Annotated in this window: 45 protein-coding genes (1 of these 45 cut by a window edge); 23 read left to right on the top strand and 22 right to left on the bottom strand. The window is 44.2% G+C overall.

Annotated features, from left to right (window positions below):
- The 4 genes from ahpC to RXX31_RS11430 form a co-directional block, all read left to right on the top strand.
- A protein-coding gene (ahpC, locus tag RXX31_RS11445) for an alkyl hydroperoxide reductase subunit C (RefSeq protein WP_014235093.1) crosses the window boundary here: on the top strand, positions 1–471 show its 3' portion. It extends 87 nt beyond the left edge of the window; 471 of the gene's 558 nt are visible here — the last part of the coding sequence; the start codon falls outside the window, past its left edge; its stop codon occupies positions 469–471.
- 159 nt (positions 472–630) lie between these two features.
- Positions 631–2,199 (top strand): alkyl hydroperoxide reductase subunit F, encoded by a 1,569-nt coding sequence (gene ahpF / locus RXX31_RS11440; RefSeq protein ID WP_317589469.1) that lies wholly within the window; start codon positions 631–633, stop codon positions 2,197–2,199.
- A 323-nt stretch (positions 2,200–2,522) separates the two neighbouring features.
- Positions 2,523–4,496, top strand: a complete 1,974-nt coding sequence (locus RXX31_RS11435) for a TonB-dependent receptor domain-containing protein (protein ID WP_317589468.1) — start codon at positions 2,523–2,525, stop codon at positions 4,494–4,496.
- 291 nt (positions 4,497–4,787) lie between these two features.
- Positions 4,788–6,359, top strand: coding sequence for an arylsulfatase (locus RXX31_RS11430; protein ID WP_317589467.1), 1,572 nt, complete (start codon positions 4,788–4,790; stop codon positions 6,357–6,359).
- 164 nt (positions 6,360–6,523) lie between these two features.
- Here the strand turns inward: RXX31_RS11430 and RXX31_RS11425 are convergent, their stop codons facing one another.
- Complete coding sequence (locus RXX31_RS11425; RefSeq protein ID WP_317589466.1) at positions 6,524–7,525, bottom strand: arginine deiminase-related protein; 1,002 nt, start codon at positions 7,523–7,525, stop codon at positions 6,524–6,526.
- A 908-nt stretch (positions 7,526–8,433) separates the two neighbouring features.
- On the opposite strand from RXX31_RS11425, the gene RXX31_RS11420 reads away from it, so the two are divergent.
- Positions 8,434–9,141 (top strand): DUF445 domain-containing protein, encoded by a 708-nt coding sequence (locus tag RXX31_RS11420; RefSeq protein WP_317589465.1) that lies wholly within the window; start codon positions 8,434–8,436, stop codon positions 9,139–9,141.
- A 73-nt stretch (positions 9,142–9,214) separates the two neighbouring features.
- On the opposite strand, the gene RXX31_RS11415 is transcribed toward RXX31_RS11420, so the two are convergent.
- The 6 genes from RXX31_RS11415 to RXX31_RS11390 form a co-directional block, all read right to left on the bottom strand.
- Positions 9,215–9,691, bottom strand: a complete 477-nt coding sequence (locus RXX31_RS11415; protein ID WP_317589464.1) for an Lrp/AsnC family transcriptional regulator — start codon at positions 9,689–9,691, stop codon at positions 9,215–9,217.
- A 497-nt stretch (positions 9,692–10,188) separates the two neighbouring features.
- Positions 10,189–10,437, bottom strand: a complete 249-nt coding sequence (locus RXX31_RS11410; protein ID WP_317589463.1) for a hypothetical protein — start codon at positions 10,435–10,437, stop codon at positions 10,189–10,191.
- A gap of 575 nt (positions 10,438–11,012) precedes the next feature.
- On the bottom strand, positions 11,013–12,506 hold the full coding sequence (gene putP / locus RXX31_RS11405) for a sodium/proline symporter PutP (RefSeq protein ID WP_317589462.1): 1,494 nt from the start codon (positions 12,504–12,506) through the stop codon (positions 11,013–11,015).
- A gap of 136 nt (positions 12,507–12,642) precedes the next feature.
- Entirely contained in the window at positions 12,643–13,350 is a 708-nt protein-coding gene (locus tag RXX31_RS11400) for a 1-pyrroline-5-carboxylate dehydrogenase (protein WP_317589461.1), read from the bottom strand.
- Between the two features lie 11 nt (positions 13,351–13,361).
- Positions 13,362–16,523 (bottom strand): bifunctional proline dehydrogenase/L-glutamate gamma-semialdehyde dehydrogenase PutA, encoded by a 3,162-nt coding sequence (gene putA / locus RXX31_RS11395; RefSeq protein ID WP_317589460.1) that lies wholly within the window; start codon positions 16,521–16,523, stop codon positions 13,362–13,364.
- A gap of 386 nt (positions 16,524–16,909) precedes the next feature.
- Positions 16,910–17,737, bottom strand: a complete 828-nt coding sequence (locus RXX31_RS11390; protein WP_411197977.1) for a helix-turn-helix domain-containing protein — start codon at positions 17,735–17,737, stop codon at positions 16,910–16,912.
- 756 nt (positions 17,738–18,493) lie between these two features.
- Here RXX31_RS11390 and RXX31_RS11385 point away from each other — a divergent pair.
- Positions 18,494–19,222: a PAS domain-containing protein gene (locus RXX31_RS11385; protein WP_317589459.1), complete on the top strand. Its 729-nt coding sequence runs from the start codon at positions 18,494–18,496 to the stop codon at positions 19,220–19,222.
- Between the two features lie 59 nt (positions 19,223–19,281).
- Here the strand turns inward: RXX31_RS11385 and pdxH are convergent, their stop codons facing one another.
- Complete coding sequence (gene pdxH, locus RXX31_RS11380; protein WP_317589458.1) at positions 19,282–19,917, bottom strand: pyridoxamine 5'-phosphate oxidase; 636 nt, start codon at positions 19,915–19,917, stop codon at positions 19,282–19,284.
- A gap of 272 nt (positions 19,918–20,189) precedes the next feature.
- Here pdxH and RXX31_RS11375 point away from each other — a divergent pair, with 272 nt between their 5' ends.
- The 7 genes from RXX31_RS11375 (at position 20,190) to RXX31_RS11345 (ending at position 30,707) form a co-directional block, all read left to right on the top strand.
- Entirely contained in the window at positions 20,190–22,040 is a 1,851-nt protein-coding gene (locus RXX31_RS11375) for an ATP-binding protein (RefSeq protein WP_317589457.1), read from the top strand.
- Positions 22,033–23,259, top strand: coding sequence for a sigma-54-dependent transcriptional regulator (locus RXX31_RS11370; RefSeq protein WP_317589456.1), 1,227 nt, complete (start codon positions 22,033–22,035; stop codon positions 23,257–23,259). The genes RXX31_RS11375 and RXX31_RS11370 overlap by 8 nt, the downstream gene beginning before the upstream one ends.
- 168 nt (positions 23,260–23,427) lie before the next feature.
- Entirely contained in the window at positions 23,428–24,819 is a 1,392-nt protein-coding gene (locus RXX31_RS11365) for an HlyD family type I secretion periplasmic adaptor subunit (RefSeq protein ID WP_317589455.1), read from the top strand.
- Between the two features lie 126 nt (positions 24,820–24,945).
- The gene (locus RXX31_RS11360) at positions 24,946–25,629 is read left to right on the top strand and encodes a transglutaminase-like cysteine peptidase (RefSeq protein ID WP_317589454.1); all 684 of its coding nucleotides are present in this window, start codon (positions 24,946–24,948) and stop codon (positions 25,627–25,629) included.
- Between the two features lie 5 nt (positions 25,630–25,634).
- Positions 25,635–27,548, top strand: a complete 1,914-nt coding sequence (locus RXX31_RS11355; protein ID WP_317589453.1) for a LapD/MoxY N-terminal periplasmic domain-containing protein — start codon at positions 25,635–25,637, stop codon at positions 27,546–27,548.
- Between the two features lie 14 nt (positions 27,549–27,562).
- Positions 27,563–29,677, top strand: a complete 2,115-nt coding sequence (locus tag RXX31_RS11350; RefSeq protein ID WP_317589452.1) for a type I secretion system permease/ATPase — start codon at positions 27,563–27,565, stop codon at positions 29,675–29,677.
- 439 nt (positions 29,678–30,116) lie between these two features.
- On the top strand, positions 30,117–30,707 hold the full coding sequence (locus tag RXX31_RS11345) for a mechanosensitive ion channel family protein (protein ID WP_317589450.1): 591 nt from the start codon (positions 30,117–30,119) through the stop codon (positions 30,705–30,707).
- Positions 30,708–30,820: 113 nt separating this feature from the next.
- Here RXX31_RS11345 and RXX31_RS11340 read toward each other — a convergent pair whose 3' ends face one another.
- Positions 30,821–32,446, bottom strand: a complete 1,626-nt coding sequence (locus RXX31_RS11340; RefSeq protein WP_317589449.1) for a peptide ABC transporter substrate-binding protein — start codon at positions 32,444–32,446, stop codon at positions 30,821–30,823.
- A 133-nt stretch (positions 32,447–32,579) separates the two neighbouring features.
- Between RXX31_RS11340 and mpaA the strand changes: the two genes are divergently transcribed.
- Positions 32,580–33,290, top strand: a complete 711-nt coding sequence (gene mpaA, locus RXX31_RS11335; protein WP_317589447.1) for a murein tripeptide amidase MpaA — start codon at positions 32,580–32,582, stop codon at positions 33,288–33,290.
- A 120-nt stretch (positions 33,291–33,410) separates the two neighbouring features.
- On the opposite strand, the gene RXX31_RS11330 is transcribed toward mpaA, so the two are convergent.
- From RXX31_RS11330 to RXX31_RS11315, 4 genes are all read right to left on the bottom strand, one after another.
- Positions 33,411–35,087 carry a FapA family protein gene (locus tag RXX31_RS11330; protein ID WP_317589445.1) on the bottom strand — a complete coding sequence of 559 codons (1,677 nt, stop codon included), beginning with the start codon at positions 35,085–35,087 and terminating at the stop codon, positions 33,411–33,413.
- Positions 35,088–35,340: 253 nt separating this feature from the next.
- On the bottom strand, positions 35,341–37,362 hold the full coding sequence (locus tag RXX31_RS11325; RefSeq protein ID WP_317589443.1) for a tRNA(Met) cytidine acetyltransferase TmcA: 2,022 nt from the start codon (positions 37,360–37,362) through the stop codon (positions 35,341–35,343).
- Positions 37,363–37,481: 119 nt separating this feature from the next.
- Positions 37,482–38,456, bottom strand: a complete 975-nt coding sequence (locus RXX31_RS11320) for a ParB/RepB/Spo0J family partition protein (protein WP_317589442.1) — start codon at positions 38,454–38,456, stop codon at positions 37,482–37,484.
- Between the two features lie 7 nt (positions 38,457–38,463).
- The gene (locus tag RXX31_RS11315) at positions 38,464–39,681 is read right to left on the bottom strand and encodes an AAA family ATPase (RefSeq protein ID WP_317589440.1); all 1,218 of its coding nucleotides are present in this window, start codon (positions 39,679–39,681) and stop codon (positions 38,464–38,466) included.
- Positions 39,682–40,907: 1,226 nt separating this feature from the next.
- Here RXX31_RS11315 and RXX31_RS11310 point away from each other — a divergent pair.
- The 4 genes from RXX31_RS11310 to RXX31_RS11295 all read left to right on the top strand — a co-directional run bounded on the left by RXX31_RS11310 (position 40,908) and on the right by RXX31_RS11295 (position 45,679).
- Positions 40,908–42,878, top strand: a complete 1,971-nt coding sequence (locus RXX31_RS11310; protein WP_317589439.1) for a replication initiator protein RctB domain-containing protein — start codon at positions 40,908–40,910, stop codon at positions 42,876–42,878.
- Positions 42,879–44,028: 1,150 nt separating this feature from the next.
- Positions 44,029–44,226, top strand: a complete 198-nt coding sequence (locus RXX31_RS11305) for a PA3496 family putative envelope integrity protein (protein ID WP_237314411.1) — start codon at positions 44,029–44,031, stop codon at positions 44,224–44,226.
- Between the two features lie 389 nt (positions 44,227–44,615).
- Entirely contained in the window at positions 44,616–44,825 is a 210-nt protein-coding gene (locus RXX31_RS11300) for a DUF3283 family protein (protein WP_176292162.1), read from the top strand.
- Positions 44,826–44,962: 137 nt separating this feature from the next.
- A complete protein-coding gene (locus RXX31_RS11295) occupies positions 44,963–45,679 on the top strand; it encodes a YebC/PmpR family DNA-binding transcriptional regulator (RefSeq protein WP_317589437.1) in 717 nt (238 codons plus the stop codon).
- A gap of 308 nt (positions 45,680–45,987) precedes the next feature.
- Here RXX31_RS11295 and RXX31_RS11290 read toward each other — a convergent pair whose 3' ends face one another.
- Positions 45,988–46,374 carry a DUF393 domain-containing protein gene (locus RXX31_RS11290; RefSeq protein ID WP_317589436.1) on the bottom strand — a complete coding sequence of 129 codons (387 nt, stop codon included), beginning with the start codon at positions 46,372–46,374 and terminating at the stop codon, positions 45,988–45,990.
- A gap of 461 nt (positions 46,375–46,835) precedes the next feature.
- On the opposite strand from RXX31_RS11290, the gene gltS reads away from it, so the two are divergent.
- Complete coding sequence (gene gltS, locus RXX31_RS11285; protein ID WP_317589435.1) at positions 46,836–48,062, top strand: sodium/glutamate symporter; 1,227 nt, start codon at positions 46,836–46,838, stop codon at positions 48,060–48,062.
- A gap of 77 nt (positions 48,063–48,139) precedes the next feature.
- Here gltS and RXX31_RS11280 read toward each other — a convergent pair whose 3' ends face one another.
- The 4 genes from RXX31_RS11280 to nagB form a co-directional block, all read right to left on the bottom strand.
- Positions 48,140–48,970 (bottom strand): hypothetical protein, encoded by an 831-nt coding sequence (locus RXX31_RS11280; RefSeq protein ID WP_317589433.1) that lies wholly within the window; start codon positions 48,968–48,970, stop codon positions 48,140–48,142.
- Complete coding sequence (locus RXX31_RS11275) at positions 48,958–49,827, bottom strand: ABC transporter ATP-binding protein (protein WP_317589432.1); 870 nt, start codon at positions 49,825–49,827, stop codon at positions 48,958–48,960. Before RXX31_RS11275 ends, RXX31_RS11280 begins: the two co-directional genes overlap by 13 nt.
- Entirely contained in the window at positions 49,824–50,195 is a 372-nt protein-coding gene (locus RXX31_RS11270; protein ID WP_317589430.1) for a GntR family transcriptional regulator, read from the bottom strand. Before RXX31_RS11270 ends, RXX31_RS11275 begins: the two co-directional genes overlap by 4 nt.
- A 309-nt stretch (positions 50,196–50,504) precedes the next feature.
- Positions 50,505–51,305, bottom strand: a complete 801-nt coding sequence (nagB, locus tag RXX31_RS11265; protein WP_176292173.1) for a glucosamine-6-phosphate deaminase — start codon at positions 51,303–51,305, stop codon at positions 50,505–50,507.
- 380 nt (positions 51,306–51,685) lie between these two features.
- Here nagB and RXX31_RS11260 point away from each other — a divergent pair, with 380 nt between their 5' ends.
- A complete protein-coding gene (locus RXX31_RS11260) occupies positions 51,686–51,937 on the top strand; it encodes a DUF3081 domain-containing protein (RefSeq protein ID WP_317589428.1) in 252 nt (83 codons plus the stop codon).
- A 148-nt stretch (positions 51,938–52,085) separates the two neighbouring features.
- On the opposite strand, the gene RXX31_RS11255 is transcribed toward RXX31_RS11260, so the two are convergent.
- A complete protein-coding gene (locus tag RXX31_RS11255) occupies positions 52,086–52,439 on the bottom strand; it encodes a DUF413 domain-containing protein (protein WP_237314431.1) in 354 nt (117 codons plus the stop codon).
- A gap of 148 nt (positions 52,440–52,587) precedes the next feature.
- On the opposite strand from RXX31_RS11255, the gene RXX31_RS11250 reads away from it, so the two are divergent.
- Positions 52,588–53,481 carry a LysR family transcriptional regulator gene (locus RXX31_RS11250; protein WP_264908047.1) on the top strand — a complete coding sequence of 298 codons (894 nt, stop codon included), beginning with the start codon at positions 52,588–52,590 and terminating at the stop codon, positions 53,479–53,481.
- 239 nt (positions 53,482–53,720) lie between these two features.
- Here RXX31_RS11250 and RXX31_RS11245 read toward each other — a convergent pair whose 3' ends face one another.
- Positions 53,721–54,164, bottom strand: coding sequence for a DoxX family protein (locus RXX31_RS11245; protein ID WP_014233447.1), 444 nt, complete (start codon positions 54,162–54,164; stop codon positions 53,721–53,723).
- 351 nt (positions 54,165–54,515) lie between these two features.
- Positions 54,516–54,719, bottom strand: coding sequence for a hypothetical protein (locus RXX31_RS11240; protein ID WP_014233448.1), 204 nt, complete (start codon positions 54,717–54,719; stop codon positions 54,516–54,518).
- Positions 54,720–54,913: 194 nt separating this feature from the next.
- On the opposite strand from RXX31_RS11240, the gene RXX31_RS11235 reads away from it, so the two are divergent.
- Both RXX31_RS11235 and RXX31_RS11230 read left to right on the top strand, forming a co-directional pair.
- Complete coding sequence (locus RXX31_RS11235; RefSeq protein WP_317589420.1) at positions 54,914–56,281, top strand: DNA-3-methyladenine glycosylase 2 family protein; 1,368 nt, start codon at positions 54,914–54,916, stop codon at positions 56,279–56,281.
- Entirely contained in the window at positions 56,278–56,760 is a 483-nt protein-coding gene (locus RXX31_RS11230) for a methylated-DNA--[protein]-cysteine S-methyltransferase (protein ID WP_317589419.1), read from the top strand. The genes RXX31_RS11235 and RXX31_RS11230 overlap by 4 nt, the downstream gene beginning before the upstream one ends.
- Before the next feature lie 125 nt (positions 56,761–56,885).
- On the opposite strand, the gene RXX31_RS11225 is transcribed toward RXX31_RS11230, so the two are convergent.
- Complete coding sequence (locus RXX31_RS11225) at positions 56,886–57,494, bottom strand: YitT family protein (protein WP_317589418.1); 609 nt, start codon at positions 57,492–57,494, stop codon at positions 56,886–56,888.
- Positions 57,495–57,671: the final 177 nt, after the last annotated feature.

Genomic DNA, 57,671 nt, shown 5'->3' with positions numbered 1-57,671 from the left:
AAGTGGGCGGTATTCTTCTTCTACCCAGCTGACTTTACGTTCGTTTGTCCGACCGAGCTAGGTGACTTAGCAGACCACTACGCAGAGCTACAAAGCCGTGGCGTTGAAGTTTACTCAGTATCAACTGACACTCACTTCACTCACAAAGCATGGCACGACAGCTCTGAGACTATCGGCAAAATCAACTACTACATGCTTGGCGACCAAACTGGCAACATCACAAACAACTTCGGCGTGATGCGTGAAGGTCAAGGTCTTGCAGACCGTGCAACGTTCCTAATCGACCCAGAAGGTACTATCCAGGCAATGGAAATCACTGCAGAAGGCATCGGCCGTGACGCAGAAGACCTACTACGCAAAGTGAAAGCGGCTCAGTACGTAGCGGCACACCCAGGCGAAGTTTGCCCAGCTAAATGGAAAGAAGGCGAAGAAACGCTAGCACCTTCTCTAGACCTAGTAGGCAAAATCTAATTCTAGATTTGCCAACGCTGGTTCAATCTAAGAACCAAAACCTAATTAAAGAGAGCAATCCGGGTTAGATACCTTGACGACCTTCTTCCCGGTTTGCTCTCTCCTCATGTTTTTATCCAGAGTAACCACTCTTCTGTTTATTAAAAGGTAATAACAACTATGTTAGACCAAGCGATCCAACAACAACTCAAACAATATCTGGCTAATGTAAAAGAAGACATACGTCTAGTGGTTAGCCTAGATGAAAGCAAAGCGGCAAATGATATTTTGTCTCTGGCCAATCAGATTGCAGAAATGAGCGAACATATTGCTGTTGTTCGTGACGACGCAGCCAGTGACCGTAAACCAGTAATGACAGTAACAAACCCAGCTAAAGGTACAGCACTTCGCTTTGCAGGTCTGCCTATGGGTCATGAATTTACATCACTAGTGCTTGCGCTTCTTCACTCTGGCGGTCACCCAATCAAGCTAGAGCCAGAAGTGATTGAACAAATCGCTGCGCTAGATAAAGAACTGGATGTCGAAATCTTTATTTCTCTGTCTTGTCAAAACTGCCCGGACGTCGTGCAGGCGTTCAACATGATGGCTGCGATTAACCCGAAAGTGAAAGCGACCATGATCGACGGCGCGTTGTTCCAAGACGAAGTGAAGCAGCGCGATATCATGGCGGTACCAAGCGTATTTGTTAACGGTGAGCTGTTCGGCCAGGGCCGCATGTCTCTGACGGAAATTCTGAACAAAGTCGACGACAGCGCGAGTGAGAAAGCAGCAAAAGCGCTGGATGAAAAAGAACCATATGACGTACTCGTTGTAGGTGGTGGACCTGGTGGTAGTGCAGCGGCGCTTTACGCAGCACGTAAAGGTATCCGCACTGGTGTTGTGGCTAAACGTTTTGGTGGTCAGGTTATGGACACCATGGCGATCGAAAACTTTGTTTCGGTGAAACGCACTGAAGGCCCTAAGATGGCTGCCGATCTTGGTGAGCACTTGAAAGAGTACGATGTTGATGTGGTTACAGAGCAACAAGCTAAGAAACTAATGGGCGCAGCACACACTGAAGATGGTCTCATCCACATTCAGCTAGAAAGCGGCGCAACACTTAAGAGTCAAAGTGTTATTCTTAGCCCTGGTGCTCGCTGGCGTGAAATGAATGTTCCGGGAGAGCAAGAGTACCGCAACAAAGGCGTAGCATACTGCCCACACTGTGACGGCCCGCTATTCAAAGGGAAAAAAACGGCCGTTATTGGTGGCGGTAATTCAGGTATCGAAGCTGCCATCGACCTTGCAGGTATTGTGGAACATGTAACGGTTCTTGAATTTGCTGATGTTTTACGTGCTGACCAAGTACTGATCAACAAAGCGAACTCGCTACCAAACGTCGACATCATTACCATGGCGCAAACGACAGAGGTGGTTGGTGATGGCAAACGTGTCACTGGTCTAAAATACAAAGACCGCAATACTGATGAGATCAAAGAGCTAGAACTGTCAGGCATCTTCGTCCAAATCGGCCTAGTTCCTAACACAGAGTGGCTGAAAGATTCAGATGTGAACTTGTCTCCACGCGGTGAAATTGAAGTAGGCAGTCACGGTGAAACCAGCCTAGAAGGTGTATTTGCTGCGGGTGACGCAACAACGGTTCCTTACAAACAGATTATTATCGCGATGGGTGAAGGTGCAAAAGCAAGCTTAGGCGCGTTTGACTACCTGATTCGTAAACAAGGTTAATCTCCAGAACTTCTGGAATAAGAAAGAAAAAAGAAGCCCAAAGACTTTGCCAGCAGCTCTTATCTGCTGGCTTTTTTTCGTTTTAAACCCAATAAACTTGCACGCACCAAAAACTCTCCCTTTAGAACAGTTACTTAAATTGAAACTATCTGATGATTTATAGCCCTCGGTTCTAATTACGCTACGACATTGTCAATACGGCAAATATTCACCTTTTGAATACTTATGATACACAATCGTAATAACTTTTTGATAGACGTACGTGTTGTTACATATAGAATGCGAATCACTATTATTTGCAATAATATTTAGGTTAAATAAAGATGTACACTCCCCCGTTCAAATTAACCCCTATCGCTTTACTTATTGGCACGGCAACCGCCTTTACTTCTGCTGCGTATGCTGGAGAGCCAACCACACCAGAGAAAAACGATACCACTGAGGTTCTCAGCGTTTGGGGTACCTCCGTCGGCGATTCAACGTCACTACTCAGTGACGATATATCAATGAAACAAGCCGACCACTTGAGTGACCTCCTGCGTGATCAGGCAGGCGTTGACGTTGGCGGTACGCACTCTCTGAACCAAAGCATCAACATTCGTGGTGTCAGTGAACTGGATCTTGATATCACGATTGATGGAGCTAGCCAGGCAAACAACGTCTTCCACCATGTGGGTAATCTACTGATCAACCCAGACATCATCAAAGCCGTAGATATTCAAGTGGGTACTAACTCAGTGCTAAACAGCGGATTAGGTGGTGGCGTTGCATTTGAAACAAAAGACGCGAAAGATCTGCTTCGCTCAGGAGAAAAAGCCGGCTTCCGAGTCAACGGTGGCTATGCCTCAAATGATTACTACCAGTATTCAGGTACGGGTTACGCGCAACTGACAGATACCGTTGATGCACTTGCCTACTACAGCGTTATCGACCGTAATAATCCAGAAGATGGTGATGGTGAGAAACAAGTCGGCGAAGAAGGTAAAACGGAAAACTACTTTGTGAAATTTGGCTGGGATGCCAACGACATCAACCGCCTTGAGCTTAGCTACGATTACTACAAAGATGCTGGTGATTACACTCTGAAATCGAATATGGGTAACTCCTACGATCACTCCAACTTCATCCGACCGATTGAATACACGCGCGAGACCATCGCTTTGGTTCATGAGTTAGCTCTGAATAACACCGATGTTCGTTCTAATGTGTACTTCAATGAAATGAACTACCAGAACAAAAGCCCAAGCACAGGTGATGTTGGTGAAGGTAATACCCAAGTTTATGGCGCAAAAGTTCTGGCTGAAACCATGTTAGAAACAGCAGGCATTGAGCACACTGCAAGGTATGGTGCAGAAGGCGCAATGCAAGAAGCGAAAAAGGTGACTAACGGTACTACTGTGTCTGGCAGTAAAGAAACCGCGGATTCATTTGCCCTTTATGTAGAAGATGAAGTCGCATTGACTGATGCATGGTTTGTCACACCAGGAGCCCGTTATAACCATTACAAAGTCGATATGGCCGCATCCGACAAAACGTTTAAAGACTTCACTTTTGCCCTATCGACACAATATGCACTGAATGAAAACTGGACGTTGCGCGCAGCAGCAACAGAGCTATTTAAAGGTCCGGGCTTAACCGGTTCATACATTTCATCCGGTTCTAGCTACAATTCAGACTTAAAAGCGGAAACGGGTGTGAACTACGAAGCAGCCATTGCCTATGAATCACGACAAGTGTTGGGGCTTGATACTCTGGGCTTCTCTTTCACTGCATTTGAAACACACATTGACGACTACATCGACGATACCATGACGGCAAAAGCGTCGACTTACAGCAACGAAGGGGACGTGGAAATTCAGGGTTTCGAATCCGTTTTCAACATGCGTAAAGGTGATGTTAGCGGCCGTGTGACTTACTCACACTCTGACTCAGAATTCGTAAACGTAAACAGCGGCAGTGGCTACGTTGTTGGCCAATCTCTCGATGACGAAGTCGGTGATAGCATCTCATTAAACATTGGCTACGATATCGCTGATGTGGGTGTGTCCGTAAACTGGACAAGCCAATGGGCACTGGACTTAAGCAAAGACGCCGAAGAAGACTCAGCGAAAGACGGCTACGATGTACACGACATCAATGTTCGATGGGTTCCAAATACGTTGCAGGATCTAAGTATTACTGCTGCGGTTGAGAACATGTTCAATGAACACTATTCATCTCATGCTTCTCATGACTTTGGTCGTACGGACTACGAGCCAGGACGTAACTTTAAGCTTTCAGCGGCTTACCAGTTCTAACTAACCGGTCATTATTCTGATGCATAACCAAGGCTAGCTGTCTAAAGCTAGCCTTTTATTTGCCCCAAAAGAATAGTAAGTACTTACATCATCTATACTGCACATAACAGAACTCATTTGAGGCAGATTCAATTCAGCACTCCCCCGTCTTAAAACAGCGACTCTTTATCAAAATAATTCAAACCAATGTATCCCATCTCGCAAATAGTAAAAAAGATACCCATAAGAAAATCGATAATATTCCATGCACTATACTCACTTAGACAGTCAGTAGCATATGGAAATTAATGTATGAAAATCAAATCACTTGCAGCCATGATAGGAGCTGCATTACCTGTGACGGCTCTAGCGGCAGATAAGCCAAACATTGTGGTCATTTTTGGTGATGATATTGGTTGGCAAAACGTCAGTGCTTATGGCATGGGGACGATGGGATACAAAACACCGAACATCGACAGTATCGCCAACGAAGGCATTATGTTTACCGATCACTACGCCCAACCGAGTTCTACCGCGGGTCGAGCGGCATTTATTACCGGTCAATACCCAATTCGCTCAGGAATGACCACCGTTGCGATGCCCGGCGGTGCGCTGGGTATCACAAAAGAGTCCCCATCCTTGGCTGAGGTGCTAAAAGAGGCCGGCTATGCCACCGGACAGTTTGGTAAAAACCACTTAGGTGACCACAATTTCGCATTACCAACCGTTCATGGCTTTGATGAGTTCTTCGGTAATTTATATCACTTGAACACTCAAGAAGAGCACGAGCAGAGAGATTATATCAACTTCGCAAAAGAGTATTCCGGCTCGGTTGAAGAGTATGCAAAAAAATTTGGAACTCGTGGCGTTCTTCATTGCTTTGCCACAGAAACAGAAGATAAGACCGTTGATCCTCGGTTTGGCGAGGTTGGTAAACAAAAATGTACCGACACCGGGCCTCTAGGTAATGAGCGTATGAAAGACTTTGACCGTGCGGAAATGATTCCGGCGGCGCTCAAGTTTATCGACCAATCCATGCAAGACGACAAGCCTTTCTTTACTTGGATCAACACCAGCCGTATGCACTTGTATACGCGTTTAGATGATAAGTGGCGTTACGCTGCCGAGAAATTTACCAGTGAATATGATTTTTATGGCAGCGGGATGCTGCAACATGATGCCGACGTTGGCTATTTACTGGAAGAACTGGAGAAAAGAGGCGTAACAGACAATACCATCATCATCTACTCTACAGACAATGGCCCTGAACACTCATCCTGGCCTCATGGCGGCACAACCCCGTTTCGCGGTGAGAAGATGACCACATACGAAGGTGGGGTAAGAGTACCAACCATGGTTAAGTGGCCTGCGGTTATTCCATCAGGACAAGTGCTAAACGGCATTCAAGGACATCAGGATCTCTTTACGACGTTAGCTTCTGCTGCGGGTGTCAAAGATGTCCGAGAGAAAATGCTCAAAGAGAAGAAACAGTATATCGATGGTGTTGATAATTTAGCGTACTGGAAAGGAGAATCGAATCAATCGGCTCGTAAATCCATTTTTTACTACTTTGAGAGCCAGCTGTCTGCGGTTCGAGTTGGGCCTTGGAAATTCCACTTCGCCATTGCCGAACATTACTATGACAACCTCTTACCGCTAGCTAAGCCTAAAGTGTATAACTTACGCGCCGATCCATTCGAAAGTTATGACTCGGTAGATGCGAACGGCCACTTGGTTCAGAAAATGTCATGGCTGCTTGCTCCTGTAAGTGAAATGGTACAAGAGCATGTTCAAAGCTTAATAGAGTACCCACCGACACAAGGTGGCTCTACATTTGATATGACAGAAATGATCAAAGAAGCAATGAGCTCAACGCAGCAATAGTACTCTCTGAATATCAATGCAAAGGGCGAACAATTTCCTGTTCGCCCTTTTTTATGACCAAATTAACCTGTACACCAACGAATATGTGGCAGATAAAAAAGGTTTCGCCAACCCTGAAAAGGATTGGCGAAAAAAGCTATTAGTTCGAAATGGTTGGTAAGTACTTACAGCACAGCTTGACGGCTTGGTAAGAAGACTTCACCCAGCATACAGCGAACCGAACCACCACCAATAGACTCTATAGTCGACACATCAAACGGCAGTAATTTACCGTGCGTCGCTAGTTGGTTTCTTTGCGCTGGAGAAAACGCATCGTATGCCGATTGAGACATCGCAATCACTTTGTCACCATTCACGGTTTCAAGTTGGAGGATGTTGCCGCAAAACTGATTCATCTGCTCAATCGAAATTGAGATCACTTGCTTGTCTTTCGCCAGTGATTTCAGCACAAAGCGACGCTCAAACTCAGGGATTACTTCGTCACAAATCACACAGAACTGTTCACCTACCGCCATCATTACATTGGTGTGATAGATCGGCGAGCCAGAAGGCAAACGGGTTTGGAATGAAATCACACGATCGTAACCAATACGATTTGCATAATCTTCCAGAACTAAACGGTCACAGCGCTGAGACAGTGCCGCATAAACCGTCTTGTTAAAATGATCGAAAATCATCACGCCAGTACTTTCCAGATACGCCTGATCGTTAACGTATTCCGTTAAGCTGGCTTGTAGGTGCACTTCTCGACCCGCTTGCGCTAGTGCCGCAACCAAAGCATCTGGACGAACTTCTTTCTGGCGGTTTTCACATGCCATCGGGAATGTATATAAAGTCCCGTCACAGGTTGTACTAAACCAGTTATTTGGGAATACCGCATCAGGTGTCGCAACATCAGACAGAGGATAATCAAATTCTACTACCTGAACGCCTTCCTGACGTAACCTTGCTACCATTGCTGCGAATTCAGCCATCGTTTTTTGCGAAACGTCTTCCTGGCTGAGTGACACCTGATTTTGAAACTCATTATCTTGCGCGGTTTCTTCATTAAATCGAAATTCTTTAGGTGGCACCATCACTACGCAGTTTGCGGTATGGCGCAGAGCACTTGGTGTGCTTTCTTCGTTCCCATTAGCAAATTGGGGTACTGATTCGTGTAATAGCATCCGATACATTCCTTCTCACTAGAATGAAGAGATTGTAAATACATTGTTAAGTAAGGTTTTACTGTTTTCACGATTATTTCATCTCGGCAAAAGGAATATTTACTGCCAAAACTTAAAATCCCAATAATATTTATCGCCACCTTACGAGCTAATATTTTAGTGTTATACGGGTTACAAATCGAAAAAGTCAGTGTTACGAACTCAAATTATAGTCGATTAAACAGAGTTAGTTTAAAGATATACAAGATTCAGCGCCAAACTTGCTTTAAACACAGGAAACCACGAATAGTTTATCATTAATAAAAAACCGATAAATCTGAATATTAATTCAGCAAAATAGAGGGCACTCCAGGATATTTGCCACTAAAAGCAACAGCCTCAAAATTTAGCTTTCCATTGAGCGCAAAGATATGAAAAAGAGGTTCTAAAGCACATTAGAAAGTACTGGCCGATTGCAGTTATCACTTTACGATAAGCGGCTATACTCAATGAATGGCTGGTTCTATCCAAACCACGACAAGTGGTCACGGGTACTTAAATTTATAATAAGGTAATTAGCTTATGTGCAAATGTGGTTCAATACAGATCATACAAGTAAAACCAAGTTGGGCAGACAAACTCTTTGGTTACACAGAAAGGTGGAAATGCCAACTGTGTTCTAAGATCTACCGTATTTAAGATAACAAAAATGACGCTTAGGTTTTCTAAGAAAAAGCAGTGACCCGGCAATGATTGTCGGGTTTTATTTTTTAACCAGACCACCAGCCCGCCGAACAATGATCGAACATTCAACTCGTTGCCACGTCTGTAAACCAAGTCATTCTCGCTGAACCTAGCATCTCGAGGTTATTTGGGTATAGAATCACGTCCACTTGTTTCACTGCTAAATTCATACATTACAGGTCACTATGAACAAAAGTTTGTTAACCAATGTCCTCGCTATGGTATTGATGGGAGCTGGCCATCAACTTCAAAACAACTATCTTTGGTATGCGGGTTTGTTCGCATTCTCCGGCGCCATTACCAACTGGCTGGCCATTCACATGCTGTTTGAGAAAGTACCCGGGTTATACGGATCTGGTGTCATTCCGGCACGATTTGAAGAGTTTAAGCTCGCGATTAAGAACCTGATGATGGAACAATTCTTTACTGAAGCCAATATCGACCGATTCTTGAACAAAGAGATGGCGGGCGGTGCGAGCATCAATCTTCAGCCAGTGATTAATAAAGTAGATTTCAGTCCTGCTTTTGATTCTTTGGTGGAAGTCATCGAAGGCTCTCAGTTTGGTGGCATGTTGGCTATGTTTGGCGGCGCAGAGGCACTTCAGCCGATGAAACAACCTTTCGTTGAGAAGATGCAGGAATCGTTAGTTGAGCTAAGCCAAAGCGACTCAGTAAAAGAAGCATTGAAAGAACAGTTTGAGTCACCTGCCATGATGGACGAAATCAAGCAAAACATCGAAAGCATTATTGATCAACGTCTCAGCGAACTGACGCCGGCATTAGTGAAAGAAATGGTGCAGAAAATGATTAAACAGCACCTAGGTTGGCTTGTTGTCTGGGGTGGCGTGTTTGGTGGTCTGATAGGTGTTCTCACAACCTTAATCAGTGGCTAATCAGGGATTATTCCATGCAAAATCAAAAAAGGAGCTCAATAGCTCCTTTTTTATTGCGACTGACTAACTAAAACTAACCCAACAGCTCTGGGTTCACACCAAATCCGGATTTATGTTCTTCAATCACCACTTCACTGCGTGTCTGAATCACGCCTGGTAATGTTCCAAGCTTATTCGACATAAATTCCTGATACGCTTTCATGCTTTTGACGCGAACTTTTATCATGGTATCGAAGTCACCAGAGAGTGAATAGCACTCTTCAATTTCTGGCATTAGTTCAACCGCCTTGGCGAATTTCTCAAATATCGAGAAGCTGGTTTGATCCAGACGAATGTGAATGAACACTTGCACGTCTAGTCCCAACTTTTCCGCATTGAGCTCGGCATGATAGCCATTGATGTAGCCTTCTTTCTCTAGTCTTTTAACCCGATCAGAACATGGCGACGTCGTTAAATTTATCTGCTTTGCTAGTTCAACAACTGGAATTCGGCCTCGTGAATGAAGCACTCTCAAAATATGTAAATCAATCCTGTCCAATTGATAACTCATCAACCACACCCTAGTCATATCATACGGAGACTCACAATAATCGTTAGTGACTCATTTGCAAACTGACAAATGAACAACGTGTGAAACCCGCTTTATTTTTGTATTGGCCACGTCTAAAAAGCAGACACAAAGAGCGCATCCACCATCACTTGTGCCAATCACAATAATTGAATTAACGAAAAATAGCGCAGTAAAACACTGAATGAGAAGATACAGAGATATGGGACAACGTGTTCACGATCGGGATAGCCGCTCTTGTGGCATGGCCCTATGCGACGCACAAAAAGAAAAATAGAACAGAAACGCACGTTTTTAGCCCGATACAGAGAAAAAACAGAGAGGTAGAGACTGTGAGTTATTTAAACCATGTAGAAGAGCCAATAGCTCTACATCACCGTTTAATAAAGACACAAAACTCTAAGGCCTAAATGTACTCGCGTTAACTACTCGACGCTCATTCAGGGATAGCGTACTTTAACCTGAAAATACCCGCTTTGTTACATAATTGCGGACGTTTGTCTTGCTGGATGAGGAACTACTTCACCGACGGCTCGGTGATTACAACTACGACAGTAGTACTGAGGTTCCATCTCGTAATAATGTTCTCCCGAAACAAACTTCGCCATCAACTGTGTAAAGCTCAGGACTTTGCCAGTCAGGGTTTCAACTGGCTGTGACTCACAACGTCTCATGATGACTTTGTGTTGAGTCGACTTTCTGCAAGCTGAGCAATAAATATCCGGCATTTCTTTTTTCTCCCAATTTTTTCTGTGCTACTGATAATTGACATATTTTGTTCAAAATAATTCCACATTAAAAAATACCCTTTTGTTTTTTGTGTCCTACCTCCAAAAAACAGGGTAATGTATTTATAAAATTGAGACATTGCTCAGATGTCAATTTTTGTTGTTGATTTGTAAAAATTAATGCCAATTACTGTCAGAACATGACAAAAGGCGTATAACTAATTGTTGAACATGACTATTTTCATGTGCATTTCCAAAGCTAATCGCAAATATTCGCCCTTTCCCAGCGACTTTAAGTGAAAAATTTACACTGTTAACTACGTATTTAGTGCTAACTTTCACTTTTCATTCAATGATATAGAAGCGTTAGACTACATCCTAAATTGCCAGTAAGAAGCTAACGAATGCCCTATAAAGGGAAAAGGACGGTTGCCTTTTGAGGAGGAGTTCTCAGAACATAGATGGAGAGAAGAGTAAAAGTGCGGAGAGAATCTCTGAATGTTCAGGTGCAAAATTCAGATAAAAATAAAGCCCGCTTTGAAGCGAGCTTTACTGGTTTCATCTATTACTAGAAATTAGTCCAAATCAATCAACTTCTGTTTGTATGACTTGTGTTGCTCCAGTACGTCATGCGCTGCGCCACCCGTCATTTTACTGACAACAATAATAGCCAGTGTCGAGAAGATGATGCCCGGTACGATTTCGTACACATCGAACCAACCGCCTGATAGCTGTTTCCATACAACGATAGTCACACCACCAACCAGAATACCTGCAAGAGCGCCGTTACGGTTCATACCGCTCCAGTAAAGGCTAAGTACTACTGCCGGGCCAAATGCGGCACCAAAGCCAGCCCAAGCGTAAGATACAAGTCCGAGTACTGAGCTGTCCGGTGTCATTGCCAAGAATAGAGCAAGCAGAGAAATCACGATCACGCCTACACGGCCAACCATTACGATTTCTTCTGAAGATGCGCCTGGTTTAAATACTTGCTTGTAGAAATCTTCTGCTAGTGCTGAAGAAGAAACCAAAAGCTGAGAGTCTGCTGTACTCATTACCGCTGCAAGAATCGCTGCAAGTAGGATACCTGCGATAACTGGGTGGAATACCGTATTTACCAGTAGCATGAAGATTTTCTCTCCATCCTCTAATTGCACACCAGAATGACCGCCAACCCAAACAAGGCCAACAAGACCGACTAGCATTGCACCCGCCATGGATAGCGCAGTCCAGCCAACAGCGATACGGCGTGCCGTCGTCAGGTCTTTATTTGAACGAGTCGCTTTAAAGCGCGCCAGGATGTGAGGCTGACCAAAGTAACCCAAACCCCAAGCAGCCAGAGAGATGATCGCGATAGCCGATAGAGGCTCACCTTTCACATCACTCCATAGCGTAAGTAGTTCAGGGTTGATGTTATGCATATCAGATGAAAGCTGGCTGAAACCACCGTCCATCACGGCAACCGGTACTACCATAAGTGCCGCAGCCATCAACAAGCCTTGTACTAAGTCTGTCCAGGATACCGCCAGGAAGCCGCCGAATAGCGTGTAAGAAACCACACATACTGTACCGATGACAACCGCATAGGTGTAATCTAGACCAAATACTGTTTCAAACAGTTTGCCCCCTGCTACCAAACCTGAGCTGGTGTAGAAAAGGAAAAATAGAAGAATGAAAAACGCAGAGATTGTCTGGATCAGTTTTGAGTTGTCGTTGAAACGACGTGACAGGAACTCTGGCAATGTCAGCGCGTCAGTCTGGATACTATAAGTACGCAGACGCTTTGCACTGATTAACCAGTTCGCCCATGTACCAACAAGCAGACCGCCTGCTAGCCAAAGTGCCTCGATACCCGCAGCATACGCGTAACCTGGCAGGCCAAGTAGCAGCCAGCCACTCATGTCTGAAGCACCTGCAGATAACGCAGCTGGCCACGGACCTAGGCTACGGCCACCCAGGAAGTAATCAGATGAGTTGGCAGTCCTTTTATACGCGATAACGCCAATGGCAACCATGATTAATAAATACGCCACAAAAGTGGACGTGATAGCAAAGCTATTTTCTATCATTTGATAGTCCTCGTTATAATTATTTCCTTCCTTGCCTTCTTTGATATTTTGCCATCTCAGCAATACGTCAAAGCAAGAGACACCAACCCGAAACGGCTCTCAGAAAAGTTATTCCAAATTGGTGTCACAAGTTAGGTTAGTGAGTTTCGTTCCCCAGCTCGAGTAGAGTTGCGTTACCACCCACCGCGGTAATATTTATCGTTCGAGTACGCTCAGTAATAAAGCGTAACGACAGATGAGGATCATGAGCCAATGTCGGTGACTCTAAATCCGTTTCAGAAACTAAGCCGACGATGGCACCATCGCGCTTAGCCAGTTGAAGATTGAGCGCATGCTCAACCTTAGAAAACCCAACATAACCCACACTACGTACATCACTCTCAAGCAACGGTGCTGAGGCATCATACGCAACAACCTGGACTAAGTTAGATGGGAGGTTAGTCGACGATATCGCTTGTGTAACCAGTTGGTTTAGCTCGATATTGTCACTGCAAATCACAACACTGTTACCCGCAATTAAGGCACAGGTGATCATTGCAAAGGCACTGTACAACGCATTAGACGTATTTTCGGTATTGTTTTCACAAATCACCAAAGCCACGCCACGACCTGCGGCATACAGCTCGTTAGTTTCACCAGTAGGCCCTACTAACTGATGAGTGTCTGCAAGAAGTGCTGACGCCTGTTGCAAATGGAATGAAACCACTTTTGCTACGGTAGCATTCTGCCCTTCAAGTGCAGATTTAAATGCCAGCGCATGCTCGCATTTGTAATCAAAATCGGTCAGATTCCACTGTTCCCACGCAGAAAATGCATCTTTAAAAACTGTGATCTGATGAACCATAATGCGACTCCTTATGCGTTTTCTGCTTGAGCAACTGTTCGTTGAGAAAAAGTTTGTTGAGTAAAGCGGTACAAGTAGTGCGGACCACCCGCTTTCGGGCCAGTACCAGACAAGCCTTGACCACCAAAAGGTTGAACACCTACTACGGCACCAACTTGATCTCGGTTGATGTAGCAGTTACCAACACGAGCGTGTTTTTCAATCCAACGGTAAGTGGTTTCGTTACGACTATGGATACCCATGGTCAGACCAAAACCCGTTTGGTTGATTTGCTCAACAACGTTTGGTAATTCAGACGCTTTAAAGCGAACAATGTGTAGAATTGGGCCAAATTGCTCTTCTTTCAGCACATCAATGCCTGAGATTTCAAACGCACTTGGTGATACAAAATCACCGTACTGACACGCCTCATTCAACTGTAGCTCAGCGACTTTCTTTTGCGTTTTCGCCATGTGCTCAATGTGAGCCTGGAGTTTTTGTTTCGCATTTTGGTCGATAACCGGACCAACATCGGTTTTATGCAAGTATGGCAAACCAACATCAAGTTCATTCATCGCACCTTGGATAAGGTTGATAATGCGATCTGCCACGTCCGCCTGTACGAATAGCACACGTAAGGCTGAACAACGTTGACCAGCAGATGCAAACGCAGAGCGAATTACATCACGCACAACCTGCTCAGGCAGTGCCGTACTGTCGACGATCATGGCGTTCTGACCGCCCGTTTCTGCGATAAACGGAACAGGTTTCGCTGTGCGCTCTGCCAACGTCACGTTGATACGCTGTGCAGTTGCTGTCGATCCGGTAAATGCCACACCAGCAATCGCATCGTGAGAAGTCAGTGCATGACCAATTTCACTACCACGACCAGGAAGCAATTGAATAACACCAGCAGGGAAGCCTGCTTGCAGCATCAGTTCAATCGCACGAGCTGCGATCAAGCTGGTTTGCTCTGCAGGTTTCGCTACCACTGTGTTACCCGCAACCAGTGCCGCTGTGACCTGACCTAGGAAAATCGCCAGAGGGAAGTTCCATGGACTGATACAAACAAATACACCCAAACCTTCACGGCACGAAATACGTTTAACACCGTCAAAACCTTCTAGTTCAAATGGCTGCAGGTTTTGTGCTTGTTTCGCGTAGTAACGGCAAAAATCAACCGCTTCACGAACTTCATCGATACTGTCATGGATAGTCTTACCTGCTTCTTTGTGACAAATAGCCACCAGCTCAGCGAGGTTTTCTTCCATTAAGTCAGCCAGCTTTTCTAAACACTGCGCTTTCTGCTCAATCGCGGTGCCTTTCCACTCAGGGAAAGCATTCTGTGCCGCCTGGATCGCTGCGGAAACATGATCAAGAGTAGCAAATGCCACTTTACCCACTTCAATGCGGCGATCGTATGGGGCAGTGATGATCTCTGCCGCATTATCCTTGATCATGCTTTCGGCAGAACGCTCACCATTGATCACTGGGCCAGCTACCCACTGATTTTCCATGAAGCTTTCAACTTGAGCTTCAAATGGCTTGGCTTCGCTGTCGATATCAACGTTCACACCGTAAGAATTCTTACGCTCAGGGAAAATACCTGATGGCATTGGGATTTTGTCGTTATGCAGAGTTTCAAAGCTAGTAAGCACATCAACAGGGTGATGTGTTAGCTCGTAAATAGGGCAGCGAGCATCAACCAAACGGTGTACAAACGAACTGTTCGCACCGTTTTCTAACAAACGACGAACGAGGTAAGGAAGTAGGTCTGCATGGTTACCAACTGGTGCATAGATGCGCACAGGCTGACCGTATTTTTCCATCACATGGTTGTACAGAGAATCACCCATGCCGTGCAGACGCTGGAATTCGTAATCTTTGTGCTGAGCCATGACTGCAATTGCCGTCACAGTGTGCGCATTATGACTCGCGAACTGCGGGAAAATGTTGCCACGTACGCCTTCACTTAGTAGGAAGCGGGCACAAGCAAGGTACGCCACGTCTGTCGCTTCTTTGCGGGTATACACTGGGTAGTTGTCATAACCAGCTTGTTGTGACCATTTAATTTCACTGTCCCAGTAAGCGCCTTTAACTAAGCGCAATGGGATAAGGTCGCCCTGCTCTTTCGCTAGCGCATTTATCCATACCAATACAGGAAGAGCACGCTTCGAGTATGCCTGAATGACCAGACCAAACTTGCCCCAGCCTTTCACTAGGTCGCTGCGGTAGACTTTCTCAAATAGTTTTAAAGAAAGCTCAAGACGATCGGCTTCTTCTGCATCAATCGTAATCGCTACATCCACTTCAATCGCACGTTTTAGCAACTGCATTAACGAGTCGTACAACTCGGTCATTACACGCTCTTCGTTAGCGACTTCATAACGCGGGTGAAGCGCAGAAAGCTTAATAGAAATAGAAGGTGCTGGGCTGGTATCGCTGCGCTCTTTACTTCTAAGAACGTTCTCTCGACCTACTGCTTCGATCGCCATTAAGTAATCTTTGAAGTATTTGTTCGCATCGGCGGTAGTTAGCGCCGCTTCACCCAACATATCAAATGAGTAAGTGAAACCTTTGTCACGCATTGGGCGACCATTTTTTTGCGCTTCTTCAATTGTGCGGCCACGAACAAACTGGTAACCCATGATCTTCATCGCCTGATACATGGCTTTACGGATCACAGGTTCAGAGAATTTGTTCACCAGGCGGTTTACAGCCTGACTGGGGCTCTGGCTGCCTTTTTCACCAAGACCAACCACTTTGCCTGTCAGCATAAGACCCCATGTTGATGCATTCACAAACACAGAATCCGAGCTTTTCAGATGTGATTTCCAGTCTGCAACACTCAGTTTATCTTTGATCAACGCGTCAGCGGTCGAAGAGTCAGGGATACGCATTAATGCTTCTGCAAGACACATCAGCAAGATACCTTCTTGAGTATCTAAGCTGTATTCCAGCAGCAGGGCATCAATCATCTGGATTGACTTCTTATCGGCACGAATCGCTTCGATAAGTTGGGTCGTTTGGATAGTGATCGCCGATTTTTCTTCCTCTGTCGGCGTCGCTAGCGGCAACAGTTGCTCTAGCCATTGAGACTCGTCCACCATATACAATGGCGAGATCAGTGACCACAACTTATCAAGCGGCTGCTCGATAAATTCCGGTGTCAACACGTTCGTAGCTGTAAACATGTGTATTCCTCAATCTCACTCCTCGAAAACCGCTTCGAGGATCATCAATGGCTGGCAGTGTATTTTGAGGCCGACAAGAATACTTGTCAAAAACTACGGCATTTTTGCTAAAAACTCGCTTTTATAACAAAACATCCACACAATCACGCTCAAAAAGGTAATATTTTGTGTTGTAAAATTTAATTTTTCTGGATTATTGACAACAAAAGACCAACGATATCAATAATATTGTTCGTAAAGTTATCGTTCAAACGGAATAACTCAGGATAGATTGTTGTTCGAAACGACAACTTGATGAAAAATGGAGAGAAAAGAGATCTAAATCACACTAATACAAAACAAAAAACCATGCTAAAAGCATGGTCTTGAGTAAAAATCTTTGGAATTTATCCAATCTGTTTCTTATATTGGGAAGGCGATAATCCCTGAAGACGAGTGAAAGTATGGGTGAATGTGCTTTGGTTGGAAAAACCAGTGAACTCTGCAATTTGACCGAGTGACAGCTGGCCTTGATTGATTAACTCTCGCGCCATATCAATCCGTTTACCTAACACATACTGATGAGGCGTAATCCCCATCTGCTCTTTAAACAGACAGTGGAACTGGCTTTCACCTAAGAATACTCGACCAGCAAGTTGTGCAACACTGATCTTGTGACTTAAATTCTGCTCGATATAACGATCGATCACTTCCAGATCAAAACGAGATTCTTTGCGGCTGGTTTCAAAAGCTGAGATATGACGCTGCATCAGTGCGATGACCGTATCATGACAAGCACGGCTCAATAACAGATCTTCTGGGTGACTACGCATCTCCTGGACCAGCATTTGTATCAGCTTCTGAATTTGACTATCAAGCTTAAAGTACAGGTGCGAGCGCTCCAAATTGTTGAGTTTATCCAACATTTCCGGATCATCATTGGTTGGTTTTGGCATATTGAGTACCAAAATATCTGACTGAGTTATCACTCCTCCGAAAGCATGATCAGAGCTGGCAGTGACCACGCATCCCTGACCCGGCCCAACGAGGTTTCCCTGACCACGCACTTCAAATTCGGCTTGTCCTTTCAACCCAATAACTATCTGAGTATAAGAATGATCATGGCACTCCATGTAAGATGGAAGTGTGATCAATTCTGCAGGACGAGGCAGCATACTTTCTTTATATAGTGGGGCTTTATATAGCGGTGCTTTCGGGTTATCTGAATCAGTCATTTCACACAGTCATCTTAAGCGTGAGGCTTACAAGCACGCATGATATACCTTCTCGAGTTGCTTGCAAATCTTCAACGGACTAATTCGGACAAGATCAAATCAACATGGTCAAGCCAAATCGCATGATCATCGTTCCGGAACGATGATCATGTTAGTTTAAACTACGGTCAACGCCAAACCAATTTTATTAATAAAAACTGATAGATAGCAAACATCAATCAATACAACCGACACGATGAGTAAAGATCCTCAGCTGTGAACGGAGCTTGTTAATATTTAACCTGCGAGCCTAAAAGAAATCACGACGTCATTATTCAATTGCACGCATAGAGGGGTTTCCCCCCTTACTTATATTCCGTCAATTCAATACATTAGTCCTAGAGCTAAGGGGCACATCCCTCTTTAGCCCTGGGTATCTGATTGATACCTCTAATTGACTTAGCTGGCCCTCGCTAAGTGAATTAGCACCTCTTCTACAAATCAACAAGAGAATATCTTGTGTTGCCAGCCCGTCTTCAGGCTGGCTTTTTTTATAAATGAAAACAATAGCATAAGCTGATACCATATTGACCGCTTAACTGTATCCTCACGTCAACTATCGTTCTGAGTAATCTTAATCACGCCAATCTCAACGCTAGCAGCAATAGAGAAGTACGAAAGCATGATCAAGGGAACCTCTTAGTGTAAATAAACAAAAAACTACGACGTGATCTTATTAACCTGTGATGACTTAGGCAGAAAGTAGTGAGTCCTTTTGTGAATATCCCAGTCAATAACATAGAACAATCACTTCTTCGACAACTTCCCGGTTGTTGGGGGTGCAAAGATAGAGATTCCGTGTTTCGTTACGTTAATCAGGAATATGCTGAGCTACTCGGTCACACCAGCCCCGAAGAGTGTATTGGTAAGACTGACTTCGACATGCTAAGCCCAACCACTGAGTGTGCGAAGGAGTTTCAGCGTCAGGATAAATATGTACTAGAGACTGGCGAGCCGTTGAAAATCCTTGATATTCATCCCTACCCTGACGGGCGCTGGCGTGCCCACATTTTTACGAAAACACCTTGGCGTGATGAACAAGGAAAAACGCTGGGTACCATTTTCTACGGGCGAGAATTGACCGATACGGCTGTCATCGAGGTTGGATATTGGGTTTGCCGGGCTATCGATACCGATCTCAATCAGCAATCTATCTTCCGTTTTTCGAGCCTGAACGCTAAGCCAGTGAAATTGACCAACCGCGAGCAAGAAACGCTTTTCTTATTACTTTACGGAAAAAAACCACAGTTCATTTCACAAGTGATGGGGATTTCTACCAAAACGGTCGAAGGTCATGTCGCTCGCTTGCGAAACAAGTTTGAAGCGAACAGTAAAAACGAGTTGATAGATAAAGCGATGGAGGCAGGGTACGGTTCTGTGGTACCAAAGACGTTACTCAAACATCAACTTTCTGTTGTGCTTAATGGTGAAAGATCAGGTTCATAGATAACAAAACACCGCCGACGTGGCGGTGTTCTGCAATCTGGTAAATTCATGGCGATGAGCTATGGTGCCAAGCGATCGATATCCCACTTACCGTCATGTTGTGAAAACAAGAACCGGTCATGTAGGCGGTGCTCCCCACCTTGCCAAAATTCGATGCTTTGAGGTTTCACTCGGAATCCACCCCAAAATGACGGCACTGGAATTTCTCCTTTGGCAAACTTCTGTTTTAGCTCAATAAATTTTCCTTCCAAAACGCCACGAGCCGAAATACGGCTACTTTGCTTACTGGCAATCGCAGCAAGTTGGCTCTCTTTTGGACGAGACGCGAAGTATTTCATGTTTTCCATTGCCGTTAGCTTTTCTGCAACGCCAGTGATGTGAACTTGTCGCTCTAGAGGGTGCCAAGGAAAATGCAGACTGATGTTACTATTATGCTCAAGTTGCTGAGCCTTACGGCTTCCTAGGTTGGTGTAAAACACAAAACCATTTTTATCTACATTTTTCAGCAAAACAATACGTTGAAATGGCATCCCATTTTCGTCCACCGTGGCAACGGTCATTGCGGTAGGATCCGTTAGACCAGCTTCAACCGCTTGCTGTAGCCAAAGGTTAAATTGATCAATTGGATCCGCCTCTAAATCTTTACGACGCAGACCACCTTTAGTGTATTCACGACGAATATCAGCAAGTTCCATCTTTACTCCTTCACTATTTTTTGTCGATTGTGCGCTCGATAATAAGGAAATACAAGGACATTAATGGTTATGCCTCGTAATCGCTGCGCCTCACAGCATCATCAGTTACCTTCTGATAATATATACCCCAAGTAACTTCTGTAACCCAATGATTTAAAGATGCAGGGTTTAAATCTCGGATAAATCATGATTTATCTAAAATTGATGCGTCTGAAACCAAATCTCTCTCGCAGCCCCCAACCAGGGATAGCGTTACACCAGGTGAGCCAAACGTGAACTTACTCAATCCCAAAGCACTTCGCCACTTTTTATTGCTACTGTTTGCTATCGGCATCACAGGACTTGCTCTTACTCATCACTACGCGACAGAGTATCAACATGATCAATGGCAACAAAAATTAAAAAACCAAGCGTCGTTAGTATCACAAGAAGTCGACTACGAACTGGCTAAATTTGAGCAAATCCCAAATCTCTTAAGCCATGATCCAAGGCTACTCAAAGCCGTGGAACGAGGTGTCGCATCTGATGAGCTCAACGTCTTGCTGGCCAACTGGTTAAAGCAGAGTTTGGCGGACACCATTTATGTGCATGACAGTACCGGATTAGTTATTGCTTCAAGTAATTATCTGCAATCGGATTCGTTTGTCGGTTCCAGCTTTAGTTTTCGTCCCTATTTTCAAAATGCACGCAGCGGACAAAAGGCTCAGTATGTTGGCCTAGGAGTACGATCGAATAAACGCGGTTATTTTTTCTCTTCACCGCTTTGGGTCGGTGACAAAGTCGTTGGTGTGATCACCGTTAAAGTCAATTTGGAACAGTTGGAGAAACGACTCGCTCAAAATGGCACAGATGTTTTGATTGCAGATAAACATAATGTTGTCTTCATGAGTAACTTACCGGAGTGGCGATACAAAGCACTGTTCCCGTTATCGCCTGCCGCTATTGATGAGCTATCGCAAACCCGTCAGTACGGCGATACGCTACCGAAGTACGATGGCGCACTGACTGCACAAAGCAATACCTCCGATTTTTCCGACAACCAGCTTTTGCTGTCCACTGATTATCTTGCCTATACCACTCAACTATTAGATAAAGGCTTTCGCGTTGTCGCTCTGATTAATCAGGATACGGTTCTGGCCGCAGTCATACAGGCAGATGCCGTTTATCTGATCTTGTACGCGCTGATCGCTTTGATTGCTCTGGCCTGGTTTCAAATGCTGGTCAACAAAGCCCACTTGGCGAACCTAAATGTCAGTTTGGAAGAAAAAGTAGTACAACGCACGGTTGTGTTAAGTGAAGCCAATCAAAAACTGCAGCAAACCATTCACCAATATGAACAAAGCCAACAAGAGCTTAAGCAAACACAACAAGAACTGACCCAAGCTGCGAAACTGGCGTTATTAGGACAGCTTTCTGCCAGTATCAATCATGAAATAAATCAACCTTTAGCGGCATTAAGAACATACACTGAGAACTCACAGCGTTTACTGGCACTGGAACGCTACCCGATGGTCACAGAAAACTTAGACAAGATGCTCACTCTGAATGACAACATTGCAGAGGTCATTGCTCGGCTCAAAGTCTTTACCCGTAAAACCGGCCAAAACCCGCACAGTGAAGTGTCGATACTGCATGACGCAGTGCACAATGCCACCAGCATATTAAGCAGTAAGCTGATCAAACAGGGAGTGACGTTGAAAGTGCCCGAGATCGACAACCGTTTGCGATTAGCGATTCACAGTGTTGAGTTAGAGCAAGTCTTGATCAATATCTTTCACAATGCCGCACAGGCAATGGATGGCTATTGTATCGACCCGCAAATATCCATTGCTGTTCAATGCCATGACTCGATCTGCGACATTCTGGTTTCTGATAATGGTCCTGGCATGTCCGACGAAGCATTAGCGAAAGTATTCGATCCATTTTTTACCACTAAACCCGAAGGCTTGGGACTCGGTTTAACCATTTCTAAGCGTATTTTAGAAAGCTATCATGGTTCGCTTAGTGCCTTTAATCATGGCAGTGTCACTTCAGAGCAGCGCGGCGGTATGACCTTTGTGGTGAGTATCCCAATAACCGAGCAATACACAACACCTCAAATTATGGAAAACGATCATGCATAACCCAGTTTTCTTCGTAGACGATGAGCCTCATATTCGTGATGCGGTTTCTCAAGCCTTACTTATCGAAGGGGTAGAAGTAACCTGCTTACCCAATGCTGTCGAAGCCTTACGTGTGATCAATGCAAGCACCCCGGCCGTTATTATTACTGATATTCACATGCCCGTGATGGATGGGCTGGAGTTCATGAGAACTTTGCTCAGCAAGAATAATCACTTTCAATTTATCGTATTAACGGGGCACGGAGATGTAAAAACCGCGGTTGAAGCAATGAAAAGTGGCGCGTACGACTTTTTGGAAAAACCATTTTCAACCGAGCAATTAATGAAATCGCTGCATAATGCCGACGATAAACTGAACCTACTGCAAGAAAATATTTGGCTGAAGAAAGAGCTTGATATGCAAACGCACGTTGGCCCCAAAATGATTGGTCACAGTAAAGCGATGGTCAACATTCGCCGCTTACTGATCAGCGTACCGACAAGCCAACCGTTAATCTTCATTGGCGAAGATGGCACAGGTCGCAGGCTCGCGACGCAATTTGCCCATGATATACACGCAACAGCCGACAGCGAACTGATCGCCGCATCAGGAGAAGACTTACAAGAGCTCTCTATCGAAGCGTTAGAGAAAACCGTTCATCATCTTACCGAAGGGAAAAGTCACTGCAGCTTATACGTGTATAGTGCGGAGAGCCTCTCGTTGGCACAATGGCAGAGCCTATTTGACCACCCAAAACTCGAACGTGTTTTCGGAGCCGCAACCCACGTAGAGAAAGACATAAAAAACATCGCTACATTGATTCATTTACCAACCCTGGATGAGCGGAAAGAAGATATAGGCCCGCTTTACAAGCACTTCGTACGCCATGCAGCCAGTCGCTACCAACTGCAGCCACCACATATCAGTCTTGATGAGGTCAAATACATTACGGATTTATCCTGGCCTGAAAACATCAAACAACTGCGTCGGTTTGCTGAATTACGCGCACTGAAACCCGATACCTTTCGTATCGAAGACTGGAATAGCGACAAAAGCATCGAAATTCAGAGTATGACGCAACGCACAGAACACTTTGAATATTGTCTATTAATTGATGCATTGCAGCGGCACAGAGGCAGACTTAAAGAGGTTCAACTAGAATTACAGGTATCACGCAAGACCTTGTACGACAAACTAAAAAAACATCAGTTGGATAAAGCACAGTTCAAGGCTCTGTAGCGACGAAGTTACGCCCAGAGCCCTATTGAAGTACGCTATAACATTAGGTGGTTAACGGGGAGTTACCCCCTTCACTTCGGTCAATTCGCTAAGACACGAAACAACCGAAAAACAGTAAACCGTCATACAAGCAAAAAACAGAATGAGCCATGGTGATCAGGGAATGTGATGGGCCAAAATAATTACAGCAAACTCAGCACTGATGAATTGGATTTTGTCGACGATAAAACCGCAGCTTTGCTTCTCAATACCCCCAACAGTGCACGTTTAATGCTTTGGGTAATGGTACTTTTTTTTGTTGCCGCTATTGGATGGGCTTCCTGGGCGCAAATCGATAAAGTAACGGTTGGTCAAGGCAAGGTCATTCCTTCGTCACAGATTCAGGTCGTGCAAAACCTGGAAGGCGGATTGGTCAAAGAAATTTTAGTCAAAGAGGGTCAACTGGTCGAAAAAGGTCAGCAGCTACTGTTAATTGACGACACCCGATTTCGCTCCGACTTTCGTGAACGAGAGCAGCAAGTCGCGAACTTAACCGCCTCTGTTCTGCAACTTTCCGCCTCGATCAACAGTGTGGAAGTCAATCGAGATTTCGATACAGACAACTGGAAGCAGAGCGTCGTTCTGGATTATGGCAAACTGACGTTCCCTCCTTTGTTAGAAGAAAGCCAGCCACAACTCGCGCAGCGTCAAAAAGCAGAATACCGTGAAAACTTAGATAATCTGCGCAACCAGCTTTCCGTCATCGATCAACAAGTCCAACAAAAGCAGCAAGACCTTGTCGAGATCGAAGCTCGCGTACGGAACTTACGTCAAAGCTATCAATATGTGCGTAAAGAGCTCGATATCACTAAACCCTTGGCAGACGAAGGCGTTGTGCCGCGTATTGAACTGTTAAAACTGCAACGTCAGGTCAATGATACCCGCCGAGAAATGACCTCCAGCGAGCTCAAAATTCCAGTGCTCAAATCCGCGTTGAGAGAAGCCATGCTCAAGCGCATTGATGTCGCATTACAGTTCCGTTCAGAACAACAAGAGAAACTCAATAATGCGCAAGACCAGCTTTCAGAACTGGTTGAGTCGGCAGTTGGCCTGGAAGACCGAGTCAATCGTACCGTGGTTAACTCACCAGTGACCGGCAAAATAAAAACCCTTTACGTCAATACCGTTGGCGGTGTTATTCAACCGGGAATGGATATCGTTGAGATTGTTCCGACAGAAGATACCTTATTGGTAGAAGCCAAAATAGCCCCGAAAGACATCGCATTTCTGCGCCCGGACCTGCATGCGATTGTAAAGTTCACTGCTTATGACTTTACCAAATACGGAGGTTTGGAAGGGGAGCTCGAACATATCAGCGCGGATACCACTCAAGATGACGAAGGCAATAGTTTTTATATCGTCCGTGTGCGCACAGACAAAACAAGCTTCGGTCAAGATGCTGATTTACCGATTATTCCCGGCATGACGGCATCTGTCGATATCATTACCGGTAAGAGAACGGTTTTGGAATACTTGCTTGAGCCAATTTTGAAAGCCAAAACCAACTCATTAAAGGAGTAGACGACACTGGGCACTCTAAATTTACATTGAGTTCGTAAGGGCAGAGTTTGTAAGTTGTTAAATAAAAAGTAATTATTTCTCACAGACGAACTCGATATAAGAGTACACTTGTGACGTAAATCTAATATGCAACCCATATTTAAAAGTAAAGTCACATTACTAATTAGCATAAGTTGTCTTTCGCTCCAAACTGGCGCGTTAAACACAGAAGAGCAACGATGGGTCGATAAAGTCACGGCTGTGTACGGCCAACGAGCGGGAGTGCGTGTCAGTACGTGGAGAAACACACTGACCGAGCTAAGCAACGCAGATACCCATGAGAAACTCGCGGGGGTGAATCGCTTTTTTAATCAGCTGTATTTCGTTGACGATAATAAGCTTTGGGGCAGAACGGATTACTGGGCAACCCCCCTCGAATTCTTAGGCAGTAACGCTGGAGACTGTGAAGATTTCACCATTGCGAAGTATTTCTCATTACTCGAACTGGGTGTACCTGACTCTAAGATGCGTTTGGTATACGTTAAAGCTATTGAACTGAATCAGTTTCATATGGTGTTAGCCTATTACCCGACGGCCAGTGCAGAGCCGCTCATTCTCGACAACATAAATGGAGAGATTGTCAGAGCCTCTCATCGCCGCGACTTGCTACCGATTTACAGTTTTAATGGTACAAACCTGTGGTTAATAAAATCTTCTGCTGGCAGTGGAGAACTGGCAGGGAAAGCCTCTCGTTTGAGCCTTTGGAATGACTTACGCTCACGCGAACGTAAGTTGCAGTTAAAAAAACCTAAAATTAATTATGACGAGTGAAAAACATGACCCTATATAAGAAGCTAGTAGTGGGAATGGTTACGGTCTTTATACTCTTGATGGCATCAGTATTCGTAATTGAATTCAACACTACTCGAACCAGCCTGGAGCAACAGCAGCGTTCAGAGGTCAACAACACCATCAATACGGTTGGTTTGGCATTAGCGCCTTACCTGAAAGACAGAGATAAGGTCGCCGTAGAGTCGGTAATCAATGCACTGTTTGATGGCAGCACCTATTCGGTTGTACGTCTGACATCGCTTGACTCTGATTACCAGATAGTACGTACTTACCCAATCAAACCGAGCTCAGTGCCACAATGGTTTATTAACTTAAACCTCTTTAAAGCGATTCATGACAAACGTGTGGTGACCAGTGGTTGGATGCAGCTTGCCGAAGTGGAGATAATCAGCCATCCAGGCGCGGCCTATGAACAACTCTGGAAAGGGTTCGTTGGTCTGTTATCCGCGTTCAGTCTTCTCTTTCTGGTAGGGTTAATTGCCATCTCCTACATATTACGACGTTCACTGAGACCATTAGCGGCCATCGTGCAGAAAATGCATGACATCGCCAATAACCAGTTTGGTGAGCCACTTACTCGTCCTAAAACCAAAGACTTGATTGCTGTGGTTGATGGTATCAACACCATGTCGGCTCAAATCGAGTTGTCATTTAAAGAACAGGCGAAAGAAGCACAGCGTTTACGTGCTCAAGCTTATCTTGATCCAATCTCCAAACTGGGTAATCGCTCATTTTATATGAACCAAATCGATCAATGGCTAGCAGAAGAGACACAAGGCGGTATCGCCCTACTCCATGCAGAATATATTGGCGACATCTACGAAACTAAAGATTACCAACGCGCTGATGCCCACGTGAAAGAGCTTTCTCAGCGTCTAAAAAATACCATTGATGTACCGGGAGCAACAATTGCCCGCCTCTCTAGTGACGAATTCGGCCTTCTTTTCCCACATATGGATGAGAGTGAGCTGCGCATTATGGCTGACAGCATCGTCAACTGTGTCAATGGGCTAAACACCGATCCGACGGGTCTGGCTAAACCCAAAGCGGCACTCGGTGTTGCCCACAGTAAAGACCACAAAACCCACTCAGAAGTGCTATCTATGGTCGATAATGCCCTGTCCAAAGCAAAAGCTCAGCCAGATAAAGCGTATGGATTTATCGGGAGTGATTCCCCATCTAACCTGATGGGTAAACAGCAATGGAAGGCATTGGTTGAAGAAGCCATTCACAGTGACTGGATCCACTTCCGCTTTCAGGATGCTAAAAACACCTGGGGCAAGGTATTCCATAGTGAAGTCTTTTCTAGTATTGAAAAAGACGGCGAAACATTCCGCGCAAACCAATACTTATTCGCTCTGGAGCAGCTAGAGGCGACCAACATTTTCGATCAATACGTGATCGAGTCGATGATCAACCTGCTAGAACGTGGAGAGCAAACCGACCCTGTCGCAATCAACATCGCTCAGAGTAGTTTATCTCAGCCTTCTTTTATCCGTTGGACAACGAGCATGCTGGAAAAACACCCTGAGGTCGCGTCTAAGCTACACTTTGAGATTCCAGAAGAGTGCTTTATCGAACATCCTCACCACACCGCGTTGTTGTGTAATGCTATTCGACAGGCGGGAGCGATATTCGGTGTAGATAACTACGGTCGTAATTTCCAGTCGCTGGAGTACATCCAGGAGTTCCGCCCAAATTACGTGAAGCTCGATTATCTGTTCACGCACAACTTACACGATGAAAAGCAGAAATTTACGCTGACGTCGATCTCTCGTACAGCGCATAACTTGGGAATTACAACCATTGCATCGCGTATCGAGACTCAAATCCAGTTGGATTTCCTTGCTGAGCACTTTGTAGAGGTATTCCAAGGATTCATTGTCGACAAAGAATAGAAGGTTAAACTACGATGAAAGACCCTTTGCTGAACTCGCTCATCTACGTTAGCCGTTACTATGGATTAGCTAACTCACCGGAAGCACTGGTTAACGGACTGCCGCTCTCAGAAGGCAAACTCACTCCGTTTCTGCTTCCCAGAGCAGCAGAGAGAGCCGGGTTGGTCGCCAAAGAAAACCGTGGAGAGCTGGAGAGTATCTCCAGCTTAATACTGCCAGCAATATTAGTACTGAAAGATGGTGACTCTTGTGTACTGAATAGCCTCAACCCAGAAACACAAGAAGCGGAAGTCACCACCTTAGAAAGTGGAATGGTGCCTATCTCCATTTCACTACCTGACTTACTTCAACAATATGCTGGGCGCTACTTTTTAGTCAAAAAGCAGTTCCGTTTTGACGAGCGCTCGCCAGAGGTACTCAAAACCAATCAAGGTCACTGGTTTTGGTCGACTTTATGGCAATCGAAACGCATTTACCGTGATGTCTTCATTGCCTCGCTACTGATTAATATTTTCGCCATTGCCGCACCAATGTTTACTCGTCTGGTGTATGACAAAGTCATTCCCAACCTTGCCTTTGAAACCTTATGGGTACTGGCAAGCGGCGTATTTGTGGTCTTCTTATTCGATTTCATTCTCAAGACACTACGCAACTACTTCATTGATGTTGCGGGTAAAAAATCCGATATTCTGATTTCTTCTAAACTGTTTAGCAAAGTGATGGGGATCCGAATGGAGTCCAAACCGCCTTCCGTGGGTGCCTTTGCCCGTCACTTGCAAGAGTTTGAGTCGATTCGTGAATTCTTCACTTCGGCAACCGTCAGTGCCCTCATCGACTTACCATTTGCGATACTGTTTTTAGTTATCATTTGGCTAATGACTGGCAACCTCGTGTTTGTGCCTATGGTCGGTGTCATTATTTTGATCATCCACTCGTTAATCATTCAAAAGCCTTTGCGACGTTCAATTGAAGAAGGATCGCGTCTCGCTTCGCAAAAATACGCCAATTTGATTGAAAGCCTCTCAGGAATAGAAACGGTAAAAATGCTCAGCGCTCAAAGCCAGTTCCAGTACCGATGGGAAGAAGCCGTTGCACACATGGCAAACTGGAATATAAAAAGCCGACGTATCACGGACAGTATCCAAAACTCAGCGAGCTTCGTGCAGCAAAGTAGTAATGTCGGTATGGTAATTCTCGGTGTTTACTTGATTGCAGAAGGTGAGCTGACAATGGGTGGCTTGATCGCAGCAACGATGCTGAGTGGACGGGCCATCAGCCCAATGATTCAACTCTCTTTACTATCGACCCGCTACAATCAAGCGAAATCCTCGATGACCATCATTAATCAGGTCATGGAGATGCCAGATGAGCAAGAGGAAGGAAAGCGTTACATTCATCGTCCTATTGTTCAGGGTAAAATTGAACTCGAACGTGTCACCTTCCACTACCCTAATTCACCCGTTGCCTCGATCCGTGATTTAAGCCTAACTATCAATCCCGGAGAGAAAGTGGCCATTATCGGGCGTATAGGCTCAGGTAAGACAACATTAGAGCGCCTTATTATGGGGCTGTATCAGCCTACAGAGGGACATGTGCGCATTGACGATACCGATATAGCGCAGCTACATCACGTCGATATACGTCGTAATATTGGCTGTGTACCACAAGATCCAACCTTGTTCTTTGGGTCGATACGCGACAACATTACACTTGGCCGTCCACTGACAGATGATCGTGATGTCATGGATGCAGCGAATCGTGCCGGGGTGACGGCATTTACCCAATCCGATCCTGCGGGGCTTGAGCGTCAGGTTGGTGAAGGTGGTGCGATGCTTTCAGGAGGTCAAAGACAGGCCGTGACTATCGCTCGGGCACTGTTAGGCCATCCTCCGGTTTTGCTGATGGATGAACCAACCAGTGCCATGGATAACCGTTCTGAAATGCACATAAAGCATCAGTTATCGCAGTTGAAAGGCAATGAGACACTGGTTTTTATCACTCATAAGACCGCTATGCTCGATATTGTTGATCGTGTTGTCGTTATGGAAAAAGGCAGTATCATCGCGGATGGTCCAAAAGCGCAGGTACTAAGCGATTTGAAGCAAGGTAAAGTGCGTGCTGTTAGCTAGTTAGAAAGCAGACCTGACAATATCGCCCCGTAAACGGATCGTTTGCGGGGCTTGCTTTATCTGAGCCCGAAATAGTTAAGCTCTTCGAAGAACACCCAAACCAGCACTAAGCCAACAATCACAACCAGCATCATAATCGCTTTTTCATCTTCTTCCATATACGCTATCTTATTCTCAATCCTGTTTGGTTATTCAGCCGTTAACGTAAGCTTAATCGACACAAATAATTTGCTCTGATTCCTCTTAGGTTAGCAGTAGAAAAACGTTAATTCCGGGTGTCATGATGCGCTTCACTCGGTTCCATGACGGATATGAGAGATACATCAAATCTCACCCATGACTTGAAACAAGGTTGATGCCAGCAAAACAAAAATTTGTGATTACTTAGCGTAAAAAATCCGCTATAACAGCCGTTTGTTAGTACCATAGAGTTGAAGAAATGAATGATTGGATCCAACTGGATCAAGTGAACCAGTATTTCAGCGAGGGCTCTCTTGGATATAAAGTGTTAATGGGCATCATTGTCTTGATCACTTATCGGATCCTGAAAAGAGTTGCCAACCGAGCCATCATAAACCTAGCCTCATCGAAAGGGGTAAAGAAGGCACGCTTAAGCTTTATTCAGCGTTGCTTTAACGTGGCACTGTTGTTTCTGACCGCATCCACTTTTGCGATTGTCACTGGCATTGGGTACGGTGATGTATCACTGTTCCTATCCTCCATATTTGCAGTCCTGGGGGTCGCGTTTATTGCCCAATGGTCGATACTGAGTAATATCACCGCAAGCTTTTTGATCTTCTTCGTATTTCCATATCGCGTCGGAGATCGGATCAAAGTCGTCGATAAAGATGAAGATATCAGCGGTGAGATTCAAGAGATCAGCATGTTTCATGTGTTGATCAAGCACGAAAACGGCAACCTTATCACTTATCCAAACAACCAAATATTACAGAAAGCGGTGTTAAAACTGGCCAAAAACAAGCCTGTCGCAACTAAAGCCAAGTCCCGAATTTACACCCGAAGAAAGTAACCCGGTGCTCGAGTAAGTTGGTTTTAGACGTGGGAAGCAGATAGTCAGTCTGCGACAAAAAATAGTGTGATAAAAATTAAAGCCCCGAGAGTTCGCTCTACGGGGCTTTATTTTTACTTCTTAATGTACAGGTCTTTAGAGTAAATTCGACCTTCTACGTTGTTTTTAGCAAAGCCACCAACGTTGGGACGCACTAATCTCGCCTGCATGTAATAGTAAATTGGGGCGATAGGAACATCTGCCGCAATCAGTTTTTCGGCTTCGTCGTAGTACTCCTGACGTTTTTTATCGTCTGTGGTCACTAGAGCATTATCCATTGCCTGATCATATTCTTTGCTGTTGTAACGCGCAAAATTCCCCGAAGATTCTGACCTTAATAGACTCAAAAATGTTGACGCTTCATTATAATCACCACACCAAGAAGCTCGCATGACATCAAAATTACCTTGCTTACGAGCCACTAAATATGATTTCCACTCCTGATTCTCTAACTCAACCTTCGCATCCAGGTTTTCACTGAGCATTGAAGCGATAGCAACGGCAATGGCTTTGTTTGACTCACTCGTATTGTAAAGAAGTTTAAAATCGAGCGACTTATCTTTTCCATAACCGGCCTCTTCTAATAATTGGCGAGCTTTCTCGTTACGCTGTTGCTGTGTCCATTGGCTGTACTCTGGTTGAGTCGCATCAAAACCAGCCGTATATTGGTGGGCAAATGTGTACGCTGGTAAATTACCAACCTGAGTGACGCCGTTAGTGATGACATCTCTCATGATAGAATAGGACACAGCTTTGCGGACTCTGACATCATCAAACGGTGGACGTGTCGTATTAAATGCGTAGTAATACGTACACAGTAGCGGTACCACTGTATACGCGTCCTGATAATCTTGTTCGAGCTTCTGTGCCATATGAGTGGGCACGTCAGAGGTGATATCCACTTCCCCTACCACATAGCGATTAATCGAGGCATTTTGATTTTCGAACGGAATGTAAGTCACGCTGGTGAGATGCGTGTCGTCTGCATCCCAATAGTTAGGGTTTTTCTTCAATTCGATGCGTTCATTAACGACCCATTCGTCGAGGACAAATGCGCCGTTACTAACAAACTGTTTCGGATCGCTCCATGGCTTGTCTCCCTGCTCCACTGTTGCTTTATGTACAGGCATCATTGATGTGTGACCTGTCATTGCTACAAAATATGGGACCTTACCGTCTAGTTCGAAACGAAGTGTATAGTTATCTAACGCTTCAACACCCAGCTCTTCTACTGGTAGTTTACCTTCAGCAACATCCACAATATTCTTGATGCGTGTCATCTCAAGATACCAAACATTAGGTGACGCCAATTTCGGATCCACGGCACGTCTCAACGCGTAAACGAAATCTTCGGCTGTCACAGGATCACCGTTTGACCATTTTGCGTCTTTACGTAAGTGGAAGACAAAAGTCTGGTTGTCTTTGGTTTCCCACGACTGAGCTACTCCAGGAACAATATTGCCATTACGATCTTGAATGACCAGACCTTCAAATAAGTCTCGCAATATGTGCATTTCAGGCATCCCTTCTGCCTTTGCCGGATCGAGTGTTGCCGCTTCTGCGTCATTTGCTCGAACTAAAACTTGCTCAGCGGCAAGTTTAACGTCTCCAGGCATAACATCCGCAAACGCAGATGTTGTTACGACAGGGGTTAAAAGAGAGGAAATAAGTAATGTCATCGAGTGTTTTTTAATATCCATATCGGTTTTAGTTCTCCTAACTCGTCTTTTGAAGCCAGTGCCATAATTAACAATACAACCATTGACGAAATTTAACAGTTCGGTTTATCTAAGTAATTAAAATTAATCATACTTCATCTGGTAGGAGATTATGGTGAATCTAATTCCAAGAACGGAAAGAGCCGCATTTTTAATTAAGCCCATAAGCTATGGAAAATCCGTTCTGGGCGCACCCCTGCTTTATTTTCCTGCTCAAGTAGAAAGTAAATCACGGGGTTTGATTTTAGCGGGAACACACGGCGATGAGACAGCATCGATCACAGGTTTATCCTGCGCGTTGAGAAGTTTGCCAGAAAGCGGCTTATATCATGATGTCGTGTTATCCATGAATCCGGATGGTAACCAACTTGGTACCAGAGCTAATGCCAATCAAGTCGATCTTAATCGTGCCTTTCCAACCCAAAATTGGACTGAATATGGCACTGTATACCGTTGGAGCGCTCATACACCAGTACGGGACGTAAAAGTAAAAACGGGTAATGCGAGTCAGCTTGAGCCTGAGGTGGCTGCGCTGATCAATCTCATCGAAGAAAGACGACCAAAGTTTGTGGTCTCCTTTCATGAACCATTGGCCTTTGTTGATGACCCCAAATTTTCTGACCTCGCGAAGTGGCTTGGTAACCAATTCGATCTCCCACTGGTCGATGATGTGGATTACGAAACTCCCGGGTCATTTGGCACTTGGTGTAGTGAACGAGAACTGCCATGTGTTACTCTGGAATTACCTGCAGTTTCTTCTGATTTCACGATAGAGCAGTACCTTCCAGCGATAATCGCATTACTTCAGTATGATCCCGCTAATTAGCGTTGCAACACCAAATCAGGCTATCCATTACCCGCTTTAAATAAACTGATAAGTTTGCGATTTACACTGTAAAACGTTTTTATCGCAAAGAGAAAAACCAAATTGACAACCAACTGATATCTAAGCAGTAATAGATTCTTGTTCAAAATTCGCAGACACCTTAATCTCGTATTGATTAAATCGAAACGAGCATCCACCGTGAGTACGTTTAGTTGTCACTTGCTCGGAATTAAACTGAACGGTAACACGTGAAAATACGTGTTCTTTCGCTTCCACTTTATTGTCATTTAACGCGAGTTCAAACGCAGCCTCAGCTTGATCAAGCTTGAGCTTTAACTCTTCTAATAAACGATTATTTTGGCGTTTTTGTTTTTGTATGTCAGCCTGCTCAGCGTCACTACGTTCTGCTTTTGACCGCTTTTTGAATGCTAACTCTTTACGGATCACATCCATCGTGCCCGCTTGCGCAATTTTATATTGTTCTTTCAACTTACCGATGCGTTCCTTATACAAGGAATAATCGCTAAAGGCTTCAACCTTTGTTGCAGTATCTCCTTCAACCCCTAATTGTAAGCACAATACACTTTGCCCCACTTTGGCATGACCACCACTCAATGTGCCGTTTTTGCCGCTGACATCCAGCACAGTCAGATTCTTACCACAATGAATATCGTTATTCATGCTATGCACTGCAAGTTCAATATCTTCACCCGCAGATAATTCACAATACTGCGCGTAATTAGCTCGGATAGACCCTTTAGTTTTCACACGACAACTTTTAGGTTGACCATCACTTACCGTATGACCAATGATTCCTTTCCCTACCAAGATATCATCACACGCTTGCACATCAGCTGACTCAATAAAACCACCTACCGTGATCGAACCGGTTGCCTGAACAATCATGCCAGGCTCGATGTTACCACCAATAATCACATTTCCTTTAAATTTAACGTGGCCGGTGTTAACGCCAATATTATTGAGACACAACGCGTTATCGACTTCAATCGTATTGTTCTTAATTAACGGAGTTCCAGATGTTGAAGCAATGAGAAGATTTGGATCGCTGCGACTAACTTCGGTACCTTTACCTGGCTTGAGCGTTATATCGTTTCCAGCTTGTGGCGGAATAACTCGACCTTGGACAGTATAACCTGGCGTGCCTCTGGTGGCTGGCACTCGACGCAAGACTTCATCACCAGTATTGACAGATATTGTTTCGCCGAGATTTCTCAAGTCGATTTTGTCACCGCTCGACTGACCTTGTTTTGGCTTAAGTATGCGTTTAGTAATGTCTTTTACCAGGGGAGTAAAGATTGCATCATTCCCCTTGACTGGCTGTTGGCCGACTGCAACAGGTTGGGTGAACGTTACACCGGGCTTAAGCTGACTACTCACCAACATCACTTTCTTTAGGGCAAGTTTGTTGATGCCTTTGGTCACCTTTGCTTTTGCAAGTGCACGAACAATTTCTTCGCCTCTTAATCCTCTTCCACCATAAGCACCAATAACTGTGATACTTGCGAGCATATCATTATTGGACAGCTCAATATGGAGGTGGGCATTTTTCTTTTGAGCGATCACTATGCCTTGGTAAGCCATCGCTTCTCGAACTCTCACATCGTCAATAAATCGACTTACCTCATCATTCTCTACATATAGTGAGTCGGCGTTCATCAAAGTTAATTGTGCAGGTAACTCTTCTTTATCGAGTGCACCTGCGAGTTCCGCATCTCGCGGAAGACGAGCAATTATCCGGGTTTTATCTTCAGACCACTCAAGGCAAAGATTCCACATAGCAATACCACTTTGCTGTACATCAACGTGTTCAGTCTAACTAAAAAGATTTCCTCCACAAACTGCGCTGTTTTAATAATCAGGCTTATGTCACTAACAGTAAGCGTTTTATCAATGACAGTAACTCTATGAACCGACGAGTTTATTAATCAAAATTCGTCTACAAACAACAAATAAAAAAGAGGAGATTTACAGTGTAAACCTCCCCTCACAAACAATTTAATTTACAGTGTAAATCTAACGGGCGTCTGTTTTACAGTGTAAATTGTTTTAGTAGCGATTGAACTTCGCGTCGAATCTCTTGTTCAACCTGCTTACGACCTGTCAGTTTAAACTGTTTCGCACAGCTATCCCAACCGTGGCTGAGGAACAACTTACAGATCATTAAATCAGAAACCGACACTAAACCATTTTTCAATAACCACTGCTTTAACCATACAAACACAGATTCGTAACTCCCACCACCTTGAGCGTAATTACGAATAAGAGTAAGTTGGCAACTATGAAGAACAACATCCATTCTTGGCGCACTCAATAAACGTCGAAATAAATTAGGCTCTAACTTCGAGTAGACATGATCGGCGCTCATCGGCAGAAGCTCACGTAAAAGCGCTTCCGCTTCATCAATCCATCGGTGTGGATTATTGGCTAACTGTTTGACCATCAGTAACGAGTAACATCCACTAGCGGCATCACGCATCGTGCCGAGACGAATTGGTTGATAAGCAACACCACTCCAAAAGCGCAACAGCTCATCTGTCAAACCAAAGCTGGTGGACAGATAATTGATATGAGAAGGTAGATACTGCTCAAGTTGAGAGAGCATCTGCTTACCAAGGCCTTTGTTTTGTAACTCAGGATGAACCGCAATACGCATAATACGAAGCGTTGAAAGCCTACCAACATCAGGCATACCGAGTTGATTGATAATAGTAACAGGTGTTAGATGACCGGGTGGACGACGTCTGCCAAGTTGAATATCAGAAATAATCGAATTATCTAAACTCCCCTCTTCGACCGCCATGATGACACCAACTATTTTATTTTCGCTGCTTGCCACATAAATAGAGCTGCGTTCATCTTGAAGCGCGTGAAGCAGGTCATTTGGTGACGTTTGATAGTGTGCATTGACCAAAAGAGCAAAACATTCCCTGAGTAAACTCGAATTAGAAACCAATTCCTGCTTTGTGATTTTTTCAAGCTGGAGCTTCTCTGCAACTATGACTTGAGGGTCAGTAAGTTCAGCATCCAATACAAACGCCTCATACAGCCATGACTCGAGAAAATCACTCTCACTCCAGCGGATCGGCTGCTGCAGATGACATGTTTTCATTCCTGGTCTTTGCTTTTGCAACCAGTCAACAAACTTAAGCGTAAACCCTCGGCCACAACCTTCATAACCATGAATTGTGCTGGAAAATACCAGACGGTGATAATGTGCGGTTATCTGCTGCAACATGGGAACAGGAATTGCTGCTGCTTCGTCGACCAATAGCAAATCACATTCAGGCATTGACGAAAGCAACTCGTCCGGTGCTATAAATTGTATGCTCCCTTGCCCGGCTTCGAATCGGTCCTTTCTGACACGTTGACCACTTTGCATTACTCTTAGAGCATGTTCGAAAACTGGTTCTACCGCTTTAATAGAGGGTGCCGTCACTAACACATGTAACGGCTTATTGTGTAATAAGTTGGCGCACGCGATACCAAGGGCACTGCTTTTTCCTCGCCCACGGTCAGCGGTTAAAACCAAAGGTCGTTTTCGGTGTCCTGTTACCACTTTTTCAATCGCGGTAACGGCCTGTTGTTGCTGTGCGTATTGAGAAATTTTACTGGTCGGTTCAAAACTTGGTAATTCAGGCAACCCTTGATGTTGTTCTACGACACATAACTTCTGCCACTGAGTAGTCATCCATTTTTGGGCGTAGTTTGAAGGTTCTATGTCACTGACAGCAACAATAAGAATACCGCCACCGACTAATGAACCTAATGCCGCTGTAAAACTATTCGCATCGAAACTGTTGCTCGCGTCATAGACCAGTACGTCACATTCTCTGCCTAATAACATATGGCCTTGTTTGGCTGAGACACAATTCACGTCTTGCAATGACCATTCACCAACACAAAACCAACGTAATTCTTGATGAGTTTGGTGAAACGATTCGATCAGTGCGTTTTGCCATTTAGCATCGCCTTGAATAGCTACGCCTATTCGTTGGAAAGATAAGGATGCCTTTTGTTGAAGTAAAGCGAGAAACTCAGTTTGTGTGTGCATGCTGCGTACCCAAGGTTGAACCAAGCACATGTTAGCACAATTTAAACTGGTGACTCAGTGGCAACAAAAACAACAGACCTAAAAAAACCGCCCGAAGGCGGTTGATGTTATGACTAGCGCTATTGCAGTTTGCTGTGAACGAAAGCAAGAATTTCTTCCATTAAGCTGTCATCCACTTTTTTCAGGTTAAGAGCCAAATTACTGCCTTTACGGCTGTAGCTCGCACGACCTTTTATTAAATCGACTTTGTCAGCCTTTGCTGATGGCTTAGCTGGCGACAATTCAGAAATCCAACTTTCTAGACTCTCCGTGACTTCTTTAGTCAATCGCGCGACACCTTGCGCTGAGCTGCGCTGCCACAAGTAACCTTCCGACGTACGGCACTTATCTAATAACCCTTGCTGGTGTTCTGGGCTTAAGTTAGTGAACTGCTTGTGTAGTTTCACAATTGTCGGGCGCCCAAGATCACCTACATTTGGATACGCTTGAAGCAACTCTAATGGTAGCGAGGCCGCTTTTAGTGCACCACTCACCAATGCTTCACTGCACTGGAACATTTTAGCGAGTGCTTTTTGGTCCTCTGCTTCACCACTATCTAGCTTAGCCTGCATCTCCTTACCTTTTTCATAAAGTGAAAGCGGCTTATGAGCATTTGCAACATCAGATAAGAATTTTGCATGATTGGAATTTATGTTGTTGCCAACATAAACCAAGAAATCCTGCTCAGCCAAGATACAAGATTTACGACGACGACTACCGTCTAATACTTCAATCTTGCCATCCTGGGTACGACGGCCAACCGCTGGATATTGCTGGCCACGCTCTTTTAACGTAACCAATACATCAGATAAAGCGTGCTCATTCAAGAAAGACTGTTCACGTGCGTTATCAACAAAAACGGTTGTTTCTGACTCTACCTTATCGGCAGGTATACGAACCAATTCGAATTGAACGGTATTCTCACCCGCTACCGCTAACTCAATTGTCTGTGTTTTTTCTTTTGCTGCGGTTTGCGCTTCCTGAGGTGTTACCACACGACGTTTATTGGTTTTGCCAAATAATTTTGCGTTTAATTCAGACGTTTTCAAAGCCATTTACTTATTACCCCTGATTCAATGACGGCCAATTAGAGTGCAATACGCGCTCAAGTTCAAGTGAGCTCTTATGAACAGCGTCTTGAGCAGTTGCGAGCGTTTTTTTACCACCTTCGAAATCACTCACGGTAAGGTCAAATACCGTACTATACGTGTCGGCACAGGTTTCAAACGCTCGACTACGTGGAATAGTGGCCATCATAACTTGATCACCTAGAAGATAGTTCATTTCAGTTAAAACAGAAACTTGCTTCTTATTGTCGTCCTCAAACATGGTTGGCATCAAGCGAACAAACTCAAGACCATTCCAATCTTCTGGGAACATTTCATATACCGTTGGCAAATGCTGGAAGAAGTTTACCGTCGAAGCCCAGTCAAGACGCTTAGCGGCACAAGGAATCAATAGCGCGTTAGAAGCGTACATTGCATTCCAAACTAATGGATCCACGTGTGGGCCGGTATCAATCATGATGATATCAAAGTCGTCTGCAATTTTGTCGATGAGCTGCTCTTTTAACAAACGTACAATATCAAGCGATGGATCTTCAGATAGCGTCTGCCATGCTTCAGCGTTAAACATCGCGTCTTCAGGAAACGCAGAAATCGACTTTAAGTTCGGATATTGCGTTGGAAGCAACACATTCTTGCGCAAGAACTCGCTATCAATTTCTACGCCATCTGGCACGTTACCTAACATAATATCGACCGCAGAATAGATATTATCATGCTCGGCGACACTGATTTGCGGATTTAGGAATAGACGCAGTGAACCCTGTGGGTCCAAGTCTATCAAACAAATGCGGTAGCGTTTATCTAAGTTCAGCGCTAAACAAGCGGCTAAATGCACCGCCGACATCGATTTACCTGTACCACCCTTTTGGTTTTGTACGTTGATAACCCAAGGCTTATTGCCATTATTTTTTTTACGCTCATGGAATTTAGGTACCTCAGCCGCATCCATAAGCATATGTGCTTCATCTAGAGTAATAGAATAATGGTTGGCATTATTCTTTGTAAATTGATGGCCAGCGGCTTCCATTTTACCAATTGCGTCATCGAGTTTTCGACGAGTCAGACCCGAACGGGTTTCCATCATTGCCTTAGACATTGGAGGGAAGTAATTGTCACTTCGCTCTTCCAAAACAATCTCAATACGGTCAGCTTGAACCTGTTGTGTTAGTTCCGCTAACTCATGCAGGTTTTCAATCGTTTTTTCTCTTTTCATGCCAAATTCCGTTGAAAGGATATCTGATTGCAATTGTACAGCACCAAACATCAAAAACAACAAAAAGGTGAACAAACATTTTGAATAACAATCACATATAAAAACATTAAAATCGACTATTTTATGAATTATGGCGAAAAACATACCGAAATATAATCAAACAACTTCGAATAAATACATTGCTAACGCTATAAATTTAAAGTGTTACAGCGTCACACATTTACAATGTAAATTAAATTTATACGGAACGATTATATTCGCCAGATAAATTACGGATTATGTAAAATCAATACCTGGATACAGAAAAATAGATAAACTTGAATAAGTTTACCTCTCGGAAGGTATCTTGATCATGCATCCGAAGCAATAAATACAGATATAGAACGAACACTCTGGACACATGATCAAGGCATACTCTTGATCATATGTCCGGGCCATAACCGAATAATGAAAGCATGATCAAGGTAAAAGAGGGGAGGGCTTGAAGTAACAGAGATTAAACTACGCGATCAAACTTACGGAAAAATGATCAAGTAAACAGGTTTCCCGGAAGCATGCTTTTTATTCGCTATTTTACGGGCGAATGCAGACATACTGGGGCATTCAGAGAAAAGTACGCGGAACGATGAAATAAAAACATCGAATTGGTTAAGTTCTCTTATCATGATCATGCTTCCTAAATTTAGGGTAGGTCGAGTATTTACAGGCCTTAGATTGAATTCTGATGAGTTTTTCAACACATGAATAATTTACCAGCAAAATCAGACTTCAATCTGTCATTATTATTCGTCTTGATCATTGATCCGGAGCTAAATACAAAATGATATTCACTGTATTGGCATCTTAGTTGATCACACCAATACCGATTTCTGTGGATAACCTGTAAAAATATGATGATCATCGTTTCACAAACATTTTGATCATCTTTTCATAAACTTAATGATCATGCTTACGGGATAATATGATCATGCTTTCGGTAGCTTGTTGATCATAGTTTCAGAATTATTATGATCATTGTTCCGAAAGACGTTAAAATAATAACCCTATAAAACAAAAACTTATATAAAGTTCGAAAGCCAGATCATTAGATCATATAATCAATTAAGATCAGAATAATCAAAAAGATCAGTTATTTAAAAAACAAGATTTTTTCTTTATTTATGATCTGTTTTTCTTTATTCTTCGGAACCATAGCACAACTACGGCTAGTGTGATCTGGATCTAAAATGACGGCTGATGAAAAAATTCTGATTAAAGCACCAAGAAGCCACAAAGATGGGCATCTTTTTGAAGTGCACGAATCTTCTGCAGATTGGGTAGAGCAATACCAACACTTCAAAGGAGTGACTAAAAGCATCTTAGAGTTGCTTAATCTTATCTCATTGAGAGGTTTCAGCAGCAAAGATGGGCTGGTATCAACTACGGAAATTGTTGAAGCCACAGATGGTCAATTAACTCGTGCGGCACTTCAACAACGTCTGAGAGCGGCAGTAAACATTGGTTTATTTACTCAAACTCCAGTTCGCTTTGAAGAAGGACTGGCAGGAAAAACCATGTTACATAAGTTTGTTAACCCTAATAAACTTATTTCTGCTTTGGGTGCAACAAGCTTAGTCACAGAAAAAGTTCGTCAGAATGAAAAGCAAAAACGCTCGAAAGCATTAGCACAAACGCAAGTAAACAAACGCTTATTGACGGAACATGGTCTAAATACACCACCAACGATGAAGGATGAAGCGGATCAATTTGTTGTCTCTCCAACTAATTGGGCAGGGATCATCGATCAGGCATTGGCGCCTCCGCGTACTCGTAAAAGTTATCAGAAGTCCATGGTGTCAATTTCTGGCACTAAAGCCGTCATTGAGACACGATCATCCAAAAATATCATGACCGTAGATGATCTAATGACCTTGTTTGCTCTGTTCACATTGACGGTGCAGTATCATGATCATCACAAAGATCAGTATCACCTCGACGCCGCTCACGTACCGAACAAAACGCCGTTATACATTACCGATATTTTGTCGCTAAGAGGCAAAAAAGACAGCGGGCCAGCCCGTGATTCTATTCGTGACAGCATTGACCGTATTGAGTTTACCGACTTCCAATTGCATGAATTAACTGGTCGTTGGCTGAGTGAAAACATGCCAGAAGGTTTTAAAAGTGATCGATTCCGTTTTCTCGCTCGAACGATCACCGCCTCAGAAGAAGCGCCCGTTGAAGGCAGTGACGGCGAAATTCGGATCAAACCCAATTTGTATATATTGGTTTGGGAACCCTCGTTTTATGAAGAGTTGCTCACTCGCGATTACTTTTTCCTGTTTCCACCAGAAATCCTGAAACAGCATACCCTCGTGTTTCAGCTGTATTCATTTTTCCGTAGTCGTATGGTTCGTCGTCACACCGATTGCATGTTGCTCAGTGAACTGAATCAGAAGTTAGCGCGCAACATCGAATGGCGACGGTTTTCCATGGATCTTATTCGTGAGTTGAAACGATTATCGGACGGCAAAGGAACGGAGACTCTGTTTGTTGTGAATCTGTGGGGTTATCACCTAACGATCGAAACAATGATCGAGAATGACAAAGTGATGGATTACCAGATCGATATAAAATGTGATGTGGAAGAAGTGTTGCGCTACTCACGTGCGCGAACAACCAACGCAGGAAAGCGTAACATGGCTCCTACGCTGCCAAACCCGCTTCGCAATGAGATGGTGACCAGACAACAGCTTGAAGAGCTCTCAGGCATCATTGACGGCGAATTTGAGCCTATCCAGCGAAAAGCACCGTCTCCGAGAGGAAATTTAGGCCGTCGCGTGAAGCAAAGAAAGCACCTTGTTGAGATCAATGCTGATGAGATAACCATCACTCTATCTAAATATACCTCACCAGAGGCTCTGGAACGCAGTATAACGGCGTTATCAGCAATGACCGGGCACTCGTACGCCTCAATCAAAGAAGAGTGCTCTGATTACATTGAGAAGCTTGACTGGCTAAGGGTAGGGGATGAGCCTATACCCTATGAGACTTTAAGCAAAACCGTCGAGCTGTTTAACACTCAAAATGATCTCAAGCATCTTACCATTGAACGTTTGATTGCTGGTTTAGCGGTTCGTCGTAAGGTTTGTAGACAAATCTATGATGGTCATATGGATGAAATGGTATACCGAGCACTTGATGAAATGGCCATTTAACATCATGAAATTTGATGTATTAAGGCCGATTCGTGTGACAGATTGATCTTAAATGTAAAAATATATTTCGATGATAGAAAGCAGACCTAACTCTAACAAAATGATGACATTGCCCCTCTGAGTCGAGACTAAGCTTGATCCCGAATAGACAACCTTTTGTCCTTTCTGATGATTAATAGATAGGCTCATATATTGTTACATTCATTCTGAATAGACTTCGCGAGTTTCTCCTCAAGGAACTCGCTTTTTTTTGTCTAAAATTCAGCTACCACCTTGATCACTTTTCCGCTTTAATGGTGTAAACCTTGATCATGCTTCCTAGGCTTATTCCAATTTAACGATCGCATCAACGCCTCATGTGGGACTCTACAAGTTATGAGCCTGGTGCTGACACTCACTTTTATCACACTGTGATTGTAAAACTCCGCAGCGAGCACTGTGACGTGCTGCAATCGTTTCAAACACCATTCTTTAAACAGGATATCGGTTTCTACCTGACATACGGCTTTTGACAGTTTTTATCTTCAGCAAGCTCTGGGCCAAATACATCAGCCTGCACCTGAAATAGATCAATGCTAACTTTTCAACTTGATCATGCTTCCGATCTTAATACCACATTGAGATCTGATCTTGCCAGGTACTCAATTCCATTGCGCTGCCTCAGTCTATTGTTTTACAAAGTGGTTTGAGCCAATGTGAGAATATTCGTCAACCAGTACACAGCCCGATTACGAATCTCATCGGCACTTACCGAATCGTTTGGTTCATTTTCGACTAAGTGATCAAACCAGTGAACAAACCAAGGTCAGCAGCGGGGAACAGGAGATAACTAAACTGGTGGGTTTCACTGCGTTACCATCACCATTATTAGTGAAGTGACTCTAAAATTAAGTGAAACAAAAAGTGGTTTACGGAGTAGGTTTAAAATGTCTCAGGGAACAAAAATGAGAGCTGGATCGGCACACTTTTGCTAGGGGTAATCATTCAAATTTAATCTTAATTTATCCCTTTGGCAAAACTTAAATGATGAATCTGTTAATGACTTGGTGAAAGGTAGGGAGGGTTCACATTTCCCTATAGTTTTTCTTACCACACTTCATGGGGTTTGCTATAGATTACTCATCGAAAACATGGTGTGTTCGGAGGAAATATGTCCATTAATTCTATCGACCATGAAGAAATGAGTAACATTGCTCACAAGTGGGAACTACCTGAAGAAGAATCCGTTGTGCAGCCTGACAAAACCGTGAAGTCGGCAGAAGCCAGAAGACGCATTGAGGCACTTCGTGAAATCCGTGAAAGCGGTTTAACGATGGAAGAAGCCAGAGAACTGGGTTTGATTCACTGATTCATCTTTGTCACCAATAACTAATCTATAGGGTAGCGTTCTGCTACCCTTTTTAATATTTCGGGCTATCACATTATCTTATCGTGTATTGTTTTAAATTTTAGCCGACGCTTATCTGTTGTTCAGGATTCGCAGGACAATGATGTCATCAAAGCCGGCTGTCCCTTTAGTGAGCGAGGCCTGTTTACAGTGTAAATGGGTCTGGCAAAAAAATAACGCCATTGGGATGCGTTGTCAGGGATGTTTATTAGCCGCGAAGGCGTTGAAGTTTGAACCGATATTCACAACAGGAGTTTGAAATTGATCAAGTTAAGTGCGTTTCTATTCTCCAATTGCAAGTCGGTATGCTATAGTGCGCGGCTAGTATTTAAAGTACCTTGAGGCTGTGAATGTCGTTTAATCTATCCCTATTGCCGCCTGATGAAAAAAACAAAATCGAACTGGATAAGCAAGCGTCGTTTTTGGTTTGGAAACTCAGAGAGGCCAAATCTGGCCCAGAAGCAATAGATGAGCAACTATCTAAGATTAACGATGCTGATGAAAAAGCGTTTTTCCAGCAATCGGTTGAAAAGTACAAGCGAGTAATGGGTGTCGCGTAACGCGAGTCGTGGCTCTGGTGTAAATCAATGCGGCGAATGAGATAACTTCCCCATTCCTCAGCAAAGCGAAAATTGAAATGGTTTCGCTTTTTGCTAAAATCCTTCGCATTAAATTTGAATTTAGAGAGAACATCCCGATGGGAAGAAGTTTTGAAGTGCGCAAAGCCTCAATGGCGAAAACAGCGGGCGCAAAAATTAAAGTTTATTCCAAATACGGTAAAGAAATTTACATGTGCGCGAAAAATGGCGGTGCAGACCCAGACATGAACTTGTCTCTTAAGCACCTGATCGCGAAAGCGAAAAAAGACCAAGTTCCTGCACACGTTATCGATAAAGCGATTGATAAAGCGAGTGGCGGTGGCGGTGAAGATTACGTTCCTGCACGTTACGAAGGTTTTGGCCCTGGTGGCACAAGTGTCATCGTTGATTGTCTAACTGATAACGGTAACCGTACTTTCCAAGATGTTCGCCAGTGTTTTGTAAAAACAGGTGCGAAAATTGGTGTTGAAGGTTCTGTATCTCACATGTTCGATCACCAAGCGGTATTCCAGTTCAAAGGCGATGATGACGAAATCATCCTTGAAACGCTGATGATGGAAGATGTTGACGTCACTGACGTTGAACTAGAAGACGGCGTGATTACCGTCTTTGCACCTCACACAGAGTTCTTTAAGACAAAAACAGCGCTTAACGGCGCATTCCCTGATCTAACGATTGATGTGGAAGAAATCACTTTCGTTCCTCAAACTCAAACGCCAGTATCGGGTGAAGATGCAGAGAAATTCCAGAAGTTCTTAGACCTTCTTGATGACTGTGATGACGTTCAGCAGGTTTACCACAACGCTGAGCTGTAATTCGTTCGCGAATTCGATTTAAAAGGCTTCCTTCGGGAAGCCTTTTTTTGATTGTGTGATAAATGCGTTTTCAATCGTGCTGATAGGGCGGAGGCACTACCACCATTTATCCGCGTTAATCCCCATCCACTCCACAAAAAGACCCGTTGGTCGTATACCTTGGCAGGGGAGGGCTGCTTATTCTTTACACTGTAAACCCGCTCATCATGCCATTCAAAATGTATTGATCTCACCTTTATGAAATTGAGTCGGAACCCAGTACCTGAGGAGGTTAGTCTCTTATTATCTCAAGTAGTGCTAACAAGGTATTAACGCGAACATTGATCGGTGCCGCAACGCGATGTGCCTGTGAGCCAATAGGAAATGCGATATCTGTTGTTGGCGAATTTTATATATAGCCAATCGGCAACGTGTCGAATCAAAGGCCAGCGTAATGGCGCATAGAGCCAACCTCTCCCCACCAGCTGCCATGCACGGTAGGTGACGTCTAAGCCGAGAAGCAAATTATCACCCTCGTCTAAAGCGTGGAGTATGGTATTGGCTTTGTCAGCGTCGATTTGCGGGTAACAAGAGAATGCGTCGCTATAGATATCGACGATGCGAATATACTGATGCGTATCGTGCTTTGTTAATGCTCTCATCTCTTTGGCACAAAGTGGGCAGGTACCATCGTAAAATATGGTGAGTTTTGTCATGGCTACTCCTTATACTCCTCTAAGAACACGAATTACTTACCCTGCTTATACGTTGTACCAGTGAGGTTGATTTTAACCTAATCCATTTTTTATTTTCAGATGATTACAGGATGAATCAATCGAGCTTTCAGTTATAGATTTCACAAATGCCATTGAAATAAAGACAGTTTTTGGTGATATGCTATAATCTGTTTTCGCGAAAGTGGACATTTTTGTTGTTGCTTGAGGCTTTCCCTGGATTCGGCTTGATTACACGCCCATAAGTCAGAGTTATGAAACTTCGATGGGAACAGTAACCCCAACAGCTTAAATTGTAATGTGATCTCACTGAATTTATCGCGCAGTTGTATGATTTTTTGAATATGTTTAAAAAATATCAGTGAGAATATTTGCCATGGGAATAAGGTTAAACTAACACTCAATCATTATGGAGGATGAAGAGAACAACAATAAGAGGTGATATGAATCATATAATATCTGTCGGGGCTCTGGAGTCCTTCATGGTTGCGATCAGTGTGCTTTTCTTGGGACATTTCGTTAATGCCAAGCTGCCGATTTTAAATAAGTTCAACATACCAGAGCCAATTGTGGGCGGCCTTATCGTAGCCTGTCTGATTACGACACTTCATTTCTACGGTATCGATTTAGAGTTTGATCTTCCGTTACAAAATACGTTTATGTTGATGTTCTTTTCAACCGTCGGTCTAGCCGCAAATTACACCCAATTGATGAAAGGTGGTGCCAAGGTTTTCATCTTCTTAGCGGTGGCTTCATTCTACATCATCATTCAAAATGGCGTGGGCGTTTCACTGGCAGCGGCACTTGGCTTAGATCCTTTAATGGGTCTGATCGCTGGCTCAATAACGCTTTCTGGTGGGCATGGAACGGGCGCAGCCTGGTCGCAAACTTTCCAGGATGTGTATGGATTGAATAACGTATTGGAAATCGCGATGGCGTCGGCCACATTTGGCTTGATTATTGGCGGTATTATCGGCAGCCCAATGGCCGAGCGTTTAGTCGATAAGCATGGTATTGAATCGGAATATGGCCGAAGTGCCAAAACGCATGAAAAATTCCCGGAATTGGTGACCTACAACGAGTACGAAGAGGACAAAGTAACGGCGAAAAAAGTGGTTGAGAAGCTGTTCTTTCTATTGATTTGCGTTACTGGCGCCAAGTATTTAGAGCAATGGGTTAGTTCATTCGACATTTCATGGCTGATGATTCCTGACTTTGTGTATGCGCTGTTTATTGGTGTGGTGGTGACCAACTTCCTGGAAGTCACCAAGCTTCGCAAGTTGGATGCAGAGACGGTGGATATGCTCGGTACGGTATCGTTATCTCTGTTTCTGGCGATGGCGTTAATGAGTCTGAAGCTGTGGAATATTTTCGATTTGGCTATTCCATTTCTGGCGATTCTGGCTGTGCAGTCAGTGGTACTGGCTATCTTTACCTACTATGTGACATTCAAAGTCATGGGGCGTAATTATGATGCTGCCGTTATTGCTGGTGGTCACTGTGGTTTTGGCCTGGGTGCCACTCCAACTGCGGTAATGAATATGGGGTCTATTGTTAACCGTTATGGACCGTCACCTCAGGCGTTTATGGTGGTGCCAATTGTCGGCGCTTTCTTTATCGATATCGTCAACTTAGTCATCTTGCAAGGATATATCTCGTTTCTTGGTTAAGAGGGCTGGGGAGTTATAAAAAAGGTCACAACGCAAGTTGTGACCTTTTTTTTGAGGCCCGTGTTGATGTGCTATCGCTAATTTATGGTTCGGCTGATTCTGAGACTTGCCGCCCACGCGAGTAAGCCAATAAAAGCATAAATTCCCATATTGGTTTTTCCTACCTCAGTAAACGCATCCAGTGCGTTAGGAGCGATGATGGCATGGAAAGGTAGGGTGAATATCTCAGAGAAGAACTGATCCACTCCGTAATAACCAAACAAAGCGATCGGCATCCAGCGCAACGCATAAATGGCGATAAATAAGATCACCAGCGGTGAGTTTACTTTTTGTGAGATGACCATCGTCGTTAGAGCTAAAGGTAGCAGTAATAAGCCTGCCAGACCCATTCTTAATAGAAACTCGATCCAGTGCAGCAATACGTACCCAATTGATGAATAACGATATAAGAAACCGATCTGATGATCGGTGCTGACGTTCAGAGACCACAACATAAAATCGGCGATGATGACCAGAACAGAACATACCAAAGGAATCACCAGCAGGCCGAAGACGAGTTTCACTACGTGCATCTGTACATCGCTGATTGGCATACTACGCCAGAACATGATACTGCCCTCAGAGCGCTCTTTACGCAGCGTTCTAGGGAAGTATTGTGTACCGAGCAGAATGGAAAGCAAGCCGGCACCACCAGCAATAAGTGAACTTAATTCTTCTCCCAGCTGCTTTTGCATGCCATCAGCATCACCACCAACACTCATTTGAAAGAAGAAATTGTGCTGAAGGTTCGAGTTACTCATTAAACCGATAAACAACAAGGTCCCACACACAAACATAAAAAATGGCACGCGAGATACGAGAGGGTTTTCTAACCATTCTTTATTTAACATCGTCATTATAGAACGCATTCATCCACCCCCTTTTGCAACGCGAGAAACAGATCAGCCAGTGTTACACCATGAATGTCACCCAAACCTTCGACTTGTGCCGCATACCTTGAGTGGAGCAGCCATTTGGTTGTGCCAAGTCCTTTTTGTGAAGAGAGGGGGTGCATTGCTTCAATTTGCAGACGTGATGAGTCATTGGCCTCGAGGATAAAGTAATCCTCGTGGATACTATCCATCGACGCTTGCAACACGGAGTGACCATGCTTGAGGATCAGAACGTCCGTCAAAAGGTGTTCAATTTCGGCCACTTCATGGCTGGCGATGATCAATACTCGATCGCCATCGTGAAACCATTCTAAGAGGTGACGATAGAAGGTATCCCGATAAACCAGATCTAAACCGAGCGTCGGTTCATCAAGGATCAGTATTTGCGTATTAGTCGCGATGACTATCGCCAGATGCAGTTGCACTTTCATCCCTTTGGACAGGGCTTTAATACGAGATTTTGATTTGATATCCGTCTGGTGGAGTATCGCATCGGCTTTGTGGCGGTCAAAGCCTGGGTGAACCCCTTCGGTATAGGCCAGCAGCTGTTCGACAGTCATCCAGTCTGGCAGTACGTTCACATCTGAGATATACGACAAGTGCTGCATGATCTTGTGTCGCTGCATAATTGGCTCATAGCCGTTGATACGGATCGTGCCTTTATACTCATGTGCGCCGAGCAGCGCGTTAATTAACGTCGACTTACCGGCGCCATTATGGCCGAGTAAACCGAGTACCTGACCAGGATGCAAGTCAAAACTGATATCGTGTAGCGTTTCTCCTTGTTGGCTATAGTGTTTGGAGAGGTGCTTGACACTGACGGTTGCGTTCATTGGTCACCTTTAATCTGTAATTTGAGTTGTAGGATAAGCTCGTCAAGTGGCATATCCAGGCGCTTTAATGTATCGGCTATCTGAGGGATCTGTTCATTAAGGAAACGTTGCTTTTCTGTGGTTAACAAGCGTTGTTTTGCCCCCGTTGAGACAAACATACCCTGACCAGGCTTCTTCTCCACGACGCCTTGTTCAACCAAGAGCTGGTAGCCTTTCATGACAGTAATGTGATTGATTTTCATATCAGCAGCGACGCGGCGCACAGAAGGCAAAGCTTCGCCCTCTTTCCACGTCCCTTGTAGTATTTGCTGAGTGAGCCGGTCAGCCAACTGACGAAAAATCGGTTGGCGATCATGCCACTGTTTCATGATGAAACCCTTTGGCCGAATTGGTGTTATATATAGATATAACACCTTGAGGGTTATTTAGAAAGGGTGATGCAACAATAAAAGAGAATCATGGTTTGATTGATTGCGTACGATATTTTTAATACTTTTACTTCAAAAAGGTAGCGCCAATCTGATTGAAGTCGATCCAAGTGAACTTGAGGAGCTGGATGAGGTGTTACCCCAATGATTACGCCAGTCGGTCATCAAAGCGTAGTGGGCTATAAACAAAAAACCCGTGAGTGATCACGGGTTTTAATTTTCTAGTCTTTGCTAAAAGCTTAGCGACATTTAGAAACCTTTGATGTTTTCTGCTTCTAGTTCAGAGAAGTACTTTACTGTCTTCACTTTTAGTTCTTGCTGAGAAGGCTCGTCACATACGATTACGGCTTTCGGGTGCAGTTGAAGCGCTGAAACTGTCCAAAGGTGGTTCACGCAGCCTTCTACCGCAGCTTCAAGAGCAAGTGCTTTGTTATGGCCTGTTACTAGGATCATTACTTCTTCAGAATCCAGAAGTGTACCAACGCCGATAGTCAGAGCGTATTTTGGAACTTGGTTAATGTCGCCGTCAAAGAAACGGGAGTTCGCGATACGAGTGTCTTCCGTCAGAGTTTTGATTCGAGTGCGAGAAGAAAGCGACGATGCTGGCTCGTTGAACGCGATGTGACCGTCATTACCGACACCGCCCATGAACAAGTTAATTTTACCGTAAGATTTGATCTTATCTTCGTAGCGTTTGCACTCTGCATCGTGATCGTCAGTATTGCCGTTGAGCAGATTGATGTTTTCTTCTTGAATATCAATGTGGTTGAAGAAGTTGTTGTACATGAATGAACGGTAAGATTCAGGGTGGTCGGCTGGGATACCGATGTATTCATCCATGTTGAAAGTCACAACGTGCTTAAAGCTTACTTCACCCGCTTTATGCAGTTCAATCAATGCATTGTAAGTTGCTAGAGGAGTGCCACCAGTAGGTAGACCCAGAACGAATGGACGTTCAGCCGTAGGCTGGAAGTCATTGATGCGTTTTGCGATGTGCGCTGCTGCCCACTTACCTACTTGTGCTGCTTGAGTTAACGGGATAAGTCTCATTTTGTGCCCCTAGTAATTAAATTTAAGATGTTCTGAAACATTAATTCGCATTATAAAATAAGTTATCTGTAACTGCTATTGTTTTAGGTCAAAAATTTGTTTTTTCTTTGACCGCTGTTGTTTTTATCAACAATTAAGCCAGATAAAAACGCTAAAAAAGGTCAGCATGTCGTTTTTAGCTTCTTATTAGCTTAGAGGGTATTGAGGTAAATTTCATAGCTGAAATTAAGTTTCTATCAGGTGACAATTCGGCTAGCGGCGCAAAAAAGTAATAAGTATCGACAAGCATGAGGATATTTTGATTTGGGATAACTATGACTATGGCGAGGTGCAAATTCCTTATCCATAATTAAGACGTGTGTACTGGTAAGGAAATCGCTATGAAAAACGAGTTAGATCCGAGCAAAGTATTATCGGCATACGAAAACATAATGGACAACGGTACCCCGACTGAGTTTGGTAAGATCTACGAAGGGGTGGAGGCGTTTTCTGATTATGATGGCTATAACGTATTTTTGAGAGGAAACGGTGTTGAGTTAAAGGTGGGCTTCCACAATACCTACAATCTTGAGTACGATCAGGAACACTTGAAGGAGAGTTTCTTGAAAAAGATTGCCATGCTCGCCAAATAGACCGGCTCGGCTGGATGTGCAAATAAAGCCCTCGGAAGAACGCGACCTTGGGCTTTAGGAGAAGAAAAAATTCCAAACGTTCACTCTAAAGCGAATGAACGCTTGTCTAAGTCTGCGACTTAACTACCTATTAATTGGTACAGTTTAATTAATCGTCTTCAACCAAACTCTCTTCCGTGTAGTCTTCCGCAGCTTCAGGTTTATTGCGTCCGTTCAGCGTATGGAAGCGCTTGCGACCACGAGCGAGTTGCGTGTATTTTAACCACGTACGCTCAATTTTGGTTTTCGCTTTGCCTGGGTGCTCTAACACCTTAACGAAGTGTTTCTCTTCGCTGTTTTCAGGTGTTAACTCGCCTGTTTCCAGACCAAGCATTGTATCCCCATAAATTGTTAGGATTTCCTCTTCTGCAAGAGTAAAATCACCAGACTTTGCAAATCCGCGTGGGAATTTTACGTTATCGTAAAATCGTTTTTTGCCATGACGGAATTCAGTGTCAGACATGTCAACAGCCTCTGTAACCGTTATTGATGAATGTAATGAACTAAGGCGAAAATTAGGCGTAAAGCTAACAAAAGAAAAACAAATTTTTTTTATCGTCATGATTTTAATTAGTTGTTAATCTGGTTTGATATTAACCAGGAGATGGTTTATGGATGTAAAGGTCTTTCGAACATTTTTAGAGCTGGCAAGGGTTCGTCACTTTGGACGTGCCGCTGAGAACTTATATATTACCCAAGCTGCAGTGAGTGCTCGCATCAAGCAACTGGAAAGTTATTTCGATACTCAATTGTTTATTCGTGATCGCAATAACATAAAGTTAACCTCTGCGGGCGAGCGTTTAATTAGTTATGCCGAGGTGATGGTCACCACATTGCAGCAAGCCAAGCTGGAACTGTCACTCGATGATGGCAAAGCGCTGCAACTTACCTTAGGTGGTACCGCGAATATTTGGGATGCGTATCTGCAGAACTGTTTAAGTGTGGTCACCGATTCTTTCGGCGGCTATGGCTTTATGGCGGAAGTCATGGGGCGTGAAATGCTCAGCCGCAGCCTGTTGGAGCGTACTTTGGATATGGCATTTGCTTTTGATCAAATCAAAGCGGATGAGCTTAACTGTAAAAAAGTGGCCGATGTTGTGCTTGTTTTGGTGTCGACGGAACAAGATTCGCTAGATACGGTATTTGATAAAAAATACGTATACGTTGACTGGGGAACCCGTTTTGCTTCAGAGCATTCGGAGCGTCACCCTAAGATCCCAGCGCCATTCTTACGGACCTCTACTGCGCGTATTGCACTGGACTTTATTCTAGAAAAGGGTGGGGCGGCCTACTTGCCAATATCTCTAGTAGAGCCATTTATTGCGAATGGGCAGCTCTATAAGGTGTCTGGAGTAGAAGACTGGCATCGTCCTATTTACTTGAGCTATCGCAAAGCCAGCTCGTCTGTGGACGCGATTAAGCAGGTTGAAGAGATTGTAAAGGATATCGATCCGCTTACCGCCTACAGCTTGCAGCAAATTGGCTCGGGATTGTCTGACGAGTAATCCATATTGGCTTTTACTGATCATGAAATAAAATGCCCCTGATGCAATATCAGGGGCATTTTTGATAAAAGCTGGGTTAAGCAAAGTCGAATACCAGAGCTGCAGTCTGGGCGTTGGAGCAGTTACTGAACGTCCCCGTATTCTGTTGCTCAATCTTTGCTGAGTGGCATTTGCAAGCTTGTTCAAATACGGGGTTCAGAGTGGAACTGCACTCTGAACCGTACTTCCAAGAGGGGAAACTAAGAGAGCTTCTTGTTTAAAAGGTTATCCAGACCTGCTTTACCAGCACCTGAGAAAATCAGAGAAACGCTCGCTGCTAACAGTGCTAATCCAAACTCATAACCGTTGTTTGCCAGGAACAGACCGTTCTCGAAGTGAACCGAGAAAATCGCGATAAGCATGGTAAAAGAAAGTACGGTCGCTGCTGGTCGAGTCAGTAAGCCTAACAGAATAAACAAGCCACCAAAGAACTCACCACTACCTGCTAAGAAAGCCATTAAAACACCTGGGCCTAAGCCAATTGATGCCATCCACTGACCAGTGCCTTCCAGTCCGTAACCGCCAAACCAGCCAAACAGTTTCTGCGAGCCATGCGCCATAAAAATGATGCCGATAGGAATGCGAAGCGCCAGTGTGCTGAAACCTGCGTTTGATGCGGTGATTTTTTGTAGAAGTGCCTTCATGATTCTGTCCTCATACGATGTTTTTTGAGCGGGAGTCCATTCTCCCTTGCTGTTGAGTACAGTTTAGGTTGAGTTAACACCAGAAAAAATTGGGGTTATTTGATGTTCTAGTTCAATAAATTTGAACTAGAGGGTTTTTGTCTTTTAATTCATGTTATTAAGGTTTTATTCTGTGTTTGTTTTTCCTATAAATATCGAGCTTTATTCATCACTATGTCATTTTTTTCGAAAGAGAGAGGGGAGTTCACTTTGGCGATAAATCTATGAAATTTGGATAAAAAAATAGAGCACGGGGCTGGTGCTCTATTTTTTCGATATTGATGAGGGAGGAGGCTTTCCCGGAAACAAGAATTAGAGATTCATCAAACTTTCAAGCGACTCCTCTACATTGTTGTAGTGATAGGTTCTAATATTACCCCCATCCGTCGTATTGATTTGAATTTCTGAAATCTCGTTATTTGAGTCTCGCTCTATTATCCCGATAGAATGATCAACGGATTTACTCGTAATAACCTTTTGGTTTCTAAGCACAATTACGCAAGTGTGTAAGTCCATACCAATTCCCTTTTAGCCGACGTTGTTGTGATGTTCTGGTGTTAACTTTAGTGTAGAAATACACTAATGCCAACCAATCTCAATATTGAGTTCCGAAAATGGCCAGCCTATATCATCGCCTAGTTCTACAATGAACATATAACCCATTGAGTAGATGGATCGCTCGTTAATACAGTGTACGCAAGGACAGCATCATGCTTATCAATCCTTATACGTCATTGACGGTTGAGCAGTGTCAGAAAGCGCGTATGTCGCGTGATAGCCGTTTTGATGGTCGATTTTATATTGGCGTGAAAACGACAGGAATTTTCTGCCGACCAATTTGCCCGGCCAATTTACCGAAAGAAGAGAACGTCGAATATTTTACGGACAAAACCCAGGCTATTAAGGCTGGCTATCGTCCTTGTTTGCGTTGCCGGCCTGATAGTGCGCCGGGATCGTGGGCTTGGAAAGGTGTGGAAACCACGTTTCAACGGGCTATTTCAATGATTGATAATGGGGAACTGCATCATCACTCAGTTTGTGAGCTTGCCGCTCGGGTAGGGATTACCGACCGTTACTTAAGAATGCTGTTCGAACAGTATCTGGGCATGTCACCCAAGCAATATGCTCAGTACCAGCAATTGATGTTTGCCAAACAGTTACTGCATTCCAGCTCTATGCCTGTCACCGATGTCGGTTTTGCCGTCGGTTTTAACAGCACGCGCCGGTTTAATGATGCTTTTCAAAAGTATCTCAAGTTAACGCCTTCTCAGGTACGACGAAATGAGTTTGAAAAACTGGCAACGAACCGGATCGTGTTACCTTTTCGCGGTGAATTTAATTGGCAGCATATGTTGAATTTTTATCGCTTAAGAGCAATAGACGGGGTGGAAATGCTGACTGATGACAGCTATAGCCGTGTGGTTCGTATTGCGGGGAGCAAAGCGTGGTTTAAAGCGACCAAAGGTGAAAGCCACCTAGAACTGGATTTTGAAATTGAAGATGTCGCCAAACTGCAGAATCTGGTGACCAGCGTTCGGCGAATGTTTGATCTTGACGCTGATATTTGCACTATAGAGCGACACCTCAACTATGCTGCTCCGGGAATTGTGAAGAGCCACGGGATTCGTATTCCGGGTGTATGGAGCACATGGGAAGCGGGTGTTCGGGCAATTTTAGGCCAGCAGGTTTCGGTTAAAGCGGCGATTGGTCAGCTCAATCTGTTGGTAGAAAAACTTAGCGAAGAAGGGGAAGCTCGCTACTTTCCGGAGCCAATTGAAATTGTGAATGCGGATGTGAGTTTTTTACGCATGCCCCAAAGTCGTAAGAATACGCTAGTGACCTTTGCCCAATTTATGTTGGATAATCCGCAAGCGGACCCACAGCAATGGTTAGAGATTAAAGGCATTGGCCCCTGGACGGTGAGTTATGCCCGTCTTCGCGGAGAATCTCAACCTGACTGTTTTTTGCATAACGACCTAGTCGTAAAAAAGGTTATGCAGCGCTACCCGTCGCTCAACAATTACACTGCTTCCCCTTGGGGGAGTTATGCGACTTTTCACATATGGAATCAATCATGAAAACAAACTATACCGAAATGCCCAGTCCGTTAGGCACCGTAACCATACAGGCCAACTCTGATGGCCTACTTGGTATTTGGTTTGAAACCTGTACGACAAAACCGGATGACTTGGGTGAGCGTAACGATCATCATCCCGTCCTTAGCCAGACGGTTGTTCAGTTAGAAGAGTACTTTTCTGGGTTGAGGAATGAATTTAACCTGCCTCTGGCGGCGGCAGGGACGGATTTTCAAAATCAGGTCTGGCATGCACTAACAACCATTCCTTACGGAGAAACCTGGAGCTATCAAGAGCTTGCAGATGCAATAGGCAATCCTAAGGCCGTGCGTGCCGTAGGGCTGGCCAACGGGAAAAATCCAATTTCTATCGTTGTTCCCTGTCATCGTGTCATTGGTAAGAGTGGGAAATTGACGGGCTATGCTGGTGGTGTTGAACGCAAGCAGCGCTTACTGGCTTTGGAACAGGGCAAGCTTCTGTGATTGTAATGGTAGGTTGGAGAAAGGCATCTGCGTAGATAAGTTGATCCACTTTCATTGAGCAAACAAAAAGCCCCGAGGCAATGTATCGGGGCTTTTAGGATTAGAAGTTTGGTAAGGAAGCCGTTTTATACTTCCTGAGGCTTGGGTTGGTAACGTCCAGGCTTATGATTCATAGCAAGAATCAGGTTGATGATGATTGCTCCCATCACTGATAACGCGATGATGTAAACATCAACAATAAATAGCGACATGACGACGATAGCACAATCCAGCGCCATCTGTACTTTGCCCGCCCGAATACCAAAACGTTCCTGTAGAAACAATGCCAGAATGTTGAAGCCGCCAAGGCTCATCTTGTGGCGAAAGATGACCAGCATGCCCATCCCGATCAAACCACCTCCCAGAAGAGCCGCATACACCATATCGATTCTGGAAATCTCAATAACATGATGCAGATGATCTACGGCGAAAGAGACTATCGTCACTGCGATAAAGGTATTGATCGAAAAACGCCAGCCCATACGGGTTACCGACAGAATGTAGAACGGGAGGTTAAGAGCAAAAAAGATTTGGCCAAAACTGTAATCACTCACTTTGGTGAGGAATATCGCTAAGCCCGCCGTACCGCCAGTCAGTAGTCCGACTTTGCTGAAAATAATGACCCCTAGCGACACCAGCGCACTGCCAAGCGTCAGAGCTAAGAGGTTCTCTCTAAAGCTATGATCTTTATCCATAAAAATTTTTCCTTGGTTTAAGCCCTTCCAGCCACACAGGTAGCTAGAATTAGGGATACGGTCGCCAAAGTGACAACCAAAATTATTTAACGTAATTGATAGGAACCGGGTGACTTTAAAGCTTTAGGACAAGCGGGAGGCGGTTGGCGATATTTCAGGAAAGAACACCGTCGCGAG

The sequence above is a fragment of the Vibrio sp. EA2 genome (assembly GCF_033042495.1).
GTDB lineage: Bacteria > Pseudomonadota > Gammaproteobacteria > Enterobacterales > Vibrionaceae > Vibrio.
This window is presented reverse-complemented; position numbering and strand designations above follow the sequence as displayed.

Coding starts and splice junctions, on each gene's coding strand:
- ahpF (WP_317589469.1), top strand. CDS start 631: ATGTTAGACCAAGCGATCCAACAACAACTCAAACAATATCTGGCTAAT.
- RXX31_RS11435 (WP_317589468.1), top strand. CDS start 2,523: ATGTACACTCCCCCGTTCAAATTAACCCCTATCGCTTTACTTATTGGC.
- RXX31_RS11430 (WP_317589467.1), top strand. CDS start 4,788: ATGAAAATCAAATCACTTGCAGCCATGATAGGAGCTGCATTACCTGTG.
- RXX31_RS11425 (WP_317589466.1), bottom strand. CDS start 7,525: ATGCTATTACACGAATCAGTACCCCAATTTGCTAATGGGAACGAAGAA.
- RXX31_RS11420 (WP_317589465.1), top strand. CDS start 8,434: ATGAACAAAAGTTTGTTAACCAATGTCCTCGCTATGGTATTGATGGGA.
- RXX31_RS11415 (WP_317589464.1), bottom strand. CDS start 9,691: ATGAGTTATCAATTGGACAGGATTGATTTACATATTTTGAGAGTGCTT.
- RXX31_RS11410 (WP_317589463.1), bottom strand. CDS start 10,437: ATGCCGGATATTTATTGCTCAGCTTGCAGAAAGTCGACTCAACACAAA.
- putP (WP_317589462.1), bottom strand. CDS start 12,506: ATGATAGAAAATAGCTTTGCTATCACGTCCACTTTTGTGGCGTATTTA.
- RXX31_RS11400 (WP_317589461.1), bottom strand. CDS start 13,350: ATGGTTCATCAGATCACAGTTTTTAAAGATGCATTTTCTGCGTGGGAA.
- putA (WP_317589460.1), bottom strand. CDS start 16,523: ATGTTTACAGCTACGAACGTGTTGACACCGGAATTTATCGAGCAGCCG.
- RXX31_RS11390 (WP_411197977.1), bottom strand. CDS start 17,737: ATGACTGATTCAGATAACCCGAAAGCACCGCTATATAAAGCCCCACTA.
- pdxH (WP_317589458.1), bottom strand. CDS start 19,917: ATGGAACTTGCTGATATTCGTCGTGAATACACTAAAGGTGGTCTGCGT.
- RXX31_RS11370 (WP_317589456.1), top strand. CDS start 22,033: ATGCATAACCCAGTTTTCTTCGTAGACGATGAGCCTCATATTCGTGAT.
- RXX31_RS11365 (WP_317589455.1), top strand. CDS start 23,428: ATGGGCCAAAATAATTACAGCAAACTCAGCACTGATGAATTGGATTTT.
- RXX31_RS11360 (WP_317589454.1), top strand. CDS start 24,946: ATGCAACCCATATTTAAAAGTAAAGTCACATTACTAATTAGCATAAGT.
- RXX31_RS11355 (WP_317589453.1), top strand. CDS start 25,635: ATGACCCTATATAAGAAGCTAGTAGTGGGAATGGTTACGGTCTTTATA.
- RXX31_RS11350 (WP_317589452.1), top strand. CDS start 27,563: ATGAAAGACCCTTTGCTGAACTCGCTCATCTACGTTAGCCGTTACTAT.
- RXX31_RS11345 (WP_317589450.1), top strand. CDS start 30,117: ATGAATGATTGGATCCAACTGGATCAAGTGAACCAGTATTTCAGCGAG.
- RXX31_RS11340 (WP_317589449.1), bottom strand. CDS start 32,446: ATGGATATTAAAAAACACTCGATGACATTACTTATTTCCTCTCTTTTA.
- RXX31_RS11330 (WP_317589445.1), bottom strand. CDS start 35,087: ATGTGGAATCTTTGCCTTGAGTGGTCTGAAGATAAAACCCGGATAATT.
- RXX31_RS11325 (WP_317589443.1), bottom strand. CDS start 37,362: ATGCACACACAAACTGAGTTTCTCGCTTTACTTCAACAAAAGGCATCC.
- RXX31_RS11320 (WP_317589442.1), bottom strand. CDS start 38,456: ATGGCTTTGAAAACGTCTGAATTAAACGCAAAATTATTTGGCAAAACC.
- RXX31_RS11315 (WP_317589440.1), bottom strand. CDS start 39,681: ATGAAAAGAGAAAAAACGATTGAAAACCTGCATGAGTTAGCGGAACTA.
- RXX31_RS11310 (WP_317589439.1), top strand. CDS start 40,908: ATGACGGCTGATGAAAAAATTCTGATTAAAGCACCAAGAAGCCACAAA.
- RXX31_RS11305 (WP_237314411.1), top strand. CDS start 44,029: ATGTCCATTAATTCTATCGACCATGAAGAAATGAGTAACATTGCTCAC.
- RXX31_RS11300 (WP_176292162.1), top strand. CDS start 44,616: ATGTCGTTTAATCTATCCCTATTGCCGCCTGATGAAAAAAACAAAATC.
- RXX31_RS11295 (WP_317589437.1), top strand. CDS start 44,963: ATGGGAAGAAGTTTTGAAGTGCGCAAAGCCTCAATGGCGAAAACAGCG.
- RXX31_RS11290 (WP_317589436.1), bottom strand. CDS start 46,374: ATGACAAAACTCACCATATTTTACGATGGTACCTGCCCACTTTGTGCC.
- gltS (WP_317589435.1), top strand. CDS start 46,836: ATGAATCATATAATATCTGTCGGGGCTCTGGAGTCCTTCATGGTTGCG.
- RXX31_RS11280 (WP_317589433.1), bottom strand. CDS start 48,970: ATGCGTTCTATAATGACGATGTTAAATAAAGAATGGTTAGAAAACCCT.
- RXX31_RS11275 (WP_317589432.1), bottom strand. CDS start 49,827: ATGAACGCAACCGTCAGTGTCAAGCACCTCTCCAAACACTATAGCCAA.
- RXX31_RS11270 (WP_317589430.1), bottom strand. CDS start 50,195: ATGAAACAGTGGCATGATCGCCAACCGATTTTTCGTCAGTTGGCTGAC.
- nagB (WP_176292173.1), bottom strand. CDS start 51,305: ATGAGACTTATCCCGTTAACTCAAGCAGCACAAGTAGGTAAGTGGGCA.
- RXX31_RS11260 (WP_317589428.1), top strand. CDS start 51,686: ATGAAAAACGAGTTAGATCCGAGCAAAGTATTATCGGCATACGAAAAC.
- RXX31_RS11255 (WP_237314431.1), bottom strand. CDS start 52,439: ATGTCTGACACTGAATTCCGTCATGGCAAAAAACGATTTTACGATAAC.
- RXX31_RS11250 (WP_264908047.1), top strand. CDS start 52,588: ATGGATGTAAAGGTCTTTCGAACATTTTTAGAGCTGGCAAGGGTTCGT.
- RXX31_RS11245 (WP_014233447.1), bottom strand. CDS start 54,164: ATGAAGGCACTTCTACAAAAAATCACCGCATCAAACGCAGGTTTCAGC.
- RXX31_RS11240 (WP_014233448.1), bottom strand. CDS start 54,719: ATGGACTTACACACTTGCGTAATTGTGCTTAGAAACCAAAAGGTTATT.
- RXX31_RS11235 (WP_317589420.1), top strand. CDS start 54,914: ATGCTTATCAATCCTTATACGTCATTGACGGTTGAGCAGTGTCAGAAA.
- RXX31_RS11230 (WP_317589419.1), top strand. CDS start 56,278: ATGAAAACAAACTATACCGAAATGCCCAGTCCGTTAGGCACCGTAACC.
- RXX31_RS11225 (WP_317589418.1), bottom strand. CDS start 57,494: ATGGATAAAGATCATAGCTTTAGAGAGAACCTCTTAGCTCTGACGCTT.